Annotated in this window: 54 protein-coding genes and 1 riboswitch (2 of these 55 only partly in view); of the genes, 31 read left to right on the top strand and 23 right to left on the bottom strand. The window is 58.3% G+C overall.

The window, feature by feature from the left end; genetic code table 11:
- Nucleotides 1–864, bottom strand: the 5' portion of a protein-coding gene (locus tag GS612_RS14965) for a glycosyltransferase family 4 protein (RefSeq protein WP_171641391.1). The gene continues 384 nt to the left of window position 1, outside the view; 864 of the gene's 1,248 nt are visible here — the first part of the coding sequence; it begins with the start codon at nt 862–864; the stop codon falls past the left edge of the window.
- Entirely contained in the window at nt 861–2,075 is a 1,215-nt protein-coding gene (locus GS612_RS14960; protein WP_171170974.1) for a glycosyltransferase family protein, read from the bottom strand. Before GS612_RS14960 ends, GS612_RS14965 begins: the two co-directional genes overlap by 4 nt.
- Before the next feature lie 386 nt (nt 2,076–2,461).
- On the opposite strand from GS612_RS14960, the gene GS612_RS14955 reads away from it, so the two are divergent.
- On the top strand, nt 2,462–4,837 hold the full coding sequence (locus tag GS612_RS14955; RefSeq protein WP_171641390.1) for a mechanosensitive ion channel family protein: 2,376 nt from the start codon (nt 2,462–2,464) through the stop codon (nt 4,835–4,837).
- Nucleotides 4,838–4,860: 23 nt separating this feature from the next.
- Here GS612_RS14955 and GS612_RS14950 read toward each other — a convergent pair whose 3' ends face one another.
- From GS612_RS14950 to GS612_RS14930, 5 genes are read right to left on the bottom strand one after another with little or no spacing between them, the layout of a single operon-like run.
- Nucleotides 4,861–6,216 carry a CoA transferase gene (locus tag GS612_RS14950; protein ID WP_171641388.1) on the bottom strand — a complete coding sequence of 452 codons (1,356 nt, stop codon included), beginning with the start codon at nt 6,214–6,216 and terminating at the stop codon, nt 4,861–4,863.
- Nucleotides 6,213–7,367, bottom strand: coding sequence for an ABC transporter permease (locus GS612_RS14945; RefSeq protein ID WP_171232653.1), 1,155 nt, complete (start codon nt 7,365–7,367; stop codon nt 6,213–6,215). The genes GS612_RS14950 and GS612_RS14945 overlap by 4 nt, the downstream gene beginning before the upstream one ends.
- Entirely contained in the window at nt 7,364–8,392 is a 1,029-nt protein-coding gene (locus GS612_RS14940; protein WP_152457137.1) for an ABC transporter permease, read from the bottom strand. Before GS612_RS14940 ends, GS612_RS14945 begins: the two co-directional genes overlap by 4 nt.
- Before the next feature lie 14 nt (nt 8,393–8,406).
- Entirely contained in the window at nt 8,407–10,320 is a 1,914-nt protein-coding gene (locus GS612_RS14935; RefSeq protein ID WP_171641386.1) for an ABC transporter substrate-binding protein, read from the bottom strand.
- A complete protein-coding gene (locus GS612_RS14930; RefSeq protein WP_152457139.1) occupies nt 10,313–12,085 on the bottom strand; it encodes an ABC transporter ATP-binding protein in 1,773 nt (590 codons plus the stop codon). Before GS612_RS14930 ends, GS612_RS14935 begins: the two co-directional genes overlap by 8 nt.
- Nucleotides 12,086–12,294: 209 nt before the next feature.
- Here GS612_RS14930 and GS612_RS14925 point away from each other — a divergent pair, with 209 nt between their 5' ends.
- The 7 genes from GS612_RS14925 (at nt 12,295) to GS612_RS14895 (ending at nt 20,289) form a co-directional block, all read left to right on the top strand.
- Nucleotides 12,295–12,816, top strand: coding sequence for a class I SAM-dependent methyltransferase (locus tag GS612_RS14925; RefSeq protein WP_171641384.1), 522 nt, complete (start codon nt 12,295–12,297; stop codon nt 12,814–12,816).
- Between the two features lie 18 nt (nt 12,817–12,834).
- On the top strand, nt 12,835–13,464 hold the full coding sequence (locus tag GS612_RS14920) for a glutathione S-transferase family protein (RefSeq protein WP_171641382.1): 630 nt from the start codon (nt 12,835–12,837) through the stop codon (nt 13,462–13,464).
- Nucleotides 13,465–13,575: 111 nt separating this feature from the next.
- The gene (locus GS612_RS14915) at nt 13,576–15,978 is read left to right on the top strand and encodes an FAD-dependent oxidoreductase (protein ID WP_171641380.1); all 2,403 of its coding nucleotides are present in this window, start codon (nt 13,576–13,578) and stop codon (nt 15,976–15,978) included.
- Between the two features lie 2 nt (nt 15,979–15,980).
- A complete protein-coding gene (locus tag GS612_RS14910) occupies nt 15,981–17,525 on the top strand; it encodes a trimethylamine methyltransferase family protein (RefSeq protein ID WP_171641378.1) in 1,545 nt (514 codons plus the stop codon).
- Nucleotides 17,526–18,200, top strand: coding sequence for a TetR/AcrR family transcriptional regulator (locus GS612_RS14905; protein WP_171641376.1), 675 nt, complete (start codon nt 17,526–17,528; stop codon nt 18,198–18,200).
- Nucleotides 18,197–19,501 carry an FAD-binding oxidoreductase gene (locus GS612_RS14900; RefSeq protein WP_171641374.1) on the top strand — a complete coding sequence of 435 codons (1,305 nt, stop codon included), beginning with the start codon at nt 18,197–18,199 and terminating at the stop codon, nt 19,499–19,501. Before GS612_RS14905 ends, GS612_RS14900 begins: the two co-directional genes overlap by 4 nt.
- Nucleotides 19,502–19,557: 56 nt before the next feature.
- A complete protein-coding gene (locus GS612_RS14895) occupies nt 19,558–20,289 on the top strand; it encodes a hypothetical protein (protein WP_171641372.1) in 732 nt (243 codons plus the stop codon).
- 6 nt (nt 20,290–20,295) lie between these two features.
- Here GS612_RS14895 and GS612_RS14890 read toward each other — a convergent pair whose 3' ends face one another.
- Complete coding sequence (locus tag GS612_RS14890) at nt 20,296–20,658, bottom strand: DUF3307 domain-containing protein (protein WP_371419740.1); 363 nt, start codon at nt 20,656–20,658, stop codon at nt 20,296–20,298.
- A 244-nt stretch (nt 20,659–20,902) separates the two neighbouring features.
- On the opposite strand from GS612_RS14890, the gene GS612_RS14885 reads away from it, so the two are divergent.
- On the top strand, nt 20,903–23,899 hold the full coding sequence (locus GS612_RS14885; protein WP_171641437.1) for a cyclic nucleotide-binding domain-containing protein: 2,997 nt from the start codon (nt 20,903–20,905) through the stop codon (nt 23,897–23,899).
- A 3-nt stretch (nt 23,900–23,902) separates the two neighbouring features.
- On the opposite strand, the gene GS612_RS14880 is transcribed toward GS612_RS14885, so the two are convergent.
- The 9 genes from GS612_RS14880 to GS612_RS14840 form a co-directional block, all read right to left on the bottom strand.
- The gene (locus GS612_RS14880) at nt 23,903–24,190 is read right to left on the bottom strand and encodes a helix-turn-helix transcriptional regulator (RefSeq protein WP_171641435.1); all 288 of its coding nucleotides are present in this window, start codon (nt 24,188–24,190) and stop codon (nt 23,903–23,905) included.
- A gap of 112 nt (nt 24,191–24,302) precedes the next feature.
- Nucleotides 24,303–25,535, bottom strand: coding sequence for a mandelate racemase/muconate lactonizing enzyme family protein (locus GS612_RS14875; RefSeq protein ID WP_171641370.1), 1,233 nt, complete (start codon nt 25,533–25,535; stop codon nt 24,303–24,305).
- 19 nt (nt 25,536–25,554) lie between these two features.
- Nucleotides 25,555–26,649, bottom strand: a complete 1,095-nt coding sequence (locus GS612_RS14870; protein WP_171641367.1) for a Zn-dependent alcohol dehydrogenase — start codon at nt 26,647–26,649, stop codon at nt 25,555–25,557.
- 82 nt (nt 26,650–26,731) lie between these two features.
- Nucleotides 26,732–27,931, bottom strand: a complete 1,200-nt coding sequence (locus GS612_RS14865) for a TCR/Tet family MFS transporter (protein ID WP_171641365.1) — start codon at nt 27,929–27,931, stop codon at nt 26,732–26,734.
- Between the two features lie 100 nt (nt 27,932–28,031).
- Nucleotides 28,032–28,745, bottom strand: coding sequence for an alpha/beta fold hydrolase (locus GS612_RS14860; RefSeq protein ID WP_171641363.1), 714 nt, complete (start codon nt 28,743–28,745; stop codon nt 28,032–28,034).
- A gap of 12 nt (nt 28,746–28,757) precedes the next feature.
- The gene (pcaD, locus tag GS612_RS14855; protein ID WP_171641433.1) at nt 28,758–29,546 is read right to left on the bottom strand and encodes a 3-oxoadipate enol-lactonase; all 789 of its coding nucleotides are present in this window, start codon (nt 29,544–29,546) and stop codon (nt 28,758–28,760) included.
- A 59-nt stretch (nt 29,547–29,605) separates the two neighbouring features.
- Entirely contained in the window at nt 29,606–30,580 is a 975-nt protein-coding gene (locus GS612_RS14850; protein ID WP_171641361.1) for a threonine/serine dehydratase, read from the bottom strand.
- A complete protein-coding gene (locus GS612_RS14845; RefSeq protein ID WP_171641359.1) occupies nt 30,577–31,407 on the bottom strand; it encodes an alpha/beta fold hydrolase in 831 nt (276 codons plus the stop codon). The genes GS612_RS14850 and GS612_RS14845 overlap by 4 nt, the downstream gene beginning before the upstream one ends.
- Nucleotides 31,407–32,093, bottom strand: a complete 687-nt coding sequence (locus tag GS612_RS14840; protein WP_171641357.1) for a haloacid dehalogenase type II — start codon at nt 32,091–32,093, stop codon at nt 31,407–31,409. Before GS612_RS14840 ends, GS612_RS14845 begins: the two co-directional genes overlap by 1 nt.
- Nucleotides 32,094–32,219: 126 nt before the next feature.
- Between GS612_RS14840 and GS612_RS14835 the strand changes: the two genes are divergently transcribed.
- Nucleotides 32,220–32,648, top strand: coding sequence for a peptidylprolyl isomerase (locus GS612_RS14835; RefSeq protein WP_171330048.1), 429 nt, complete (start codon nt 32,220–32,222; stop codon nt 32,646–32,648).
- 271 nt (nt 32,649–32,919) lie between these two features.
- Here GS612_RS14835 and GS612_RS14830 read toward each other — a convergent pair whose 3' ends face one another.
- Genes GS612_RS14830 through fabA form a run of 3 tightly spaced genes read right to left on the bottom strand, consistent with a single transcriptional unit; the run spans nt 32,920 to nt 35,487 of the window.
- Nucleotides 32,920–33,711 (bottom strand): enoyl-ACP reductase, encoded by a 792-nt coding sequence (locus tag GS612_RS14830; RefSeq protein WP_171641355.1) that lies wholly within the window; start codon nt 33,709–33,711, stop codon nt 32,920–32,922.
- A gap of 5 nt (nt 33,712–33,716) precedes the next feature.
- Nucleotides 33,717–34,946 (bottom strand): beta-ketoacyl-ACP synthase I, encoded by a 1,230-nt coding sequence (gene fabB / locus GS612_RS14825; RefSeq protein ID WP_171117367.1) that lies wholly within the window; start codon nt 34,944–34,946, stop codon nt 33,717–33,719.
- 31 nt (nt 34,947–34,977) lie between these two features.
- Nucleotides 34,978–35,487, bottom strand: a complete 510-nt coding sequence (gene fabA / locus GS612_RS14820; protein WP_171641353.1) for a bifunctional 3-hydroxydecanoyl-ACP dehydratase/trans-2-decenoyl-ACP isomerase — start codon at nt 35,485–35,487, stop codon at nt 34,978–34,980.
- Nucleotides 35,488–35,673: 186 nt separating this feature from the next.
- Between fabA and irrA the strand changes: the two genes are divergently transcribed.
- On the top strand, nt 35,674–36,090 hold the full coding sequence (gene irrA, locus GS612_RS14815) for an iron response transcriptional regulator IrrA (RefSeq protein WP_171232636.1): 417 nt from the start codon (nt 35,674–35,676) through the stop codon (nt 36,088–36,090).
- Between the two features lie 6 nt (nt 36,091–36,096).
- Here irrA and GS612_RS14810 read toward each other — a convergent pair whose 3' ends face one another.
- Nucleotides 36,097–36,993: a LysR substrate-binding domain-containing protein gene (locus tag GS612_RS14810; RefSeq protein WP_171641351.1), complete on the bottom strand. Its 897-nt coding sequence runs from the start codon at nt 36,991–36,993 to the stop codon at nt 36,097–36,099.
- Nucleotides 36,994–37,076: 83 nt separating this feature from the next.
- Between GS612_RS14810 and GS612_RS14805 the strand changes: the two genes are divergently transcribed.
- Nucleotides 37,077–37,898 carry a phytanoyl-CoA dioxygenase family protein gene (locus GS612_RS14805; protein WP_152457161.1) on the top strand — a complete coding sequence of 274 codons (822 nt, stop codon included), beginning with the start codon at nt 37,077–37,079 and terminating at the stop codon, nt 37,896–37,898.
- On the opposite strand, the gene GS612_RS14800 is transcribed toward GS612_RS14805, so the two are convergent.
- A complete protein-coding gene (locus GS612_RS14800) occupies nt 37,881–38,744 on the bottom strand; it encodes a hypothetical protein (protein WP_171641349.1) in 864 nt (287 codons plus the stop codon). The two genes, GS612_RS14805 and GS612_RS14800, sit on opposite strands and share 18 nt — an antisense overlap.
- Before the next feature lie 123 nt (nt 38,745–38,867).
- Here GS612_RS14800 and miaB point away from each other — a divergent pair, with 123 nt between their 5' ends.
- The 10 genes from miaB (at nt 38,868) to cmk (ending at nt 49,355) form a co-directional block, all read left to right on the top strand.
- A complete protein-coding gene (miaB, locus tag GS612_RS14795) occupies nt 38,868–40,187 on the top strand; it encodes a tRNA (N6-isopentenyl adenosine(37)-C2)-methylthiotransferase MiaB (protein ID WP_171641347.1) in 1,320 nt (439 codons plus the stop codon).
- Between the two features lie 58 nt (nt 40,188–40,245).
- Nucleotides 40,246–41,124, top strand: a complete 879-nt coding sequence (locus GS612_RS14790; RefSeq protein WP_253286188.1) for an outer membrane protein — start codon at nt 40,246–40,248, stop codon at nt 41,122–41,124.
- 136 nt (nt 41,125–41,260) lie between these two features.
- Nucleotides 41,261–42,283, top strand: coding sequence for a PhoH family protein (locus GS612_RS14785; protein ID WP_171641345.1), 1,023 nt, complete (start codon nt 41,261–41,263; stop codon nt 42,281–42,283).
- A 36-nt stretch (nt 42,284–42,319) separates the two neighbouring features.
- Nucleotides 42,320–42,814 (top strand): rRNA maturation RNase YbeY, encoded by a 495-nt coding sequence (gene ybeY, locus GS612_RS14780; RefSeq protein ID WP_171641343.1) that lies wholly within the window; start codon nt 42,320–42,322, stop codon nt 42,812–42,814.
- A gap of 36 nt (nt 42,815–42,850) precedes the next feature.
- A complete protein-coding gene (locus tag GS612_RS14775; protein ID WP_171641341.1) occupies nt 42,851–43,738 on the top strand; it encodes a hemolysin family protein in 888 nt (295 codons plus the stop codon).
- The gene (gene lnt, locus GS612_RS14770) at nt 43,735–45,240 is read left to right on the top strand and encodes an apolipoprotein N-acyltransferase (protein ID WP_171641339.1); all 1,506 of its coding nucleotides are present in this window, start codon (nt 43,735–43,737) and stop codon (nt 45,238–45,240) included. Before GS612_RS14775 ends, lnt begins: the two co-directional genes overlap by 4 nt.
- A gap of 41 nt (nt 45,241–45,281) precedes the next feature.
- A riboswitch (SAM-SAH riboswitch) is annotated at nt 45,282–45,331 on the top strand.
- A 5-nt stretch (nt 45,332–45,336) separates the two neighbouring features.
- Entirely contained in the window at nt 45,337–46,518 is a 1,182-nt protein-coding gene (gene metK, locus GS612_RS14765) for a methionine adenosyltransferase (protein WP_152457168.1), read from the top strand.
- 97 nt (nt 46,519–46,615) lie between these two features.
- Nucleotides 46,616–47,326: a tRNA (guanosine(46)-N7)-methyltransferase TrmB gene (trmB, locus tag GS612_RS14760; protein WP_171641336.1), complete on the top strand. Its 711-nt coding sequence runs from the start codon at nt 46,616–46,618 to the stop codon at nt 47,324–47,326.
- A 68-nt stretch (nt 47,327–47,394) separates the two neighbouring features.
- A complete protein-coding gene (gene aroA / locus GS612_RS14755; protein ID WP_171641334.1) occupies nt 47,395–48,741 on the top strand; it encodes a 3-phosphoshikimate 1-carboxyvinyltransferase in 1,347 nt (448 codons plus the stop codon).
- Nucleotides 48,738–49,355: a (d)CMP kinase gene (gene cmk, locus GS612_RS14750; RefSeq protein WP_171641332.1), complete on the top strand. Its 618-nt coding sequence runs from the start codon at nt 48,738–48,740 to the stop codon at nt 49,353–49,355. The genes aroA and cmk overlap by 4 nt, the downstream gene beginning before the upstream one ends.
- 21 nt (nt 49,356–49,376) lie before the next feature.
- Here the strand turns inward: cmk and GS612_RS14745 are convergent, their stop codons facing one another.
- Nucleotides 49,377–49,853, bottom strand: coding sequence for a YHS domain-containing (seleno)protein (locus GS612_RS14745; RefSeq protein ID WP_171641330.1), 477 nt, complete (start codon nt 49,851–49,853; stop codon nt 49,377–49,379).
- A gap of 217 nt (nt 49,854–50,070) precedes the next feature.
- Here GS612_RS14745 and GS612_RS14740 point away from each other — a divergent pair, with 217 nt between their 5' ends.
- From GS612_RS14740 to trpB, 9 genes are all read left to right on the top strand, one after another.
- On the top strand, nt 50,071–50,607 hold the full coding sequence (locus GS612_RS14740; protein ID WP_171330066.1) for a hypothetical protein: 537 nt from the start codon (nt 50,071–50,073) through the stop codon (nt 50,605–50,607).
- 206 nt (nt 50,608–50,813) lie between these two features.
- Nucleotides 50,814–52,499: a tryptophan halogenase family protein gene (locus tag GS612_RS14735; protein ID WP_171641328.1), complete on the top strand. Its 1,686-nt coding sequence runs from the start codon at nt 50,814–50,816 to the stop codon at nt 52,497–52,499.
- Between the two features lie 29 nt (nt 52,500–52,528).
- On the top strand, nt 52,529–52,945 hold the full coding sequence (locus GS612_RS14730) for a DUF6525 family protein (RefSeq protein ID WP_371809352.1): 417 nt from the start codon (nt 52,529–52,531) through the stop codon (nt 52,943–52,945).
- Nucleotides 52,946–53,176: 231 nt separating this feature from the next.
- Nucleotides 53,177–54,853: a 30S ribosomal protein S1 gene (gene rpsA / locus GS612_RS14725; protein WP_068337749.1), complete on the top strand. Its 1,677-nt coding sequence runs from the start codon at nt 53,177–53,179 to the stop codon at nt 54,851–54,853.
- Nucleotides 54,854–55,123: 270 nt separating this feature from the next.
- Nucleotides 55,124–55,408 (top strand): integration host factor subunit beta, encoded by a 285-nt coding sequence (gene ihfB / locus GS612_RS14720; protein ID WP_050603110.1) that lies wholly within the window; start codon nt 55,124–55,126, stop codon nt 55,406–55,408.
- A gap of 7 nt (nt 55,409–55,415) precedes the next feature.
- A complete protein-coding gene (locus GS612_RS14715; protein WP_171641324.1) occupies nt 55,416–55,766 on the top strand; it encodes a lipopolysaccharide assembly LapA domain-containing protein in 351 nt (116 codons plus the stop codon).
- Between the two features lie 11 nt (nt 55,767–55,777).
- Nucleotides 55,778–56,419 carry a phosphoribosylanthranilate isomerase gene (locus tag GS612_RS14710; RefSeq protein ID WP_171641322.1) on the top strand — a complete coding sequence of 214 codons (642 nt, stop codon included), beginning with the start codon at nt 55,778–55,780 and terminating at the stop codon, nt 56,417–56,419.
- 47 nt (nt 56,420–56,466) lie between these two features.
- Nucleotides 56,467–56,802: a hypothetical protein gene (locus tag GS612_RS14705; protein WP_171641319.1), complete on the top strand. Its 336-nt coding sequence runs from the start codon at nt 56,467–56,469 to the stop codon at nt 56,800–56,802.
- Nucleotides 56,803–56,870: 68 nt separating this feature from the next.
- A protein-coding gene (trpB, locus tag GS612_RS14700) for a tryptophan synthase subunit beta (protein ID WP_171170912.1) crosses the window boundary here: on the top strand, nt 56,871–57,028 show its 5' end (the start). Its footprint extends 1,090 nt past the window's final position; the window shows 158 of its 1,248 coding nt (coding positions 1–158); its start codon is at nt 56,871–56,873; its stop codon lies beyond the right edge, outside the window.

Below are 57,028 nucleotides of genomic sequence, written 5' to 3'. Positions count from 1 at the left end.
GGTGATCCGGTTCGCAATGCCGGCTGCGTTCGCCTGTGCCCGCAAAACGTCACCCAATGCGCCGCCGCCGATATGGGTCCAGTGCCAGTTCAGGTCATCGGGCAGCAATGCAAAAGCCGCGATCAGACGATCGAAGCCTTTCTTCTCGACCAGCCGCCCGACGGAAATCATGTGAAAAGGATCATTCACAGCACGCAGCTTTCGCGTCGGAGGTTTGGGAAAGCGAGACAGGTCCAAACCGTGATAGATCAGGTCCACGCGCTTGGGGTCATCGGCCAGGCTGCGCAGATGCTCGGCTCCGATGGCTGTGCAGGTGGCGCCAAACGTCGCCCCGTAGGATGCGGCTTGCAGCTTTTCACGTTTTTCCCAATCCGGCGACGTCCAGATATCCTTGGCATGAGCCGAAAAGCTCCACGGCAATCCGCGCATGATGGCGGCGTAACGGGCAACGGATGACGGCGTGTGCATGAAGTGAGCGTACAACCCTTGCGTCCGGGCAGGCAATTCCGCGGCCAGAACGCAGGCTTGCCCAAACCGTCTGATGCGATTGGGTGTCGGGTCGCGCTTCAAGTCCTTGCGCCAGATCCGATAGGCCCTGTCGTAACCGGGAAGCGTTTGGGCAAGGGTCCGTGCCGCCCAGACCCGTTTGGGTTCGTCATGAAGATACTCGGGCAGGTATCGGACCCGTCCTGTGAACCGGTCGTGCAAGGGATGGCGTTTCGTATCGGTCGGGTGCCGCAAAGACCAGATGTCAAAGCGATGCCCGGCCTCCTGCAAGGCGACAAGTTCCTGCGCAATGAACGTTTCGGACAGTCGTGGCCAGCCTTTGACCACAACCGCCAATCGAGGAGAATCTGAGGTCATCCGGTGGCTCGTTCCTGTTCCCAGGTCAGCAGGCTCTCGATGCGGTCGGTGACATAGTCCAGCCCGTCCAGCAATCCGCTTTGTATCGCCTGCGACGGCAGGGATTGGTGCGGCAATTCCCGAATGGCGCGGATCATCGCGTCCGGCGTCAGGCCATCCCGGTTTTCATCCAGCATTCGGACAAGGCCCAGCCCTTCTGCGCGCGAGGCCCGTATCCACTGTTCCAGACGGGGCGTGGTGCGCGGGACGATGACAGCGCGTTTGTCAAAGGAAAGAACCTCGCAGAACGTGTTGTAGCCGCCCATGCAGACGACGCCTTCGGCCCCTGCGAACAGCGTTTCGATCTGGGATTCGAACCCAACGGCGGTGACGCGACCGTTCAATGCGGCAACGCGGGTTTCGAAATCTTCGCGCAACTCACCGGACAGGAAGGGGCCATAGACCAAAACCGCCCGCGGCGACAGGTTTGGATCTTTTTCATAGGCAGACAGGACCAGGTTGACCATCGCCTTGCCGTCGCCGCCACCGCCCGGCGTGATCAGGATATAGGGTTGTTGCGGAGGCTCGCCGACCGGACCAAGATCGCGGCGCAGATATCCCGTCCAGTGGATGCGGGACTGTGCCGCGGCGCTCAGCGGCAACCCCTTTGTCGGGTCGTAAATCGACTGCAAACCGTAAACCCAGATTTCGTGATAAAACCGTTCGGTGGCTTCAACCGCTTCCTTGCGCGCCCACTCGGCGGCCAGGACTTCGGGTTCATCCAGAACATCGCGCAACCCAAGCACCATTTTGGTTCCGCAGTTCTGTTGCAGGTGGTTCAGAGTCGGAAGCAGCTCACCCCGGAACCCCGTCGGTTCCTTGTCGACGATCAGCACATCAGGGTCGAACTGCTGAACAGCGGTTTGAATCAGACCCGACCGCAACTCGGTCACTTCTTCGATGCCCATCCCGATCGTGCGTGCAGCATAAGACCCGTCTGCGCGTTTGGTGACACCGGGCAGGCGCACGTGGTCAACGCGACGGGGAAAGGTAAACCGTCCGGCCACGGGTGATCCCGTCAGGATCAGCGCGGATGCGCTTTGGTCCGCCTGCGTGATCGCGGCCGCCAAGGCCCGGGACCGGCGAAGATGGCCCAGTCCGAACGTGTCGTGACTGTAAAACAGGATACGCGGTGCGCGGCCCGGTTTGGAATTGGTTTTGCCTAGGCTCATAGTGTTGCCTGTCTTCTTGATCCCGGTTCGAAATCCGCGCGTTTGCAAGCGTTACTGTATATATCCCCGTCACGCTTGCCAAAGGAGGAATTGCTCTTCCGCAAATGTTCCAAGCATTGCGATTTGGCAACAGCATATTGACGGTATCGCGTCATGTCGCACCAAGGCTTGAGAGGGATCGCAAAAGAACCGGTGAACTGGCAAAGGGGCAGGGCCTACAGATCCCGTTCATATTCAATTTTCGCCAGATTGAAAACATCCGGAATCAGGCAGTGCGCCAACAACACGCCCGAACACGATATTGAGCAGGGCGCGCCCGAGTGTTTGAACTGTCTGAAACCCTTCTGTAATCTGACCGCTATCGGAAAAACTGGATGCAAAACCCCATGAAACATACCTTTCTGGCCGCAACACTTCTGGCTTTGTGGGCTTTTGCACTGGCGCTTCCGGTCAGCGTTTCAGCGCAAACATCCTTGATTCCGGGATACAACGCGGACAGTTCGTCTGCGTCTACGCAGGAAAGCGACTTGGCTGCCGCAATTCGCGCCGCCAGCGAAGCCGGGGCCAGTGTGATCGTCATCGACAGCGCCGGGCGGGTTGTGACAACGGCAGGCGGTACGGATGCGGGCGCGGATGATGCGGCGGGCGATTCGAACAATCCCATGGGTGAGGGATCGCAGCTGATGAAGGCGCAGGAGCGGTTCTCGAAATTCCGTGAGTCCATGCAATCACGGCTTGAGGCGCTGCCGTATTCGGTGTTCGAAGTGAAGTATATCCTGCGCCAGACCAGTCCGGACGGTCGCATTCAGACCTATGTGGAAGTTCTGGGCTGGAACATCCTGTTCCTGTTGTTGGGCCGCTGGCTGTCTATCGAGATATACGGAAAACGCATCGCGCGCCGCTGGGTCGTGGCGCGGATCAAGGATGAACCGCAGGGTTACCGAGAAAAGATGCCCTTCCTTCTGTTCCGGTTCCTGATGGGGATCGGAGCGACGATATTTGCCATGCTCATGGCCCTGATCGTCGGATACCTGTTTTTTGGCGAAGCGGACGATATCTCGATCCAGTTCACGGTCACGGCGATCTTCACGGCGTTCTTCCTGTCGCGCACGGTGTCCGATCTGTGGCGGATGGTATTGTCACCTTACCTGAGTCAATACCGGCTGCCTCCGTTCTCGGACCGGGACGCCAAGCGGCTGTATCTGTGGGCTTCGGCACTCGCGACCTATGACATCACGGTTGTTCTGTTTTCGACCTGGGTTGCGGATTTCGGGCTGAACTACAACGTCTACGCCATGGTCTATGGCTGCCTGACGATGGTGGGCGCTTTCGGCAATATTCTGATGATCCTGTTCAATGCCCGGGCCATTTCAAATGCGATCCGAGGCGGAAGAGCGCCGGATCAGGTCTCGTGGTTGTTGCGGTTCGTATCCTTCGGCTGGGCGCCTGCACTGATCGTCTATGTCGTGTTCAGCTGGTTCCGTCTGGCGGTTGATCTTGCACTGGAGAACCCAACGCCGCTGCCGCTGATCGCAAGCAGCTATATGATCTTCATGTCCGTCGTCGTTGCCTATGGTGCGATGAACTACGTGCTGGAGCGGTATTTTGACCGTTCGCGCAAGATCAACGAGATAAACGAAGAAACCGCCGCTGCCGAAGCGGATGCCGAGCCCGTGGAAACGCCCGAGGCAGAACAGCGCAAACAGTATCTTCTGACCTATGAGGATCTGGCGCGCCGGGTGGCCGGAATTCTGGCCTTTGTGATTGGTGTCTATGCCCTTGTGGTGATTTGGTATCCCGATGCGGACTGGAGCGAGGACCTGCCAGTTGCACGCGTGCTGGATGTAATGGTCATCATTTTCATCGGCTACATCCTGTTTCATTTCTTTCGCATCTGGATCGACAGCAAGATAGCGGAAGAAGTAGATGATGGCACCGAGGCCGAACTGGGCGATGAGGGCGGGGAAGGCGGGCAAAGCCGGCTGGCGACGCTGCTGCCATTGTTCCGCGGCGCAATTCTGGCCGTTGTGGTCGTGACCATCATGCTGATCGTTCTCATGGAACTTGGTATCAATGTCAGCCCGCTGTTTGCCGGTGCCGGTGTGGTTGGCCTGGCTGTCGGTTTCGGATCTCAAACACTGGTGCGAGACATCTTTTCCGGGGCGTTTTTCCTGATGGATGATGCCTTTCGGAAGGGTGAGTACATCGATATCGGAGACGTCAAGGGAACGGTCGAGAAGATCTCGGTCCGGTCCTTCCAGCTGCGTCACCATCTTGGTGCGCTGAACACGATTCCTTTTGGCGAAATCAAGGTTCTGACGAACTATTCCCGTGACTGGGTGATCATGAAACTGCCGCTGCGCGTGACCTATGACACTGACGTGGAAAAGGTGCGAAAGCTGATCAAGAAGCTGGGGCAGGAGTTGCTGAGCGATCCTGTGATCGGCGAAAACTTCATACAGCCGTTGAAGTCCCAGGGCGTGATCGAGATGCAGGATTCAGCGATGATCATCCGGGTCAAGTTCATGACCAAACCGGGCGATCAGTGGTTGGTGCGCAAGAAGGTCTATCAGGAAATTCGCGAATTGTTCGCGCGGGAAGGCATCAAATTCGCTCATCGCGAAGTCACCGTGAGGTTGGCGGACGGCAAAGAGGCCGATGACCTGACGCCGAAACAGCGTGAGGCGGTAACAGGCGCGGTGCAGGCCGCGATCGATGAGGACTACCTGGATGATATCGGCCCTGGGGGCGATGATCGATAGGGGCGCGGCTGCGTACCGGATGGTCAGTTGGCGTCGAGCGGCCAGACAGGTTCTGAACTGCCCAGTTTCGACGCAGGCAAATCCCAGCGCATCGTCGCTTCGCCGACCCTCAGCGCAGGGTTGAGGCGATGGCCCGGCCCCCAGCCGGACGCCTCCGTCGCCGTGCCGTAATCCGTTGTTGCCGGGGTGATGGGCGCGGATTGTGCTTCGTCTTTGCCGAGCACGGCCAGAAGTTCGGCGGTGCGCGCCAGAGAGAGATGCGCGTGCATGATGGAATTGCCTGATGCGGCCTCGGCCAGTGCGGACAGGACGGCAGCCGCCATCAGATAGCCGGTCGCGTGGTCCAGAGCTTGAACCGGCAACGGGGTCGGCTTGTCCGCGTTCGCCCACTCCATCCCGGCATGGGCGATACCCGCGCTCATCTGGACAAGGCTGTCAAACCCGCGCCGGGTCGACCATGGACCTTGCCAGCCATAGGCATCCAGCGTGACTTCGATCCGGTTCGGAGCCAGCTCGTCACGTTTGGCCCGGGTCAGACCCAGTGCCTCCAGCGCGCCGGGTCGATACCCGTGTACGAACACATCCGCCTGAGCCAGCAACCCATGCAATCGTTCAAGGCCGGTTTCGGATTTCAAATCAAGATAGGCGCAGCGCTTTCCCAGCGATATGTCGGGGATCACCCCCGGTTCATCCCAGCCAGGTGGGTCGATGCGCAAGACCTCGGCTCCGAACCCTGCAAGCGTTCGGGTAGAAACCGGGCCGGCCAGAACGCGCGTCAGATCCAGCACCCGTAACCCGGCCAGAGGCCGATCAGCGGTGGCCCGAGGTCTGTCGCGCAGATTGACATAGCGCGGTCCCTGCCATCCGATCAAAGGGTCGCGCGACACGGCGCGGCCTTGTGGGTGATCAAGCCATTCCGTCCGGCTGCGCATGGCAGCGGCCACCCCACCTTCGGCAACAACCGCCGTTTCCAGATCCGACATCGCCCAAGACCTGACAGCATTTGCCACGGCTTCACGCTCTGGCCGGGTGCCAAGGACTTTCAACGCGGCAGAGCGATGGCGGGGCAGGTTTGTGTGCAGCCTGATCCAGCCATCCGCGGCTTTGTAGTCGCCCGCGACCGTATCCCACAAACTGGGCATGTCCCAACCTTCTGGTTTGAAGGAATAGCCGAACCACAGAGATGCCAGCCGATGATCGATCGAGACTTCGGGTGCCTTCGTGGACAGGTTGATCGCCTGGATCAGCCGGGCCATTTCCCGCCCCACGGCTGCGAAACTGGCGGTGGCCAATTCGGAAACGGCAAAGGCGCTTGGCAGAACACCGGCACCGACCCTGTGATAGCTGTCGGCAGCGGGAAGCGTGGCAAGAAGACTCATTGCTGATAGGGGTCGAGACTGTCGCGCAGCCCGTCACCAAGGAAGTTGAACGCCAATACCACGACAATGATCGGCAGCATCGGGATTGCCGTCCAGGGATAGATCTCGATCGACGCGAGGTTCTGCGCGTCATTCAGCATCACGCCCCAACTGACTGCGGGTGCGCGCAGGCCGAGGCCAAGAAAACTGAGCGCCGTTTCCCCCAGGATCATGGCAGGGATCGACAATGTGGCCGATGCAATCAGGTGCGACATGAAGTTGGGCAGCAGGTGCTTGCGGATCACACGGCCCGAACTTGCCCCCATCATCTCGGCGGCCCGGACATATTCCTCTTCCCGCAAAGACAGGAACTTCGCCCGAACCGAGCGCGCCAAACCCGGCCAGTCGAGGATGCCCAGAATGATCGAAATGATGAAGAACACCGCGACCGGGCTCCAGTTCGAAGGCACGGCGGCGGAAAGGGCCAGCCACAGCGGCAGTTCCGGCAACGAACGCAGGATTTCGATGACGCGGTTGATGGTCCAGTCGATACGCCCGCCAAAATAGCCGGCCATCGAACCGAACAGGATGCCAAGGAAGAAGGACACCGAGATACCGATCAGACCCACCGTCAAAGACAGTTGCGCGCCATAGAGAATACGGCTGAAGATGTCTCGGCCCAGACGGTCGGATCCCCACAGGAACAGCGTTGTCCCCTCTGGCGGGCAGAACAGGTGTGTGTCCGACGGTATGAAACCGGCCAGCTTGTATTCAGAGCCTTCGCAGAAGAACCGGATCGGGCGCGGGTCTTCTGTGTCGGGGACAAACTTCCATTGGAAGGTTTCAAGGTCCGCCTCGGCGACGATCGGATAGACATGTGGGCCGATGAACTCACCCTCGTGAAACCAGTTTACCGATTGTGGCGGCGCGTACAGGTGCTCTCCGTTTCGGTCATTTGGCCCGTAAGGCGCAATAAACCCGGCAAAGGGCAGCATTAGATAGCAAAACAGCAGGAAGATGCCTGAGATCAGGCCCAGCTTGTGGGTTTTGAACTTGCGCCAGACAAGAACCCAGTTGGGGGCATCCAGATCGGCGCGTTCCAGCTGTTGAATCGAGGCCTGCGGATCAAACGGCGCGTCATCGACATAGCGGTTGTCAGAACGATCAGTCATGCCTCGCGCCCCTCATACCGAATGCGCGGATCCAGCATCACCAGCAGGATATCCGAAATCATCGTGCCGATCAGCGTCAGCAGGGCGACGAACATCAGGATGAACGCGGACAGGAATTGATCCTGCGTCTTCAAAGCAGTCAGCAGAGTAGGGCCAATGGTTTGCAGGCCCAGAACGACCGATACCAGAACCGAGCCGGACACCATCGACGGCAGTAGGTTGCCGATATCGGCGACAAAGGGGTTGAAGGCCACCCGCAGCGGATACTTGGTCAGCATCCGTGAAGGGGCCATGCCCTTCGCGATGGCGGTTTCCACATAGGGCTTGCCGAGTTCGTCCAGCATATTCGCGCGCAGACGCTGCATCATCGCCGATGCCCCTGAAGTGCCGATGACGAAGGTCGGTACGATCAGGTGGATGAGGATGGACTTCAATTTCTCCCAGCTCATCGGCTGGCCTTCGAAACTGGGATCCATCAAGCCCCCGATCGGCAGGTTGAAATACTGGTGGCCATAATAGAACAGGATCAGCGCCAGCAAAAAGTTCGGCGTTGCCAGCCCCAGATATCCCACGAAGGCCGAGGTATAGTCGATCCATGTCCGGGACCGCGCGGCGGCGATAACGCCCAGCGGCAACGCGACGGCATAGACAAACAGGATCGCAGCCAGATTGACCACAACCGTCAACCAAAGCGTGTCGCCGACGATTTCGGAAACGGGACGGTCAAATTCAAAGGACCACCCGTAATTGCCTTGGATCAACCCCGAAAACCCATGCGGTCCGGGCCAGAATCCCATCCAGATCAGGTATTGTTCCCACATCGGACGGTCCAGAGCGTATTCAGCGCGCAGGAACTCTGCCTTTGCGACACCTGCCGACTGGCCCGAGGCCTGAAGTTCAGCGATCTGGTTGCTCAGATAGTCGCCGGGCGGAAGGTTGATGATTACAAAAACCAGAACCGAGACCACCAACAAAGTCAGCAGCATCGTGAAAAAGCGATACACCACGTAGCGCAGCATGATCATTTAGCTGCTCCTGCTCAGTCGGCGAAAAAGAACTCGTCCGGGCGGTGAATGCCGAAATGTGCACCGGGCTCCCAGGCCCACATAGCCTGTTCCGGAACATTTCGCAGGCGGTTTGACACCACAATGGGCTGGGGGGCGCCGTTCAGGATGCCTATGGCATAGACCTGATCGGCATGGATTTTCAACATCTCGGTCCAGACAGCCGCGCGTTCTTCATCGGTCGTGGCGATTTGCCATTCATGCGCCAATTCCATCAGGCGCTGCGCCTCTGGCATGTCGGGGGCTTCACCCGCTTCGCCACCGGTCTGATAGTGCTGCCCCCATTTTGGCCAAGCCAGGAACACCTGATCTGTCGGGGCCAGATAAGCCGGGGACGTATGCGCCTGCGGAATACCATCATCCCAACCGAACCAGACGGACGCCATGGAATTGCCCGCGAAAACGCGGTTGCGCAGGATGTCCCTGTCCAGCGGGCGCATGACCAGTTTGACACCGATTTCACGCCAGGTATCGGTTACGATCTGAAGCGCGTTTTCGACTTCCTGCCGCTCACCTGCGGTTTCGATTACCAGCTCCATTGGGCGACCGTCAGGCAACAGGCGGATGCCGTTCTTGTCGCGCTGATCCAGACCAGCCTCATCCAAAAGCGCATTGGCCTGATCCACATCGTATTGCGCCCAGGCCGCAGCGTTTTCTTCACTGTAGAAGGGCGAGGCGGGAAGAGCCGAGTTCGCGGCGGGGTGTGCGAGTTTGAAGTAAAGCGCCTGGTTGATGGTCTGCCGGTCGATGGCCAACGACAAGGCGCGCCGCACGCGAACGTCCCTCAGTACATCGCGCCAGACATCATCAGAAAAGTTCAGGTTCGGGTAGATCGCGATCTGCGAGGCCACGCCGGTTTTCCACAACAGCGTTTTGTATCCGCCTTGTGCTTCGCCTTTCTTGAGGATCGACGCGTCTCGGAAGGCAAGGCCACGGCCTTGCAGGTCGCTTTCACCGGCGTTGGTCTTGGCGGCAACAAGACCGGGGGCGACGATCTCCATCTCGACCACGTCAATATAGGGAAGTTGCACCCCCTTGCTGTCGATCCGGTGATAATAGGGGTTGCGCACAAAGTTGTGACGGATTTTCTTGCCCGAACTGGCGTTCAGCCATGGCTGCAACGTGGGAAGTTCGTGGTTGTCGAACTTGTAAAGATTATCCAGCTTGTTGTGCAGCGCCGCCCAGCTTTTGACCCGGGCATCTTCAACCTGAAAGGCAAGCTCTTCCGCGTCCGCGTATTTCTCGTGATACTGTTTCAGAAACGCGGCCGGCCGGTAAATAAACGGCGGTCGTGCTTGTGCCAGAGATTGCAGGAAGTTCGGGTTCGGGTCGTCCCATTCGAAGATCACGGTGGTCTCATCGGGAAACGTGACCGTGGGCAATTTACCTTCGACGATCAGAAAATCGGGTGGGCCTGACGGGCTGAGCAACTCGTTGTTGGCGACGTCTTCCCACCAATAGCGGAAGTCTTCCGAGGTAAAGGGTGAGCCGTCCGACCACTTGTGCCCTTCGCGCAGTTTCAGGGTAAATTTGCGATTGCCCTCGTTTTCATACGAGGCCAGCAGGTCGGGTACCAATTCGTAATCTTGGTTGAACCCAACCAACCTTGCATAGCCATAGACAACCATCTGCCGGATATCTTTGGATCGCGTGACCATGGTGCGCAGAGTGCCACCCGGTTTCCCGAATTCTCTTCCTTTTGCGGCCAGATCCACAATCAGAGGGTCCTTGGGCAAACGCTCCTGCACTGGCGGAAGATTGCCGCTTTCAACCTCGGCGCTCCAGAAGGCGCTTTCCTGAGGTGTTGGGATTGTATCTGCCGCCGCGGGCAGGATCCCTGAAAACGCCAGCATAGCAGCCAGCAGCAGAGGGCGAATGGTATTAAACATGGCAACGTACCTTATGGCCCGGTTCCAATTCCACCAGTGAGGGTATCACGGTGTCCGAGAAACGAAAGGCTTCATCCCAACTGTCCGGCGCGCCGGCACCCAGAGAAACCAATTGAAGGTCAATCGGGCGATTGATGTCGGGTTCGGGTTGAGCGGCAATCAGCGCCTTGGTGTATGGATGGCGCGGATTGTAGAAAAGAGTTTCGGGCGGTGCCTGTTCGACGATCAGACCCCGACGCATGACGGCAACTTCGTCAGCGATCCGTGCGACAACGGCCAGATCATGTGAGATGAACAGGTAGGACAGGTTCAGGCTGTCTTGCAGGTTTTCCAGCAACGTCAGGATTTGTTCCTGAACAGATACATCCAATGCCGAGGTCGGTTCGTCGCACACGATCAACTGCGGGTCCAGCATCATGGCCCGCGCCACTGAAAGGCGCTGTCGCTGCCCTCCGGAAAACGCGTGCGGATAGCGTTTGAGCATATCACCCGTCAGGCCGACGCGCTGCAACATCTCGGCGGCCTTGTCCCGCTGTTCGGCTGTTGTGCCGATGCGGTGGATTTCCAGTGGTTCGGTCATGGCGTCCTGAATGCGCATCCGGGGGCTGAGCGAACTGTAAGGGTCCTGAAAAACCATCTGTGCCTTGCGCTGAAACGCTGTGCGCTGGGCTCGGGTCATGTTGTGCACCGTGATCGGGTCGGCATCGGGGGCGGTACGAAACAGGACTTCACCACCGGGGTCGGGCAATTCAGCCCCCAAGGCGATGCGGGCCGCCGTTGTCTTTCCCGATCCGCTTTCACCGACAATTGCCAAAGTCTTGCCGCGCGCCAGGTTCAGGTCGACTCCTCGGCAGGCATAGATTGCTTTGTCGGATTGCCATCCTTTGCTGGACCGCATTGTGTAGGTCTTGGACACATCCTTCATCTGCAGGATCAGATCCGTGTCGGGCATCGGTATACCCACCGCGTCCTGATCCGGTATTTCCGGCGCGGCTTCAAACAGCTGCTTGGTGTACGGGTGTGCGGGCGCGGTCAGGATCGGGGCGGCGGGGCCGGCCTCCATGATACGTCCCTTGTGCATGACGACGACCTGCTCGGCCATGTTGGCGACGACACCCAGATCATGAGTCACCAGAATGAGCGCCATGCCGGTTTCACGCTGCAATTCCTTGATCAGGCCCAGAACCTGCGCCTGCGTGGTCACATCCAGTGCGGTGGTCGGTTCGTCCGCGATCAGCAATTCTGGTTTTGACACCATGGCCATGGCGATCATGGCACGTTGGCGCATACCGCCGGACAACTCGAAAGGGTAGGAGTCATAGGCGCGCTGTGGATCAGGGAACCCGACGCGTTCGAACTGCGTCAGGACCTTTTTGCGTGCCGCGGACTCGGACAGCCCACGATGTAGCCACAAAACCTCGCTGACCTGATTGCCAATCTTGTGCAGCGGGGACAGCGATCTCATGGGCTCCTGAAAGATCATTGAAACCCGATTGCCGCGGATGTCGCGCAGCTCACGTTCGGAAACCGTGGTGAGCTCGCACATGCCCTTGGAATCGTTCAAGGTAATCGTGCCGCTTCGAATCTGCGCCGTGCGGGGCAAGATACGTAAGGCGGCGCGGCATGTGATTGTTTTTCCCGATCCCGATTCACCGACCAGGGCAAGCGTCTGTCCGGCTTGGACATCGAAGTTCACATCCGTGACCACGGAATTGCCCGTACCAAAGCCGATGCTGAGGTCTCTTACGGACAACAACGCGCTCATGCGGGTTTTCCACCCGTTTGACCGTTCGATGACATCGGTTACTTCAACTCCCCGTGATTTTTTGTTCAGTGTCGCGCGGTTCCGCCCGTCTAGTCAAACCCGTTCTTGGGCCGAAATGTCGCGAAATCGTGAAACTATGGGCTTCGTCGCTACACAAAGTCTTGAGATTTTGCCATCAAGGACGGCATCGGGCGCATTTATGCTCTCGAATGGTATCAAGGAGATATTTTCCGGTGTCCGAGAATCAAAGCCGTCTGGATCTGTTCATCGATCGCATGGTGTCACAGCGCGCTTGTCTGGATTACGCAATCCGGCACACTGCGGGCTTGACAGGTCCGGTTTTCGAATTGGGTTTGGGCAACGGGCGTACGTATCACCATCTTGTGCAGCACATGGATGGCCGCCCGGTCTATGTGTTCGAACGCGCGGTGGCTTCGCACCCCGACTCGACCCCGCCCGAAGATCGCGTGATTCTGGGCGACGTCCGGGATACCCTGCCTGCATCGGTTGAACGGTTCGGTGCGTCAGCCAGCCTGATCCACGCGGATCTTGGCGGGCACAATCGCGAAAAGAATGACAAATTCGCGCGGTTTGTATCTCCGCTCATCGAGCCTTTGCTTGCTCCGGGCGGGCTGATGGTCTCAAGTGATCGGATGTATTTCGAAGGGCTGACCGAGATGCCGTTGCCCGAAGGCGCCGTCGAAGGGCGCTGTTTCATATATCGCCGCTGACCGAAAAGGAGTAACGGCATGATTTTTTACGATTGCTCCACTGCTCCAAACCCCCGTCGTGCGCGGATGTTCATTGCCGAAAAAGGATTGGATATCGAAACGCGTGAGGTCTCGATTGCGAAAGGTGAACAGTTGAGCGAAGCCTTTCGCGCTGTGAACCCTCGGGCCACGATCCCGGTTCTGGTAACGGATGACGGAACCGTTCTGACAGAAAATCTGGGCATTGCGGCATTTCTGGAGGCACGGTTTCCCGAACCGCCTTTGATGGGCCGAACCCCCGAGGAAAAAGGATTGGTTCTGATGCGGAACGCGATCGTCGAACATCAGGGCGGGGCACCGATTGCCGAGGCTTTGCGCAATGGACATCCCGCCTTCAAGGATCGCGCCATTCCGGGCCCCTCCAATCATGCGCAGATTCCCGAACTTGCACAGCGCGGGCGCGAGCGTGTGGCATCCTTCTTTGAAATGCTGGAATCACGTCTGACGGAAAGCCCGTTTGTGGCCGGTGACGTGTTTTCCCTGGCGGATATCTCGGCTTTCGTTTTTGTCGATTTCGCCCGCGTCATCAAGATGCGTATCCCGGAAGACAACGCGGCCACCCTGGCGTGGTTTCAAGCTATTCAATCTCGTCCAAGCGCAAGTCTGTAAACCGGCCGAACCGTGCCGGGTTGCGTTGTGATCGGCACTGTACAGAAATGTCTAGACAGATGTGAACAGTGCAACTAGCGTCTCCTCAGATTCTGTTCAGGGGAGGTCGGGATGAAATCCCAATATCGCGTCGTGGTCATCGGAGGAGGCGTTGTCGGGGCCTCGGTTCTGTATCACCTGGCCAAGTTTGGCTGGTCGGATGTCGTCATGTTGGAGCGGCGGCGGCTGGCGTCTGGGTCGTCCTGGCACGCGGCGGGAGGCATTCATGCTTTGAATGCCGATCCGAACATGGCGTCTTTGCAGGCCTATACGATTGATCTGCTCAGCGAGATCGAGAAGGAATCAGGCCAGAATATCGGCCTGCACATGACCGGTGGTCTGACGCTGGCGGGAACCCCCGAGCGGTGGGAGTGGTTGCAGGCCAATTACCGCATCTTCCAGTCCATCGGCATTGATGACTGTGAACTGCTGAGCCCTCAAGAGGCGCAGAAACGCTGCCCGATCATGTCCACCGACGGCATTCTGGGCGCGATGTGGGCCGACCGCGAAGGCTATATCGACACCACAGGCACCGTGCAGGCCTATGCCACCGCCGCGAAAAAGCGCGGGGCGGAATACTACGAGGAAACCAAGGTCGAGGAACTGATCCAGACGGCGGATGGCTGGCAGGTGGTGACCGACAGGGGCACAATCACCTGCGATCATGTGGTCAACGCCGCCGGCTTGTGGGCCAAGCAGGTGGGGCGCATGGCAGGGGTCGAACTGCCGGTTTCTCCGCTGAAACACCATTACCTGATCACCGACACGGTGCCCGAGGTCGCAGCGGCCGATTTCGAGATGCCGATGACCGTGGATCTTGAGGGCTTCACCTATATGCGGCAGGACCAGAAGGGCGTTCTGGTCGGCATTTATGAGGTCGATCACGAACACTGGGCCATGGACGGCGCGCCGTGGAATTATGGCGAAGAGCTGTTCCAGGAGCAGCTGGACCGTATCGAAAACGAGCTGACGCTGGGGTTCGAACGCTATCCGGCGATCCAGAACGTGGGCATCAAGACATGGGTGAACGGCGCGTTCACCTTCTCGCCCGACGGCAACCCTCTGGTCGGTCCGGTGCCGGGCAAGCGCGGCTATTGGACCGCCTGCGCGGTGATGGCCGGGTTTCTGCAAGGCGGCGGCGTCGGCAAGACGCTGGCCGAATGGATGATCCATGGCGAGCCCGAGGCAGATGCCTGGCCGATGGATGTGGCGCGCTATGGCGACTATGCCCAGAACAAACGCTACATCCGCGAGACGACGGGCCAGTTCTATTCCCGCCGCTTCGTGATGACCTATCCGAACGAGCAACTGCCCGCCGGGCGGCCGCTGAAAATGGCACCGGCGCATGATGCGATGACCGAGGCAGGGTGCAAATGGGGCGTCAGCTGGGATCTTGAAGTACCGCTTTATTTCGCGCCGAAAGGGTTCGAGGAAACGCCGACCCTCAAGCGTTCGAACGCGCATGACATCGTGGCCGAGGAATGCAAAGTGATCCGCGAAGGTGCGGGCTTGCTGGATATTTCGGGCTTTTCGCGGTTCGAGGTTTCCGGTCCGAACGCAGAAGCCTGGCTGGATAGGGTAATGGCCTCCAAGCTCCCCGGCGCGGGTCGTGCGAAACTGGCCCCGATGCTGGGTGAGGATGGGCGGCTGAAGGGCGATCTGACGGTTCTGAACTGGGGCGACGGGACCTGGTGGATCATGGGCAGCTATTACCTGCGGGCCTGGCATATGCGCTGGTTCGACGATCACATGATGGATGGCGTCAATATCCGTGATTTGGGCGAGGAATATTGCGGCTTTGCCGTGGTCGGGCCGAAGTCACAGGCGGTTGTGGAAAAACTGGCGGAACAGGATATCTCGGGCTTGAAGTTCATGGGGTGCGGCGATTTCGATATCGGCCTCGTGCGCGCCCGCGTCGCCCGCATGTCGGTGACCGGAGAAAAGGGCTACGAGATCAACTGCCGCTATGGCGACCATATCAAGCTGCGCCGCATCCTGCTGGAAGCAGGGGCCGAGGAAGGCATCCGCGAATGCGGCTTCAACGCGATGCTGTCAACACGGCTTGAAAAAAGCTTTGGCATCTGGTCGGCGGAATTCACGCAAGCCTACACACCGGGCATGACCGGAATGGACCGCTGGATCGACTGGGACAAGGACTTTGTTGGAAAGGCGGGCGCGCTTGCCGAACGTGACGGCAACGGCCCCGCGCAAATTCAGGCGACACTGGAAATTGATGCTCTGGACGCAGATGCCAGCGGATACGAACCGGTCTGGGCCAATGGCGAACGCGTTGGGTTCGTAACCTCGGGCGGCTACGGGCACTATACCGGCAAGTCACTGGCGATGGCCCTGATCGATCGGGACAAGGCGGAACCGGGCACGGAACTGTCCGTTCACGTAGTGGGGGTTGAACGTCCGGCGCGTGTGATCGCGCCGTCACCTTATGACCCCGAAGGCAAAGCGATGCGAGGCTGATCATGACTGCTGCAGAGCGCGGGCGCCGACGGCGGGGGCGGGGGGCTGACGCCGCCCCGCAGCCCGGTCGCGATGTGAACTATCGCCAGCTCAGGAATCCTTTCCCACAGATGGAAGTGTTCCCGGCCGATCAAATCGCGGATATGCATGACACCGCCTTGCGGACACTGGAAGAGTTGGGGGTAAAGACCCTGCTGCCCGAGGCGCGGAAACTGTTCAAACAGGGCGGCGCGCGGGTGGATGAAGACACTGAGATGGTGTTTGTCGGGCGCGAGATGGTTGAAGCCGCAGTCGCGTCAGCGCCCAAATCAATCGCCTGTCGCGCCGGCTCGCGGCGTCGCGATTTTATGCTCGAACTGGGCGCGCTGGTGTTTCAACCCGGAGCCGGCGCGCCGAACGCAACCGACCTTGAGCGTGGTCGGCGCCCGGCGACAGGTCAGGATTACCTGGAGTTTCTGAAGCTCACCCATCATTTCGACGTGTTCCAGATGATTTCGCCACAGGTCGAACCGCAGGATGTGCCGACCCATCTGCGCCATTACTTCACGACTCGGGCCCAGATGGAACTGACGGACAAGTTTCCGTTCTTCTTTTCGCGTGGAACCCCGCAGGTGATGGACTGCTTTGAGATGCTGACCACGGCACGCGGTCTTTCGGATGATGCGTTCCGGGGCCATGCACATTGCTATACGATCATCAACACCAACAGCCCGCGCACCCTGGATATCCCGATGGCGCAAGGTTTGATCGACTTTGCCCGCCACGGTCAGATGTCGATCATCACACCCTTTACCCTGATGGGCGCGATGGCACCGATCACCGTGGCCGGGGCGATCACCTTGTCCCATGCCGAGGCCCTTGCCGCGCTGACTTTGACCCAACTTGCCAATCCTGGTGCGCCGGTCTGCTATGGCACGTTCACCAGTAACGTGGACATGAAGTCCGGCGCGCCCGCTTTTGGGACGCCGTCGCACTTTCAGGCATCATTGGCTGCGGGCCAACTGGCGCGGCATCTTGGTTTGCCCTGGCGGTCGGCTGCCGGATCGGCGTCAAACACCAACGACGTGCAGGCCGCAAACGAGAACCAGTTTGGCCTTTGGGGATGCCTTATGGCCGGGGCAACGGTGATCATCCACTCCGCAGGCTGGTTGGAAGGCGGGTTGACGGTTTCCTTCGAAAAGTTGGTCTGCGATGCGGAAGTGCTGAACATGGTCGCCGAACTGTGCGCAGGTGCGCAGGCAGGGCCGTCCGAGATCGGGTTTGAAACTGCATTGAGTGAGGTTGAACCCAGTGGCCACTTCTTTGCATCAAGCCAGACGATGGAGCGCTACAACACTGAGTTCTATCAACCGCATGTCCATGACTACGCCAATTTCGGCACCTGGGCCGAGCGCGGGTCGGTGGACGCAAACCATCGGGCAACGGATGTTTGGAAAGGCATTCTGAACGACTTCCGGGCGCCCGCTGTCGACAATGATCGGACAGGTGATTTACATGAGTTCATTGCCCGTCGTACCGCCGAGGGCGGTGCCCCACCGGAGAGTTGAATGAGCCCGAAACCGATCCTTCATCGCGATGACCCCGAGGCCGAGCCATTGATCGGCAACATCAAGGTCACGCGTGACGACTGGCTGAACGTGGCGATGGATGTGCTGATTTCGGACGGGGTGGACCAGATCAAGGTCCTGAACCTGGCCGAACGGATGGCAGTATCGCGGTCGTCGTTCTATTGGTACTTCAAATCCCGGCAAGAGTTGCTGGATGCATTGCTGGCGCGTTGGCAGGCCACCAACACCGCCGCCTTGGTCGCGCAGGCCGAAGCGCCGGCCGAGACGATAACGGCGGCTGTCTGCAACGTTCATCGGTGTGTGGTGAATACCGATCTGTTCGATACGGCGCTGGATTTTGCGGTACGTGACTGGGCGCGAAAATCAGGCAAGGTGCGGCGTATGCTGGACCAGTCGGATGCCCGCAGGCTGGAAGCGCTGCACGCCATGTTCGCCCGCTACGGCTATTCCGAGATCGAAGCCGAAACCCGGGCGCGCGTGCTGTATTACATGCAGATCGGTTATGATCTGGCGCAATTGAATGAACCTATCGAAATGCGGCTGTCGATGGTGCCGCATTACCTCTACGCCTTCACAGGCGTCGCGCCGAAACCCGAGGAAGTTGAAGAATTCAGCGCGTATTCCCTGCGCTTTTGGAAAGGAAACCAGACATGAGCCAACCAGACGCAATCATCATCGGAACCGGCGTGATCGGCGCGGCCATTGCGTTCGAGATGTCCAAGGCGGGATGGAAAACCCTGTCGTTGGACCGGAATTCGCAGGTCGGGCACGGTTCTACCGCGGGGTCCTGCGCGATTATCCGGATGCATTATTCCACATTCGATGGAACCGCGTTTGCCTGGGAAGGCTACCACTACTGGCGCGACTGGGCCGAGTATCTTGGCTTGCCGGAAGACGCCAACCTTGCGCAGTTCCGCGAAACCGGCTGTCTGGTCATGAAAACCGAGGCGAACGGGATGCTGGAAAAGCACATGCGCAATTCGTCCGAGCTGAATTGCCCGTTCGAGGAATGGTCAGATGAAAAAGTGCTGGAACGCTTGCCGGTCTATTCGCTGGACAGCTTCGCCCCCGCGCGCCGTATGGACGATCCTGAATTCGGCCAACCCAACGGGCGCAAAATGACGGGCGGGGTGTACTGGCCTCAGGCGGGTTATGTCACCGACCCGGCCCTGTCGGCCCAGAACCTGATGGATGCCGCGAAACAGCATGGGGCCGAGGTCCGTACCGGCGCTGAAGTCACGGAAATCCTGACCGAGGGCGGGCGCGTTTCCGGCGTCAAGCTGGACTCGGGCGAGGAAATCCACGCCAAGGTTGTGGTCAATGTGGCAGGACCTGGTTCGTCCATCATCAACAAGATGGCCGGCGTTCTGGACGATATGACCATCACAACCCGGCCTTTGCGGCAAGAGGTCGTACACGTTCCAGCCCCTGAAGGGTTCGATTTTGAACACGACGGAACCATCGTTTCGGACAGTGACATTGCCTGCTATTGCCGCCCGGAACACGGCAATCACATCCTTGTCGGATCTGAGGATCCGGAATGTGATCCGCATCAGTGGTGCGAGGACGATGTGAACTACAATCGTGAATTCACCGATCAATGGACCACGCAGGCCATGCGGTATGCGCAGCGTGTGCCCAGCCTTGGCATTCCATCGAAAACGCGGGGCGTGGTTGACCTGTATGATGCGTCTACCGACTGGATTCCGATCTATGACAAATCCAGCCTGCCGGGGTTCTACATGGCCTGTGGTTCAAGCGGAAACCAGTACAAGAATGCGCCGATTGCGGGCAAGATGATGGCGGCACTGATCGATTACTGCGAAGGTGGCGCCGATCACGACGCGAAACCGTTGCAGTTCGAATTGCCATACATCAAGCGGACAATCGACGTGGGCTTCTACTCGCGCAAACGCCCGATCAATGAGGAAAGCAGTTTCTCGGTTCTGGGCTAGTCGCGTTTCGCAAACGGTCTATGTCATGGGGGGCTGTCAACAAGCCCGGCCCCGCCATGACCGACCGAAAGACAACCGTATTGATCCTTGGCAGCGCCCCATCGGCGCTGGAGGCGCGGGCATGGTCGCGCGCGCCTTTCACGCATATCGTCGCCATCAACAACGCATGGCGCATCCGAGAAGACTGGGATTACCTGATCCACCCCGAAGACTTCCCGGCAGAGCGCCGCCCTGGAAAAGTTCTTGGCACTCAACACATAGTCACTGCCGACGAATACGTCCCAAGACAAAATGACTATGGCGGGTTCGTCTATGCCGGCGGAACGATGGCTTTCACGGCAGGCTATTGGGCTTTGTCAGCCCTGAAGCCGGATGTTCTGGCTTTTTCCGGTTGCGACATGATGTATTCAGGATCGGGACGAACACATTTTTACGGAAATGGCACTGCGGACCCTTTGCGAGAGGACGTGACACTGCGTTCGCTTGAAGCGAAGGCCGCCCGACTGGGACTTTACGCAGCCGCTCAGGGGTGCAGAACCGTACGGTTGTCCAGCGCGCCAAGCCGGCTGGTGTTTCCATCCGTCAACATATCTGACCTGACGGCCGCACCGCTTCCCGATATTGCAGCCATGCACAGTGTGCAGCGAATGGAAGATGATCTTGGATATTATGTAGCCTCTGGTCGGTATTGGGAAGTTGAACACCGGTTCGACCCTGCTGCGATTGACGCATTGGATCGGATGTGGCTAAGGGCCTATCGGCTTGCCGTATCGGAGAACGCGGCCTGACACCGTTCAGGCGGCGGCGAAAGTAACCCAGGCCCAAACCATCGCAACATAAGTTAGGTTGTGCATCAACTGATCCAAACCTGCAGCGCGCCAAAAAGCGGGTTGCGTTGGCTCAAGTCGTTTTTTGTCTGAATAGCTGGCCTTGATGAAATCGATATTGAAATGGATGAACCATTCCAGCGCCCCGACAATCAGAATAAAAGACAACGGCGCGCCGAACACCAAAAAAACGACGACAGAACCCACAACATGCACAGCGGCATGTTGCGCGCGTCCCAAGTGAAAATACTCACCCCGACCGGAAAGCATCTTCGGTGTCTGGAGGTAGTAGTCAGCGAACATATGCTTGATCAACAAAAGACAAAGCATAAGAAACACTGCGCCAATACTGGCAGTCAAAAGAACCCTCCCGATATCGTTCTGCCGCCAACATTAGGCAATAAAACGGGCACGCGTAAATGAACTAGTTCACATTCGGTCAAGAAATTTTCCAAAAGGGAAAAATTTGCTTATCCTGTCTGGATGATATTTGATTCATGCTGTTGAAATTGCATGCATTGCGTTTAATCCACGTCGAAGGTCAGCAGCAGGGGCAGGTTCCATAGAACGCACAATTTTCCGCTTTATCTGGAAATACTCCAAGCGCGAACAGCTGATCCTGCTGGCCGTGACGGCGACGCTGTTTCCTTTGCTGTACCTCACACTTGAGTTGCCAAAACGAATAATCAATGACGCGATCGGGTCGTCCACCTCCGAGGTGACAATCTGGGGCTATTCCATGTCGCAGACCAATTTTCTGGTCGTTCTGTGCTTTGCCTTTCTGGCGGCCGTGCTGTGCCACGGCCTGATGAAAATGCGCATCAACACCATGAAGGGCGTGCTGAGTGAACGGATGCTGCGGCGCTTTCGCTATCAGTTGATCAGCCGGGCGCTGCGCTTTCCTCAACCCTATTTCGAGCGTGTAAGCCAAGGTGAAATGGTGTCAATGATCACCGCCGAAAGCGAGCCGATGGGCGGCCTGATGGGCGATGCGATCAGCCAGCCGGTTCTTCAGGCCGGCCAAATGATCACCATACTTTCCTTCCTGTTCCTGCAAAGTGTCTGGTTCGGGCTGGCCGCGGTGGCGCTGATACCCTTGCAGGCCTGGTTGATCCCCAAGCTGCAACGCCAGATCAATCTGCTGAACAAAAAACGCATTCAGGAGGTTCGGGTTCTGGCGGCGCAGATCGGCGAGAACGCAGCGGGCGCGTCCACCCTGCGGACCAATGGCGGCTGGCGTTTTCGCCGGTCGATGATCTCAGAGCAATTGGGACGCCTGTTCGGCATCCGTTTCGAGATCTATCAAAAGAAGTTTTTCATGAAATTCCTGAACAACTTCATCTCGCAGCTTACACCGTTCATGTTCTATCTGGTTGGTGGTCTGTTGGTGCTTCAGGGCTCGGTTTCACTGGGGGCGCTGGTTGCCGCATTGGCTGCGTACAAGGATCTCAGCTCACCTTGGAAGGAACTGCTGACCTATTACAACCAGACCCAGGACATGTCGCTGCGCTGGGATGTGGTTCTTGACCGTTTTGCCCCGGCCGGAATGCATGATGAAACCTTGTTCAAAGGTGAACCTACCGAGTGGCCGCACCTGAACGGCGACATCGTGCTGGATCACGTTTCTGTGCGCGACATGGATGGCAATCAGGTGCTTGATGATCTGGACCTCAGTTTTCCTGCCGGGAAGACAATTGGGATCGCCGCCCCCAGCGAGGAAGATCGACGCGCCATCGGCGAATTGCTGACACGGGAAATACGTCCCAGTGCTGGCCAGGTTCGGATCGGAGACCTGAAACTGGCCGAGTTGCATCAGGCGGTTGTCGCCGCGCGTATCGGGTATGTCACATCACGCCCTGTCATGTTTCAGGGTACGCTGGGCGACAACGTGATGATGCCGATGCGGTTCAAACCGCTGACTGACCCGCCGGACGATCCGGATTTTCTTGAAACTCTGAGGGCGGGCAACAGTGCCGATCCGTTCAGGGCGGAATGGCTGGACCCAACTCTGGCCGGCTTTCAGGACGCCGCAGAACTGCGTGCCTGGTGGTTGCAGTTGATCGATGGAATGGGGTTTGGCGCGGCGCTGTTCCAACGGGGCGCCGAACAAAGTTTCGATGCGGCCGAGCATTGTGAACTGGCAAAGAAGCTGATCGAGCTGCGCCCGGTCGTGCAGCAGGCCGTTCGGGAGGCCGGGCTGGAACAACAGGCGCTTGTCTTCGACCGGAATACCTATAACGCAGCCCTGCCTGTGGCTGAAAATCTGCTGTTCGCAACGCCACGTGTACCTGTGACACAAGCTTTGCTTGCGCAGCAAAAGGTTTTTCTCGGACAGTTGCGTGAACTGGGGCTGGACGAGACATTGATCGCGTTGACACGCGATGTGATCGACATGCTGCGCCAGATATTCGGGATCGATGGAACCGACCACCCGTTGTTCCAAAAGCTTGGTCTTGATGCAAAAACCTATGAAATTGCAGTGGATCTGGTGGACCAGACCCGCAAAGAAGGTTCGGACGGGCTGGATGACGAACAGCTTGCCAACATGTTGGCGGTGCCATTTGTGATCTCTGCCGAACAGATCGGACCTGCATTCACGGATGAACTGAAGGATCGCATCCTTGAACTCCGGCACAGCCATTCCGAGAAACTGATGGATCGTTTGCAAGACGTCTTCGTTCCATTGGATCCGAACGTCTTTGCGCCCGGATTGACGGTCATGGAAAATGCGCTGTTCGGAAAAGTCAGCCAGATTGGCGGTTCCCGTTCGGACGAAGCCCGCAAGGTGATTGTCGATGTGTTGGCTGAAAACGGCGCGCGCCCATTGGTCACAGAGCTGATCTATGATGTGCAGGTTGCTTTGGGCGGTCAGAATCTTCCGGCGGTATTTGCCGAACCCTTGGCCTTTACCCGTGCGACGATCAAGAAACCTGACATCCTGATTCTGGAAAATGCGCTGGCCAGCTACGACATGAAAACGCAGGTGGCGGTCTATAAACGGCTCCGTGAACTGCTGCCGGACACCACTGTTGTCTATCTGAATGATCAGTTCGAAAACCCCGGTGCATTCGACATGTATGTGGAAATCCGGCAAGGTCGTGTGGTCTCGGACGGAGGGCCTGTAGAGGTGGAGGAAGACAGTGCAGCATCGGCGGATTTGACGCGGAAACTGCGCGCTCTGGAACAAACCCCGTTGTTTTCGGGCCTGGATCGGCGGCAGCTGCGCCTGCTGGCCTTTGGTGCGCGCTGGTTTGATGCCGAGCCGGGGCAGGTGGTGTTCTTGAAAGATGACCAACCCACCGACGGTGCCTATGTTGTGCTGGAGGGCGAAGCAGGTTTGTACCTGCCGCAAGAACAGGGGCCTGACCAATTGATCACCAAAGTCGGGCCTGGTGCTTTGGTCGGAGAGTTGGGCCTGATCAGAAAAGAACCGCGTGCGCTGAGCATGGTGGCGGAAACCCAGCTTTCCTGCTTGCGGATCGGAGAAGAAGAATTCCTTGCCGTTGTGGAAAACGATGCGGCGACCGCATTCAAGCTGTTGCAGGTGATCGCCGGCTATGTGTCCAATTAGCGATCAGCAGTCCGTGTTGCAGAACAAATCATAAAGCAGATGGATCACTTTTTGCGTGGCGCCGTCGCGCAATGAATAATAGATCGTTTTGCCTTCCCGACGCGTCGAGACCAACTCTTCCTCGCGCAGGCGTGCCAGCATCTGGCTGACTGCGGCCTGCCGCAGCTGAAGCAGCTCTTCAAGTTGGCCAACGGATTTTTCACCACCGCCAAGATGGCACAAGATCATCAGACGCCCCTCGTGCGCCAGTGTTTTAAGAAATGCAGCCGCGCGTGCAGCATTGTCTTTCATGTCCGGCAGAGCGTCTGTTGGGTGTGCCTGAGGTTCGGTTTCGTTAAGTGCCACTTTCTGACCGTCATGTCGCGTTTCGTGATGCCAATATGCATCAAGGCCATTGATATTGTCACCCCTCGGTTGCCGGAGCGCCCCCTTGAAAAGCGTTGCCTTCAACGTAATCGCATGGGTCTTCCTGCATTTGCAGATGCAAACCGTCTCCGTCATATGGGTGCGCGCGGGCCAGGTCTTCATCGACATCGATCCCAAGGCCCGGAGCATCCGGGGCGGCGACAAAGCCATTCTCGACCCGGATCGAGCCCTTGATCAGTTGATCGTGGAAAGGTGTTTCGATGGTTTCCAGAAGCAGCAGGTTGGGAATGGACGCCGCCAGATGAATATTGGCGGCCCATTCCACCGGGCCGGCATACAGGTGCGGCGCCATCTGCGCGTTGAAGACCTCGGCCATGGCGGCGACTTTCTTCATCTCCCATATTCCGCCTGCGCGTCCCAGGGCCGGTTGCAGGATTTCGGCGGCTCCGGCGCGCAGGACGGCTCCGAATTCGGCCTTTGTGGTCATCCGTTCTCCGGTGGCAACCGGAATGCGTACATTGCGCGCGACGCGGGCCATGTCTTCGATATTGTCCGGCGGCGTAGGTTCCTCGAACCACAGGGGTTGGAATGGTTCCAACGCCTGCCCCAGCCGAATTGCACCGGCTGTGTTGAACTGGCCATGGGTGCCGAACAGCAGATCGGCCCTGTCCCCCACGGCCTCGCGGATCGCCTTGCAGAAGGCGACGGATATGGAAATGTCGCGCATCGCGGGCATGTGCCCGCCGCGGATGGTATAGGGGCCTGCGGGGTCGAATTTCACGGCGGTGTAGCCACGGCTTACCATTTCCGCCGCCGTTTCACCGGCCTGTTCGGCAGAGGTCCAGAAATCGTTCAGGTTGTGCTGGGGCAGGGGGTAAAGGTAAGTATAGGCCCGGATCCGGTCATTCATCCTGCCGCCCAGCAGCGCATGCACCGGCCTGTCGCGATCTTTGCCCAGAATGTCCCAGCAGGCGACTTCCAACCCCGAGAATGCGCCCATCACCGTCAGGTCCGGGCGCTGCGTAAAGCCGCTGGAATAGGCGCGGCGGAACATGAGTTCAATGTTTTCGGGGTTTTCTCCCAACATATGCCGGTCGAACACGTCCTGAATGACATGACGCATCGCTTCGGGGCCTACGGACGAGGCATAACATTCACCCCATCCCGTGATGCCGGTATCGGTCGTCACTTTGACAAGTATCCAGTATCGCCCTCCCCAGCCAGGTGCGGGCGGGGCGGTGACGATGACGTCTAGATCCTGAAGTTTCATCCCAAATCCTTTCGGTGGGTCAGGTCCTGTCGAACAGGATCACATTTCGCTTGGCCGATCCGGTTTTGGTGTCGGCGATGGCCTCGTTGATCTGATCCAGAGACCAGCGGCCCGAGATCAGCTCGTCCAGTTTCAACCGCCCTTGCTTATACAGATCCACCATCCAGGGTATGTCGCGCTGAATGACCACGTCGCCCATTTTCGACCCGACGACACCCTGGCCCAGGGCTGCCAATACAACAGGTTCATAGCTGGCCATGTCACCGGAATGTGGCATCCCGATCATGATCGCCTTGCCGCCGCGCCCAAGATAGCGCGGAGCCTGATCATAAGCGGGAACCGCGCCGACAGTGATCAGAACGGCATCGGCACCGCGCCCCCCCAGCGCCCTGTATGCGGCTTTCCAAGGTTGATCCAAGCTGGCCAGGACGCCGTGGGTTGCGCCGAACTCTTTGGCGATCTCAAGCTTTTCTTCGGTCATGTCCACGGCCACGATCCGCCGGGCGCCTGCAATCCGCGCGCCTTGAATTGCGTTCAGGCCTACACCGCCCGCCCCAATGACCACCACGTCCTGACCGGGGCGCACGCCTGCCGCATTCACCGCAGCGCCGACCCCGGTGATCACACCGCAGGACAGCAGGCTGGCCAGTTCCTTGGGCAGGTCATCCGGGATTTTGACGATCTGGCGGTGGCTTACCACGACCTTTTCGGCAAAGGCCCCGCATGCCATCGCCTGTTCGAGCGGGCCGCCATCGCCTGTTTTCAACGGACCTTTGACAGTGTCGTAGGGTGTTTCGCAAATTGTCGGTTGCCCGCCTGCGCAAGCAGGGCAAGACCCGCAGGCGCGGATCAGGGTCACCACCACAGGGTCGCCGACCTTGAAATCCCCGGCCGCCTCTCCGACTGCGGTGATCACACCTGCGGCTTCGTGCCCGTAAACGGCTGGCAGGAACCCTCCCCATGCGCCGTCGGCATAGGAAATGTCCGAATGGCATATGGCCACGGCATCCAGTGTCACCTCGACCTCGCCCGTGCCAGGGGGGGCCAGATGAACATCTTCGATCACCAGTGGCTCGCCAAATGCCCGGCAGACTGCGGCTTTGATTTTTTGCATGTTGTCCCTCACTCCCGTTGGGTTCACGGTGGCGCGAGAAAAGGCGGCTCGCAAGGCAGAAACCGCCATTTGCGTGTCGTTGTTACGCTACGACAGACCGGGACCGTCTAAACAGAAGGAACCCTGCCAGCATCAACAAGAGTGCCAGCAGAAAAGGGGCGCCGGGCAGGTAGAGCGGGGTGTCAGGTCGAATGAACTGCGCGAATACGCTGGTCATCACCAACGGTGAGATCACCATTGAAAGCGCATGCAACGCAGTCAGGACACCTTGCAATTCGCCTTGCTGCGAATCTGGTGTGGCCCTTGACATCATCGCCTGAAGGGCGGGCGTGATGACCGCCCCAATGGCGGTAATCGGAATGAGAAGCAGTGCAATCAGGCCGTTGGTCAGAAAGGCCAGAATGGCGAAGCTTATGATTTCAAAGATCATGCCATAGATGATTGTTGCCCGCTCGCCCAAAAGCCGGATGGCCGGGCGGATCAGGCCGCCTTGCACGACGGCCATGCCGATACCATAGATTCCAAGCGACAGGCCGATCATCTGCGCGGACCAACCGAAGCGCTCGGTCGTGAAATAGGACCAGATGGCCGGATAGACGTAGATTGAAACCGAATACAGGAAATAGACCCACAGCATCGGCCGGATGCCGGGCAATGACGCTATGGCGCGAAGCGAGTTCACCGGGTTCGCGCGTCGCAGGTTGAAGGCACGCCTGTTTTCATCGGTCACCGTTTCGGGCATCACGAAATATCCGATGCAGAAGGTCAGCGCCGCCAAACCCGCAGCAGCCCAGAATGGTGCACGGGTTCCAAATTCGCTTAGCAATCCGCCGATCACCGGACCCAGAACGAACCCCACGCCAAATGCCGCGCCCAAAAGGCCGAAATTTGCGGCCTTGTCTTTTGGGCCGGACACATCGGCCATGAAAGCCGCCGCTGTCGAATGGGTGGCCGCCGTGATGCCGCCGACGATACGTCCGACCAGCAAAAGCCAGATACTGCCCGCCATGGCCATGACGACGTAGTCCAGCGCCATTACGAACAAGGACACCAGCAATACCGTTCTGCGCCCGTAAGCATCGGACAGATTTCCCAGAATGGGGCCGAAGATGAATTGCATCGCGGCAAACGCAGTACTCAGCACGCCGCCCCAGATCGCGGCATTGGCCAGGGTGCCGCCCTGAACCTCGACAATCAGTTGCGGCATGATCGGCATCACAAGACCAATGCCCATAGCATCGATCATGACGATGCCGAGGATGAAGAAAAACGGCAGACGCATGGGACCTGAACAAATGAGTTGTGAGCGGCACCCTAGTCACGCCCGACGACTGAGGGAAGAGACAGTTCCGCCGGACACCCCATGTCGTTGCGGCAGGTTGCTAGAGTTTGCCCGCCAGTCCGGACAGAAGCTCAGCCAATTCCTGCGGATGTGAAAAAAACGGCGAATGCGAGCTGTCGATTGTACGTCGAAGATTTTCGGGGACGCAGGCGCTCATGTCTGCCTGGTACTCGGTCGGTATCGTGTGGTCGTCGGTTGTTCGGATATAGGCCTTGGGAACTTTGGCAAAGCGTGCGCCGACAGGCAGCGGTGTTTCTTGTGGCAGGATGGCTTGCGGACACAGGCGCGCGTATGCGTATGGCAGGATGTCGTCCGGGCAATCGTGATAAAATAGCTGTGGGATCGCATCCACGGACACGGTATAGGAAAGCCCGTCCGCAGATTTTTCCACTGCGTGCGCAATGGTTTGCCGCGGCCCGAGCCTGCGCATTTCCGCCATCGAAAGACCATCCCGAGGGACATAGGCACACAGGTAAATCAAGGCGCGCATCGCATCCGGGCGCGCCTCGGCCGCTGCGCTGATCGGAAAGCCAGCCCAGGAATGGCCGACGACGATCGTATCGGGTGTACAGGCGTTCAAAATGGCATCGCGGCAAATGTCCAGCGTGACGTCGGCCACCGGCGTGGGGTCTGCACCATGGCTGGGCATGTCGATGGCGCGGGCGGTATGGCCCAGGGCTTCCAAAGCGGGGATCAGGTCGCGCCAGCACCAGGCGCCGTGACACGAGCCATGGACCAACAGGAAGGACGCCATTGTCATTTTCCTTCAGACATGTCCGATTTCGGTCAGAAATCCGGTCAGGATCTCTGCGTATTCCGCGGGATTCTCAACGCAAGGCAAATGTCCTGCGCGGCGGATCAGCCGAAATCGGGATCCGGGAACAAGATCAATCGTTTCCCGCACCAGATCGGGCGGGGTCGATCCGTCTTCGCTGCCCGCAATCCCAAGCGTGGGCAGGCGCAGGCCGCTTGTGGGGGTATAAAAGTCGGTACCGGCAATGGCAGCACAGCAGCCCAGATACCCTTCGACTGGTTGGCTGACCATCATATCGCGCCAGGGCAGGTGATTTTGGGCGCGGCGGAATTCGCGCGAGAACCAACGCTCCATCGTGGCATCGGCCAGAGTCTCGATCCCGCCCTTTCGCACCGCCTGAATACGCTCTTGCCAGATCGAAGGCGTGGCGATCTTGGCAGCGGTGTTCGACAGCACCAGCGCACGAATCTGGTCCATGCGTTTGACCGCCAGCCCCTGCGCGATCATCCCGCCAATCGAGAGACCGACAAAGACGCAATCGCGAACCTGAAGGTGATCCAGCAGCGCCTCGGCATCCCGCACCAAAGCGCCCATCGAATAGGGTGCAGGGGGCACCGAGGATTGCCCGTGCCCACGTTTGTCATACCGGATGACGTGCAGCCCGTCGGGCATGTATGGCAGCACCGCGTCCCAGAGATGCAGGTCGGTTCCCAAGGAATTGGCAAACACAATGGGTGCACCGTCCGTGGGGCCGTCGATGCGATAATTCAGTTTCACGTCGCCCAGATCAGCGATCATCATGACAAAGGTCCTTGTCGTCATGCGGTCCTGATGCAATTTGCACAGCTTTCGCACCCATGTCAGGTCAGGAATTCCAACGCCTTAGCAAATATTCCCGGATCGACATTCCCGCCCGATGTGACGACGATCACGTCGTCGCCTTCGATCTCGTCGCCCCGGAAAAGGGCCGCGGCCAGGGCTACGGCGCCGCCGGGTTCCAACACGACTTTAAGGCGCAGAAAGGCATATGCCATGGCCTGCAATGCCTCGTCTTCGGTGACAGAAAGTCCGGGGCCGCAAAGACGGTGAAGGATCGGAAAGGTGATGTCGCCGGGCTGCGGTGTCAGGATCGCATCGCATATGTTACCCGACGCCGCATTGTTGTTTTGAATGCGACCTGACGCCAAGGATCGTTTGACGTCGTCGAACCCTTCCGGCTCACAGGGGCGCGCCCGCAAATTCGGCGCGTGTTTCTCCAGCGCCAGCGCAATGCCCGAGGTCAAACCTCCGCCGCCGCAACAGATCAGAACATCCGCCTGCGAAACCCCAATTTTCGCTGCCTGCCTGGCGATTTCCAGCCCGGTTGTGCCTTGCCCCGCGATGACCTGCGGTTCGTCATAGGGGCGGATCAGGGTCAGACCACGTTCGGCAGCGATGGCCTCGCCTATTTCCTCCCGTCTTTCATTCGCACGATCGTACAAAACGACTTCGCCGCCCAACGCGCGGGTGTTGTCGATCTTGAGTTGCGGCGCGTCCGACGGCATGACAATGACCGAGGCAATCCCGTGCTTCGCGGCGGCCATCGCAACGCCTTGCGCATGGTTGCCTGATGAATATGCGATCACACCACGCTGGCGTATGCCCTCATCCAGCGCCGAAATGGCCGACCACGCGCCGCGAAACTTGAAACTGCCGGTATGTTGCAGGCATTCCGGTTTGACCCAAATCCGGCGGCCCGCAAGCGTGTCGAGAAAGGGCGACGACAGGATCGGCGTTTCGCGAACGTGTCCTTTCAGCCGCTCTGCGGCGGCTTCGATCATCTCAAATGTGCTCATGCGGCGTTCTTCAATACCTTCTGTATCAGGTCCAGTGATTGGGGTTCGTTCAGGAAAGGAACATGCCCACGATCCGGTACCACGACCGAGATCAGGCCCGGGTGTCGGTGCCGCATCTCGGCCAGAGTGGCCACGCCCAGAACATCGGAATTCGCGCCCCGGATCACACCGGTGGGAATGTCGCGCAAGGCTTCGAAGAACACCCATAGATCAGGGGCTGCCCCGCTTGCAGCTTGTTCAAGAAGCGCCTTGCGCAAGGCTGGATCATATCGCAGCTTCAGCCCATCCTTGCGCATTTCATACTGAAATTCTGCCTGTTTGCGCCAGGTTTCCAGTGGAACACCGGGAAATTGCGGCTCCATTACGTGTTTCAATTCGGCGGCGGCTTCATCATAGGTTTTGGCCGTGGGCTGCGCCCCCACGTAGGCCATTATCTTGGCGATACCTGACGGCTCGATAACTGGCCCCACGTCATTCAGAACTACGGCGGCCAGACGTTCGGAGTGGCTTGCGGCCAGCGCCATGGCGATCAGCCCGCCGCGCGATGTTCCCAGAATGACTGCTTTGGCGATCCCCAGATGATCGAGCAGCTCAATCGCGTCATGGGATTCGCGGAAGACATTGTAGTTCATGAAATCGGGGTCGTATTCCGAACGCCCGCGCCCCCTGTAATCCATGGCGATCATGCGCAGGCCCGAGGCATGTGGCGCAAAAAACGAAAAGTCGCGGCTGTTTCGGGTCAGACCGGCCAGACACAAAAGCGGCGTGCCGGTGCCAGCCTCTTCGAAATAGATGCGCCTGCCGTCCGTTGTCATGAATTCTGACATCAGAGACCTGCCAGCTTGGGAATCGAGGTCAGATCGGACAGCACATGCGCAGGTGTCCAGGGAAGGCGATCCATGGGTTCACCAATCCGATTGACCCATGCGGTCACAAAACCGTACCCGCTGGCCCCGGCAGCGTCCCAGCCGTTCGAACTGACGAACAAGACCTCATCGCGTGCGCAGCCAAACCTGTCTTGCACCAGATCATAGACACGGGCGTGGGGTTTGAAGATGCCGACGCTTTCGACCGACAGAACATTATCCAATACATCGCCGATTCCGGCGGACTTTACGGCTCCGTCCAGCATGGGGGGCGACCCGTTGGACAGGATCGCCGTTTGCAGCCCACCATCCTTGAGGGCTTTCAGCATGGCCGGAACTTCGGGATAGGCCTGCAATTCCCAATAGAGATCAAGCAGACGTTGGCGCAGTTCCGGGTTGCCTTGCAGGCCTGCGGCCTCCAGAGCCCAATCCAGCCCGTCCTGGGTGACGTCCCAGAAATCCGCATGCGCATCCGCCACGGCGCGCAGCCACGTGTATTGCAGCTGTTTCAGACGCCAATGCCCCGCAACTTTGGTCCATTTGTCTTTCAGGGCTTCGAAACCCGGCTCGTCTGCCGCCTGTCGGGCAGCCGCGGCAACATCGAACAATGTTCCGTAGGCGTCGAACACACAGGTCGTGATCGGCATATGGTCCTCCTTAGATTGCGCGCAGGTTGGCACATCGGCGCAGGGGGTGAAAGAGCCGAGGGTTTACAACATTGTGTCAACCTATAGGGTTGGCCGCTTAACCCCTTGGAACGGCCGGAGGCCACGATGACCGAAATCAAACAAGGCGACACGGTTCGCATCCACTACACCGGGACGTTGCTGGACGGCAAAGTCTTTGACAGCTCGGACGGGCGTGATCCGCTGGAATTCGTGGTCGGGTCGGGCCAGATCATCCCGGGTCTGGACCGTGCCATGCCGGGCCTGTCCACCGGGGACAAGACGCGGGTCGAGATTGCCTGCACCGACGCCTACGGCCCGATCAACCCGGCGATGCGTCAGGAAATTCCCCGTGAAGGCATTCCAGACGACATCCCCCTGGATCCAGGGACACAGTTGCAGATGCAAACGCCAGAAGGTCAGGCCGTGCCTGTAACGGTTGTGGATTCAAACGAAGCCACTGTTACCCTGGATGCAAATCATCCGCTGGCAGGGCAGGATCTGGTTTTCGAGATCGAAGTCGTTTCAGTCAACTGAGACATGGTTCGGGCCGGATGTCCGGCCCGGATCTCACCCTATCAGAGCGTGAAACGCGGCCCGCACCTGTGGCTGCGTAAAGAAGACAAATACCAGCAACAGCGAAGTCAACGTAAGCAATAGCACCCTGGCCCGTTGGCTGAGAAAGCCGGGCTTTCGCCTGCTTTGCGTCACGCGTGCATTATTTGCAATGATTTGGTCAAGTTTGCTCATATCGATTACCTGCCGCTTAATGATGGTAAAATCTGGGCAGCGGCAGGGAAAGATATGGTCACATGGATTCGGGTTGAGGCATGCCCAGAACGTGGAAACCACCGTCAACGCGGATGATCTCACCCGTCGTGCAGGCACCGGCATCTGACGTCAGGTACACAGCCGTTCCGCCGACAGCTTCAAGTGTGGCGTTAGAGCGCATCGGTGCATTCTGATCGCAGAATTTGTAGGTTTTGCGTGCGCCGCCGATGGCTGCACCGGCGAGGGTTCTCATCGGCCCCGGGGAAATCGCATTCACGCGGATGCCATCGGGGCCAAGATCGTTGGCCAGATAGCGCGTTGCTGATTCCAGCGCAGCCTTTGCGACACCCATCACGTTGTAGTTGGGCACAACCCGGTTGGAACCCTGATAAGTCAGGGTCAACAGGGAACCGCCATTGTCTTTCATCATCGGATAGGCGCGGCGCGCGACCTCGATGAAGGAATAGGCCGAAACATCCATCGAATGCTTGAAATTGGCCCGTGTGGTATTCAGGAACCGACCTGTCAGCTCGGACTTATCCGAATAGGCGATAGCATGGACCACGAAATCTATGGTGGGCCAACGTTCGGCCAACTCGCCAAAAGCGCGATCCAGAGACTCGTCGTCGGTGACATCCGCATCGACCATGAAATCGCTGCCCAGGCTCTGAGCCAACGGCTCCAGCCGTTTTCCGAATGCCTCGCCCTGATAGGTGAATGCCAGTTCGGCGCCAGCCTCGTGCATGGCCTTGGCAATGCCCCACGCAATCGAGCGGTCATTGGCCACGCCCATGATCAGGCCGCGTTTACCTTTGAGAAGATCCGACATTACTTTCACCCGTTATACTTTGAAAGAACCATGGACCCGTTTGTGCCGCCAAAGCCGAAGCTGTTGGTCATGACACTGTCTAGTCCTGCGTTTTCAACCACTTGAGTTGCAATTTCACCGGGCTGAATGCCTTCGGCAAGCGTGTCGACATTGATCGATGGTGTAATGAAATCATTTTCCAGCATCAGCAGGCAGAAAATAGTTTCAAGCGCGCCCGCCGCGCCCTGAGCGTGGCCTGTCATCGACTTTGTCGAGGAGATGGGGGGTACGTTGCCTTCGCCAAAGATGCGGCGCACTGCCTCTACCTCACCCACATCGCCGACGGGGGTCGAGGTGCCGTGGGCATTGATATAGCCGACCTTGCGCCCCTCGGGCAGGGTACTCAGAGCAAGTCTCATCGCGCGCTCGCCGCCCTCACCTGAAGGAGCAACCATGTCGTGGCCGTCTGAAGTTGCGGCATAACCCGTAACTTCAGCATAAATCTTGGCGCCGCGGGCCAGGGCGTGGTCCAGCTCTTCCAGAACAACGATTCCACCGCCGCCCGAAATCACGAAACCATCGCGGTTTTCGTCGAACGCGCGCGAGGCTTTATCGGGTGTGTCATTATATTTCGACGACATCGCGCCCATTGCATCGAACAGGCAGGAAAGCGTCCAGTCCAGTTCTTCACCGCCGCCGGCGAACATCACGTCCTGTTTGCCAAGCATGATCTGTTCGGCCGCGTTGCCGATGCAATGCAGCGAGGTCGAGCAGGCCGACGTGATCGAATAGTTGATGCCCTTGATCTTGAACGCGGTCGCCAGATTGGCCGAGATCGTCGAGCACATGCATTTCGGCACGGCAAACGGCCCGATGCGCTTGGTCGCGCCCGTCTTCAGAACAGTCTGATGCGCCGTCAGCATCGCGCTGGTCGATGGTCCGCCAGAGCCAGCAACAAGCCCGGTGCGCGGATTGACGATCTGGTCTTCGGTCAGACCAGAATCGGCAATCGCCTGGCTCATGGCGATATGTGCATAGGCCGCCCCTGGACCCATGAAGCGCAATGTGCGCTTGTCCACATGCTGGGCCACGTCGATCTTGAGCGTTCCTGCGATCTGGCTGCGAAAACCATGTTCCGCCATCTGTTCGCTGGCCACGATCCCGGATTTACCTGCTTTGAGCGAGGTCAGTACCTCTTCGGCATTGTTCCCGATCGAGGACACAACCCCCAGACCGGTGACGACTACTCGACGCATGTGCGCACTCCTTGTTTCAGACCGTTCAGGCTCAGGCCTCGGACAGAACGACCTTCATGTCCTTGACATCATAAATCATCTCGCCATCGGCTTCGACAATGCCATCCGCCACACCCATTGTCAGGCGGCGCGTTTGAATCGCTTTTTTGAAATCGATTTTATACGTCAGCATCTTGCGGCCCGGGCGCACCATGCCGGTCAGCTTTACTTCGCCGACGCCAACGGCCATGCCGCGCCCCTGCCATCCACGCCAGCCAAGGTTGAAACCGGTCAGTTGCCAAAGCCCGTCCAGCCCCAGACAGCCCGGCATGATCGGGTTGCCCGGAAAGTGGCACTCAAAAAACCAAAGGTCGGGTGTGATGTCGAATTCGGCCAACACATGGCCTTTGCCGTGCAGGCCGCCATCGGCAGAGATGTCGGTGATCCGGTCCATCATCAGCATCGGTGGGGCGGGCAATTGTGCGTTGCCGGGGCCAAATAACTCACCGCGAGCGCATTTCAGCAGATCATCTTTGTCAAAACTGCTAGGGAACTGGGCCATTCTGCCACCTTTCCTGCCGGGGGTCTGTCTTTACATCTGGCTTCGTCTAACACCCGTTTGCAAGGTCCTGCAAGAGCGGCGCGCCACATCATGTTGTGTTGGTTCTTATCTTGCGAATGAATTTCATTTGTAATTGCCGGTGATGCGCCCCTATATATAAAGGCAGCAATAACGGGTATCGGATCAATGACACCTCAGAGCCGCGAAATCGCAACAGGTTGGCTGGTGAATGCGGGCTTGCGACCTACGCGTCAGCGCGTGGCGCTGGCCGAACTTCTGGTGGGCGACGGCCGCCATCGCCATGTCACCGCAGAAAGCCTTTTTGACTCGGCAAAGGCGAACGGGGATGCGGTGTCTCTGGCAACGGTCTACAACACTCTGCGCGCTTTTTGCGATGCGGGTGTGCTGCAAGAAATCACAGTGGACGGATCGAAAAGCTATTTCGACACGAACACGCATGATCATCCCCATTTTTACTGGGAAGACGACGCAAGGCTAAGTGATGCGCCGTCGGATCAGCTGGTCATTCAGCGCCTTCCCGAGGCGCCGGAAGGTGTCGAAATCGCATCTGTCGATGTCGTCATTCGCTTGCGCAAGAAGTAACAGACCTTAAACGCCTGTCAGCCCGGCCACCAAAACACGTTCGGCCTTTTCAATGACCGTGTCAGAGGGCCCTGTGCCGTGCCGTGCCAGAACGACGGATTCTGCTGTGTCCGGATTGGCAATCAGTACGCTGACCAGATGCTTGTTGTCATAGCTGACGCTGCTGGGTGGGCTGGTATAGCTGATCCCGATTCCCTCACCATGGGCGGCAAGGCTGCGTTGAATCTCAAGGGATGCGGCCCGGTGCGCGACGGTAGGGCGCAGCCCGTTTTGCCGGAACAGGCCGAGAATGTGTTGGGCTGACAATCCTTCCGAAGACAGAATCAACGGATAACCTTCCAGCGCTGCAAGGGTGGCTTCCGTGGTTGTCGCCAATGGATGATCCGGGGACATCAACGCCTTCGGCCTGCTGTCGAACAGCTTTGTACGGGCGAACCCCGCATCCATGGTCAGATCGTATGTGATTGCAATGTCAATCTGGCCATCGATCAATCCATTCAGCAGCCCTTCGAAGGACCCGGCCACGTATGTAAGGTTGATATCGGTGAACGTGTCGCGGAGAAGTTGCAGGGCCGGGGCCAAAAGGAAGGGGGCAAGGTCCGTAAAGCAGCCCAATCTCAGCCGAGAGGTGCCCGGCGCAGAGGTAACGGACGTTTCGATTCGCGCAGCATTTTTCAGCAAGACCTCGGCCTGGTCTATGAACGTACGTCCCTGGGGTGTCAGTGCCATGGCTGCGCCTCGGCGGCGAACGAACAGCGGATACCCCAAATGGGCTTCAACGCGCGTCAGCGCAATGGACAAGGCTGGTTGCGAAACATTGAGATGCTGGGCTGCCGCCGACAAACTGCCGTGACGCCCGACTGCACAGACATATTCATATTGGCGCAGCGAAATATATAACATGAGCTTAATAATAACTTCGAAAGATATGATTTGAACAGAATACATTTTTCCGGGCAAAAACAAAAAAACTTCAGGAGCTTCCGATGCCACACCCTCTTGTTTCTCAGCAGATGATCGACACTTATCAGGCCGACGGTGTCGTACTGGTCAAAGGGCTGTTTGCGGATCACGTGGATCAACTGCGCGATGGTGTGGCCGTGAATATGGCCGATCCCGGTCCCTATGCCTCGGAAAACAAGAAGGCGGGTGAAACAGGTCGTTTCTTTGATGATTACTGCAATTGGACTCGGATTCCGCAGTTCCGCGACGTGATCGAGACGTCTCCCGCAGCTGAGGTTGCCGCGGATCTGATGCAATCGAGACGCGTTCAGATGTTTCACGATCACGTGCTGGTCAAGGAACCCGGTACGTCGATGGCGACACCGTGGCATCAGGACGGCCCATATTATTTCGTCGAGGGTCAGCAGACGATCAGCTTCTGGTCTCCGCTTGATCCGGTCAGGCAGGCGACGCTGCGGTGTGTCGCCGGGTCGCACCGGTGGGAGAAAGAAGTTCTGCCGACACGATGGGTCTCCGAGGACGGCTTTTTCCCGGATGAAGGTCAGTACATTCCTGTGCCGGATCCGGATGCCGAAGGTATGAAGATCGTCGAATTCGAGATGGAGCCCGGCGATGCCGTCGCTTTCAACTATCGCACGCTGCACGGTGCGCGCGGAAACCAGTCGGACAGCCGTCGCCGCGCCTTTTCACTGCGGCTGGTGGGCGACGATGCCCGGTATGTAGAGCGCCCCGGCCGAACCTCGCCCCCGTTTCCCGGTCATGACATGACGCCGGGACAGCGCCTGCGCGAGGATTGGTTTCCGATCTTGTTGCAGCGCCAGGCCGGCTCAGAACCACTGACCTGATTCGATCAGCCCGAGATCCAGCAGCTGGCGGGACTGCCATTCAAACGGCACCGAGTTGCGCCAGCGAAAGCTTCGGATGTCAAAGGTTGACCCTGCATTGGATTTCAGAGCCTTCGCGGCACGGAAGGAACAAATGGCGGCCGTCAGGTTGTGATGCCAGGGACAGGAATAGGTATTGTATTCCGGTTCGTTGAAGGTGTGATCGGGTCTCAGCACCAGGTTTTTTTGCGCTTTGAACAATGCGATGCGGTCGATCCTGCGACGTTCGTAGGGGATGTGGTCCTCGAACCGCCATCGCAACCCACCGGAAAGATCCACCTGACGGTCCAGCGGTTGGCCGCTTGGGTCGTGGCGGGTATGGGCATAATAGCCAACACTGTCGAACATGGCCTGATCCGGGGCCACGCCATTGGGATGTGCGGTCAGATCCTCGGCGTATAGGTCAACGACATAGCTGAGCATCGCATTGCGACGCTCTTCACCATGAAAGACAAGCATCTCGCCCACGCTGCGCGTTTCGCAGTAGGGAAAGAATAGGTATTCGGCGTTGTAGCAATAATACATCCAGATGCCGGGTGCGGCCTGAATGATCCTGTTTATGGTTTCGAACACGACCAGCCGGGGAACACATTTCAAATTGATCCGATGCACCTTGGCGGACAGGTCCTCTGTCAGGTGAAACTCGTCCGGGGCAAAGACGATCACGGATTTGAAGCCGAGCCTTAGATGATGGTGCAGCGTGCTGGCCAGCTCCACGTCGTCCTCGGCAAAAATCAATGCTACGGGGCCTTTGGACAGTGCGGCCTGTCCCGATTTCAGGAAATGGTCGAGGGAATCGTACGTCATCGGGTGCTTTTTGGTCCGGCCTTGCTGGAAAGTCCTGCCAAATTCGGGTAATTGCGCCCGCATTGCAAGCGGCGTTCGAAGCGTATAGATGACGCCGATCCAGCGAATGCAAAGGCCCGTCCCATGTCCGAACCGAAGAAGCTGTTTATCAAGACTTATGGCTGTCAGATGAACGTCTATGACAGTGAACGCATGTCCGAGGCGCTGGGCGGGCAGGGCTATGTCGAAACCAAAACGCCTGACGATGCCGACATGATTCTGCTGAACACTTGTCACATCCGCGAAAAAGCGGCTGAGAAAGTGTATTCGGAACTCGGTCGCTTCAAGGGTCTGAAGGCCGAAAAGCCTGACCTGAAGATCGGTGTGGCAGGCTGTGTTGCGCAGGCCGAAGGTGAAGAAATCATGCGCCGCCAGCCGCTGGTCGATCTGGTCGTCGGTCCGCAAAGCTATCACCGTCTGCCCGAGATGGAGGCCAGGACCCGTGCGGGCGAAAAGGCGCTGGACACCGATTTCCCCGAGGAAGACAAGTTCGAAAAACTGAAAAACCGTCCCAAGGCCAAACGCGGCCCGACGGCGTTTCTGACCGTTCAGGAAGGGTGCGACAAGTTCTGCGCCTTCTGCGTGGTGCCTTATACGCGTGGGGCCGAAGTCAGCCGCCCCGCGGATCGCATCATCCGCGAAGCCCATGATCTGGTTGAACGCGGCGTGCGCGAGATCACGCTGCTAGGTCAGAACGTGAACGCCTATCACGGGGCCGGCCCCGACGGAGACATGACCCTGGCCGGGCTGATCTGGGAACTGAACAAGGTTGACGGGCTGGAACGTATTCGTTTCACCACGTCGCACCCCAATGACATGGCCGACGACCTGATCGAGGCGCATGGCAGCTGTGAGAAATTGATGCCATATCTGCACCTGCCGGTTCAGTCGGGCTCGGACCGTATCCTCAAGCGAATGAATCGCAGCCACACGGCAGAAAGCTATCTGCGCCTGATCGAGCGCATTCGTGCGGCGCGCCCGGATATCGTAATGTCAGGGGATTTCATCGTCGGCTTCCCCGAAGAAACCGAAGAGGACTTTCAGGCAACGTTGGATTTGGTTGAAGAGGTCAAATACGGCTACGCCTATTCCTTCAAGTATTCCACACGCCCGGGAACACCGGCGGCTGAACGGGCTCAGGTTGATTCGGCTGCGGCGGATGATCGATTGCAGCGCCTTCAGGCCCTTATCACGCGGCACCAAAGGGAAATTCAGGACGGTATGGTCGGTCGTACAGTCCGCGTTTTGTTTGAAAAACCGGGTCGCCTGCCGGGCCAGATGGTCGGAAAATCCGAGTATCTGCACTCGGTGCATGTGAAAGGGCCCGAGATTGCCGTTGGTGATCTGAAAGAGGTCCAGATCACCGACTCGGGCGCCAATTCTTTGGCGGGTGAGCTGCTCTGAGTCGGTAAGATTCCGCCGTTCAGACACCATAGTTGGTGTTTGTTTCGAAAATTTACCCTTGATTTATTGCTTGGAACTATGCTCGGAGAGGAGCCATGTTTTTTCAGGCGCCGTGTTTGCGTCAAAAAAACGATTATTCGCCGATCCCGAGATCGGAGTGATGGAGGTACGAGTGCCAATCTTGAACAGCTTCAGGACCCTGAGCCTAGTGAAAACCTTGCCTTTGGCCTCAGTTGTCACTTTTTTTGCCAGCGCGACGATTGCCGGAGACCTGAAGAGCACGACAACCGATCCTGTCGTTATCAGCCCCAAGAAGTTCAGCAGTGACGTCAGTGCATTTTATCTGGGGATTGCTGGCGGCTACGCCTCAGGCTGGGACGATCGATTTGGTCTGAGAACACCCGCCGGACTGTTTGATATTGGCGACCTGAACGTATCCGGGGCATACGGTGGCTTTCGTGGTGGTTGGCGTGGTGTTCTGCCTTCAAGGTGGGGGCGTGATTTCGTTTATGGTTTTGAAGTCAGTTATGATTTCGGATCCTTGGACGATAGTGTCAGAACCCAGATCGGCGGTTCGAACGTTGAGGGTGGGGCAGAGATATCTGACGTTTTGTCCCTCAAATATCGAAGCGGCCTGACAAGCCGAAACGGTCGAGTTCTGTACTTTTTCAGCGTCGGTTACCTGTGGGGCGATGTTGAAACAACCAACAGCATCACATCCGGAACTACAGTACAGAGCTTTTCGGCATCGGATCGGCGGGGCGGATATACCGCAAGCATCGGTGCCGAACACAAGCTGACAGACAATTGGTCGGTCACCGGCGAATACGAATACGTCCAGTTCAAATCTGAAGACGTTCAATTCGGTTCGGGCTTTTCCACGAAGTCCACACCGAAATACGGCGGCTTGAGATTCGGGCTGAACTATACGTTCTGATGCGCGTCTGACAGGCTTTTTTCTTTTGTATGGTCGGCGCTTTTGTCATCCGTGGGCTTATTTTTGAAACTGTGGCTTGCGCCCACCGAGATTTGTTGTCTACGCTCGGGGAGAACTGCCAAGACAGGAGAACGGATTGGCCATCGGTGCCCTGACCCCACCGCAAGACGAAATGCCCCAACGCGAGGCGTTTTTAGAGTTTCCCGACAACCGATTGTTGATTGACCTGTGCGGCGAATACGACCGCAACCTGACCGACATCGAAAGCAAGCTTTCCGTCCAGATCGTGCGCCGCGGCAATCAGCTTGTCGTGATGGGCGATGAAGACGCCCAGAAGCAGGCTATTGAGGTGCTTCAATCGCTTTACGCGCGATTGGAAGGCGGGCGCGAGGTCGAGGCCGCGGACGTGGACCGAGAACTGCGGATGGGTGGTTCGGAACAGGGGACCGGCAGCCGCGACGGCGATCAGTTGGAAATGTTCAAGGGCGGTTCAGTCGAAATCAAAACCCGCAAGAAACTGGTGGAACCGCGCACGGACGCCCAGAAGGCTTATGTGCAGTCACTGTTTCAAAATGAGCTTGCATTTGGCATCGGGCCAGCTGGCACGGGGAAAACCTATCTGGCTGTCGCCGTGGGCGTGTCGATGTTCATTGGCGGGCATGTGGATCGAATCATCCTCAGCCGCCCGGCGGTCGAGGCGGGTGAAAAACTGGGCTATCTGCCCGGTGACATGAAGGACAAGGTCGATCCCTACATGCAGCCGCTGTACGACGCGCTGAATGATTTTCTGCCCGGCAAGCAGCTGGCCAAGCTGATGGAGGAAAAGCGAATCGAAATAGCGCCGCTGGCGTTCATGCGTGGACGCACGTTGGCCAATGCTTTTGTAGTGCTGGACGAGGCACAGAACGCCACGACCATGCAGATGAAGATGTTCCTGACTCGTCTGGGCGAAGGCAGCCGCATGGTAATCACCGGCGACAGGTCTCAAGTGGATTTACCACGCGGCGTTCAGTCGGGTTTGCAGGATGCGGAAAGACTGTTGAAAACGATCCCCAACATCAGTTTCAACTATTTCACGTCCAAGGACGTGGTTCGCCACCCGCTTGTGGCCGCGATCATCGAAGCGTATGAGGCGGATGCGGGCCGCGAAACCAGTTGATTGCAAGGCTCATTCACAGGGCTGTTGTGCGATAAGATGAATCTGGAACTCACTGTCGAAGACGACCGGTGGCAAGGGCTTGAAGCTTTGTCGCGGCAAGCGATATCCGCCGTCCTGTCCCATGCGGAACTGGACCCTGAGCTTTGCGAGATCAGCGTTCTGGGATGCGATGATGCGCGCATTTCGGAGCTGAACGCCGAGTTTCGCGGCAAACCAGCCGCCACCAATGTTCTGAGCTGGCCGGTAGAAGATTTGGCCCCGGACGAAGCCGGGCAAGCGCCCCATCCGCCAAAGCCGGATTTCACCGGTGAAATTCCTTTGGGTGATATTGCGATTTCCTTCGACACCTGCGCGCGTGAGGCGGATGAGGCGGGCAAGGACATTGATGATCACGTCATCCATTTGCTTGTTCACGGAACGTTGCATTTGCTGGGATATGATCACATTCGTGACCCCGATGCCGCTTTGATGGAAGGGATTGAGGTCGAGATACTTGGCAAATTGGGTATCGATGACCCATATAAGGTATAAGGTGGGTCATGTGACCCGATCAGTTGGAACAAGGTAATGGGCGAAACAGACGGCAGTTCTAGGGCAGCGCAAAGCGCGCAACCTCAGGACAGCGGCAACGATACAGAAGAGAAAAGCGGGTTTATTTCCCGAATTTTCGACGCGTTTTCGGGTCATGAGACTCAGCAAAACCCGGTGATGAATGGGCAGAGCGCAGCGGCAGCTAGGCCTCACGGGATGATGAACCTGCGCCGGATGCGCGTCGAAGACGTGGCCATTCCAACGGCCGAGATCATCGCGGTTCCTTCTACCATCACCAAGGATGAACTGGCCGACGTGTTCCGGGACAGTGGGTTGTCCAGAATCCCGGTTTATGAAGGAACGCTGGATACGCCGTTGGGCTTTGTTCACCTCAAGGATTTCGCACTGACCCATGGTTTCAACGGCGGTGCAGACAAGTTTGACCTGAAATCCATGTTGCGCACGCTTTTGTTTGTGCCGCCTTCAATGCCGATCGGTGTCCTGCTGACCAAGATGCAGACCGAACGTCGCCATATGGCGTTGGTGATTGATGAATATGGCGGCGTCGACGGGCTGCTGACGATCGAAGACTTGATCGAGCAGGTCGTGGGTGAGATCGCGGACGAACACGATGCAGACGAAGATCAGCTTTGGGTGCAGGAAAAGCCGGGCTGTTACGTTGTGCAGGCACGTGTGCCGCTTGAGGACTTCGAAGCCGAGATCGGCAGATCCTTGACCAGCCACGAGGATGTGGATGAAGAAGACATCGACACGCTGGGGGGGCTGGTGTTCATGCTGTCCGGGCGTGTTCCGGCACGGGGTGAGGTCGTGATCCATCCGGAAGGGCCGGAATTCGAAGTGATTGAAGCCGACCCGCGACGCATCAAACGGTTGCGCGTCATGCTGCCGGACGTCTCTGCATGACGCCTGTCAGGGGCTGGCCGTTATCGTTGAGATTGTTTGCCGCCGCCGCACTGGGCGCCTTCGGCGCTTTTGGTCAGGCACCGCATGGGTATTGGGGCGCTACTGTTGTTGCACTGGTTTTGATCGTTCCGGTGTTCCTCGCCAGTGAAACTCGTGCTCGCGCGGGGTGGATCGGCTGGTTCTTCGCCACCGGCTATTTTGCCCATGCGCTCAGCTGGATCATCGAGCCCTTCCAAGTGGATGCAGAGCGCCACGCCTGGATGGCACCGTTTGCGCTGGTGTTTATGGCCGGCGGGCTCGCCCAGTTCTGGGCGGTTGCGTTTCGACTGGCGCGGCATGTTGGCGCGACCGCCATGCAGCAAGGCGTTTTGCTGATCGCAACGCTGTCGCTGGCCGAACTGGCACGGGGATACGTGCTGACCGGCTTCCCCTGGGGCGGAGTGGCGCAAATCTGGGTGAATACGCCCGTGGCGCAATTGCTGTCTCTGGTAGGGCCGTATGGCCTGAATGCGCTGACATTTGCCGTGGCGTTTCCGATAGGGGCGGCACTGGTTCAGGAAAGACGCTTGCGGGCACTGCTCCGTCCACTGGGATTTACAGCTGCGGCGGCGGCGCTGGCAGCTGGCTATGCGTCGATGCGGCCAACGGTTCAGGAAGGCCCGCACACAGTTCGTGTTGTTCAGCCCAACGCGCCGCAGCACCAAAAGTGGGACCCGGCATATGCGCCCTTGTTCTTTGCCCGTCAGATTGAATATTCCGCCGCTTTGCCCAGACCGGACCTGATCGTCTGGCCCGAGACCGCAGTTCCAGCCTGGCTGGGCAGCGCGCAACCGTATTTGACGGCCATTGCGGATGCCGCTCAGGGGACGCCCGTGGTTTTGGGGATCCAGCGCGGAGACGGCCCTAGGATTTTCAACTCGATGGTCTATCTGGATGAAGCCGGGCAGCAGGGCGGTCTGTATGACAAACACCATCTGGCCCCGTTTGGAGAATATGTGCCTTTTGGCGAGTTGATGGGCCGTTTTGGGATTTATGGGATGGCGGCCACAACGGGGCATGGATTCAGCGCAGGGCCGGGGCCCGAGCTCTTGGGCCTTGGCAAATTGGGAAGGGCGCTGCCTCTGATCTGTTACGAAGCCGTGTTCCCGCAGGATGTGAACGGGGCGGCGGGTCGGGCGGACTTTCTGTTGCAGATCACCAATGACGCGTGGTTCGGAACGCGTTCGGGACCGTTTCAGCATCTGGCACAGGCCCGAATGAGGGCAATTGAACAGGGTCTGCCGATGATCCGTTCGGCCAATACCGGCATATCGGCCATGATTAACCCATTGGGTCAGGTCACGGCCTCATTGGCGCTGGGCAAGGCGGGTTACGTGGATGCGATCCTGCCGCAGCCACATCAGCCAACAGTTTATTCCCGCATCGGGGACAGCCCTGTTCTTGGGCTGCTATTGTTTCTTGCTGCATTGGCGTGGTTCAACATCCGTCGTCTGACCAAATAATTTAAGATTGACCCCATCTTTAAGCGAGCGTATGCGTCTGTGACCTGTCACAACGGCTTCCTGGCGTGGCGGAGAAACCCCTAATGGAGCGCATTTATGTCCCGACAGAACTATACATTTACTTCGGAATCCGTTTCCGAAGGGCATCCCGACAAGGTCTGTGACCGCATCTCGGATGCTGTCCTTGATGCATTTCTCAATGAAGAACCAGAAGCCCGTGTGGCCTGCGAAACTTTCGCCACGACCAACCGGGTTGTGATCGGTGGCGAAGTAGGTCTGTCTGATCAAGACAAGCTGCACGACTACATGGGTCGCATCGAACAGATCGCCCGCGACTGTGTCAAAGACATCGGTTACGAGCAGGACAAGTTTCACCACGAAACCGTCGAAGTAACCAACTTGCTGCACGAACAATCCGCCCATATCGCTCAGGGCGTTGACGCTGCGGACGACAAGGACGAAGGAGCCGGCGACCAGGGCATCATGTTCGGTTATGCCACGACTGAAACTCCGGCGCTGATGCCCGCACCGATCCAGTATTCGCACGCTATCTTGCGGCGACTGGCGGAAGTACGCAAGAATGGTACCGAACCTGCTTTGGGCCCCGACGCAAAGTCGCAGCTGTCAGTCGTTTATCGCGACGGCAAGCCGGTCGGCGTCAGCTCGATCGTTCTGTCTACGCAGCATCTGGATGAAGCGTTGTCTTCGGATGATATCCGCGCCATCGTCGAGCCTTATATCCGCGAAACCCTGCCTGACGGCTGGCTGTCGGCCGAAACCGAATGGCACGTCAACCCGACCGGCAAATTCGTTATCGGCGGACCGGATGGTGACGCGGGCCTGACCGGGCGCAAGATCATCGTGGATACCTATGGCGGAGCGGCCCCTCATGGCGGCGGCGCGTTTTCGGGCAAAGACCCGACCAAGGTTGACCGCTCGGCAGCATACGCAGCACGCTATCTGGCCAAAAACGTCGTGGCGGCGGGCATGGCCGAACGCTGCACGATTCAGCTGAGCTATGCGATTGGCGTGTCCAAGCCGCTGTCGATCTATGCCGACACGCACGGAACCGGCCAATTGGCGGATGCGGTTATCGAAAAAGCTGTGGGTGAGGTCATGGATCTGACACCGCGCGGCATTCGCCAGCATCTGCAACTGAACAAACCGATCTATCAGCGCACAGCTGCTTACGGCCACTTTGGTCGCCAGCCGAGCGATGATGGGGGTTTCAGCTGGGAGCGCACCGATCTGGTCGATGCGTTGAAAGCCGCAGTCTGATCTGAACAACACAAAGCGCGCCTTGGAGGGCGCGCTTTTTCCTTGTGCGTACCGCGCGCCCTTGCAACGTTCTCTGGCGCGCAGTATGGCGACCGCCATGAGCACCGAGACCCCACAACGCCCGCGCAGAAACTTCTATGGCCGCTTCAAGGGCAAGACCCTGAAGCCCAGCCAAAAGACCTATCTGAACGAAGATCTGGCGGCTTTGTCGCCCGGTGCGGTGGATTGGGATACAAACCCCGAACGCAGGCCGTTGGACCTGAACGCGTTGTTCGGCGGCAAGCCGGTCTGGCTGGAAGTCGGCTTTGGCGGTGGCGAACACCTGGTTCATCAGGCGCAAAGCAACCCCGACATCGGCATCATCGGGGCCGAGCCCTATATCAACGGTGTTGCCATGCTGCTGGGCAAAATTCGGCAGGCGGGGGTTGATAACCTTGCTGTGCATCCCGGCGATGCCCGAGACCTGTTCGACGTGCTGCCAGAGGCCAGCATATCGCGCGCCTTCCTTCTGTATCCTGACCCGTGGCCCAAAACCCGGCATCATCGTCGCCGTTTCGTGACGCCGGAACATCTTGAACCCTTGGCAAAGGTCTTGAAGCCTGGATCGATCTTCCGAGTCGCCACGGACATCCCCGACTATGTGCGGCAGACACTCGAGGAAGTCCCCCGCGCCGGGTTCGAGTGGCTGGCCGAGCGCCCCGCAGATTGGCGCGAGCCGTGGGACGACTGGATTTCCACACGCTACGAGCAGAAAGCCTTGCGTGAAGGTCGCACGCCCCATTACCTGACCTTCCGCCGCAATGACTGATTGCCGCTGGACCAACCGGTGCCAATTCGCTAATCGGCTTGAGCACTGATAGCGCAAAAGGAGCCCCCATGTCCGGACACGGAACGCCCATCTCGATGACTTCGCATCCCTGCGGCCCGCTGACCGGCACGGCAGAGGTGCCGGGCGACAAGTCGATTTCGCACCGGTCGTTGATCCTTGGCGCGATGGCTGTGGGCGAGACCAGGATCTCGGGGTTGCTCGAAGGTGAGGACGTCTTGGACACCGCAAAGGCAATGCGGGCCTTCGGGGCAGAAGTCACAGATCATGGCGGCGGCGAATGGACCGTGCATGGCGTGGGCGTGGGCGGGTTTGCCGAACCGGATCAGGTGATTGACTGCGGCAATTCCGGCACCGGAGTCCGGCTGATCATGGGTGCCATGGCGACCTCGCCGATTACGGCAACCTTTACCGGCGATGCCAGCCTGAACAAACGCCCCATGGCGCGGGTAACGGATCCGCTTGCGTTGTTTGGTGCGCAGGCCGTTGGCCGCTCGGGGGGGCGTTTGCCCATGACGATCGTCGGTGCGGCAGACCCGACTCCGGTCCGGTACGAAGTTCCGGTGCCCTCGGCGCAGGTGAAATCAGCGGTTCTGCTTGCGGGGCTGAATGCCCCCGGTAAAACCGTGGTTATCGAGAAAGAGGCAACTCGCGATCATTCCGAGCGGATGTTGTCCGGTTTCGGTGCCGAAATTACCGTGGAAGACACTGTTGAAGGCCGGGTCATCACTTTGACGGGGCGCCCGGAATTGAAGCCGCAAGTCATCGCCGTTCCACGCGACCCGTCCAGCGCGGCCTTCCCGGTTTGCGCGGCGCTGATCACGCCCGGTTCGGACGTTCTGGTGCCGGGTATCGGCCTGAACCCCACGCGCGCGGGCCTGTTCACGACGCTGCGCGAGATGGGCGCCGACCTGACCTATGAAAACGAGCGCGAAGAGGGCGGCGAGCCGGTTGCCGATCTGCGCGCGAAATACTCGCCAGACATGAAGGGTATTGACGTACCGCCTGAACGCGCGGCCTCGATGATCGACGAATACCCCGTTTTGTCCGTGGTTGCCGCAAACGCCACGGGCACCACGATGATGGGCGGAGTGAAGGAACTCCGGGTGAAGGAAAGCGACCGCATCGATGCCATGGCACGCGGTCTGCGCGCCAACGGCGTCACGGTCAACGAGGGTGACGACTGGTGGTCGGTCGAAGGGTTGGGTATCGGCAAGGTTCCGGGCGGCGGGACGTGCGAAAGCTTCCTGGATCACCGCATTGCCATGTCCTTCATGGTGATGGGCATGGGCGCGCAGAACCCGGTAAGCGTGGATGATGGTAGTCCGATCGCGACATCCTTCCCGATTTTTGAACCGTTGATGGCGTTGCTTGGTGCAAAGGTAGAGCGCAGGTGAGCTTCACTGTCGCCATTGACGGACCTGCGGCTGCGGGCAAGGGCACGATCTCCAAGGCCGTTGCGGCGCATTTCGGGTTCGCGCATCTGGACACCGGCTTGCTGTATCGCGCCGTTGGGCGGCGTACTCTTGAAGGGTTTGGCGCGCTTGAAGCAGCGCAGGCCCTGACCGCCGAAGAGCTTGAGCAGGGTGATCTGCGCACGGCTGAAATCGCGAAGGCCGCATCCAAAGTGGCGGTGATCCCCGAGGTTCGCGCCGCCTTGGTGGATTTTCAGCGCGCCTTTGCCCGAAGTTCGGGCGGGGCCGTCTTGGATGGGCGCGACATCGGGACGGTGATTTGTCCCAATGCCGAGGTGAAGCTGTTTGTAACGGCCAGCCCAGAGGTGCGAGCCGAACGCCGGTTTCTGGAGCTTAGCGCAAAAGGTGCTGACGTGACGCGCGAACAGGTTCTGGCAGATGTCAAAGAGCGGGATGCACGCGACGCAGAGCGCAGCGCTGCGCCGATGAAGCCAGCTGAGGATGCAGTGCAACTGGACACGACAGACCTCAGTATCGAGGCTGCATTGGCCAAAGCGCTTGAAATCATCAGCGCAAAACTGCCCGCGACGCGCTGACGTCGCAGGCAGGGGCGGCATTTACAGCTTGCCTACGGCGATGCTCTTGATATTGGCCCACTGTTCGTCCGCCGTTTTTGCGGTGGCGGGAACGTCCTTCAGGAAGGCCGCGCGGGTTTCGGCGTTCAGGAACAGGTACAGTTTTCCATCTGCAACCAGGTACTGATCCGGGTCTCCGTCGAACTTCTTGCCGACCGATACGCCGAATGAACAGAACCCACCATGCTGCGGCAAGTAGGCCTCCGGGTTTGCTTCGAACGCCTCGAGGTTGGCGGCGGTGGTGAAGTAATAGGACGCGCCGTCATAGGTTGCCGAGTGGGTGGCGAAGCCTTCGACCGGGTTGCCATCATTGACCAAAGCAACCAGATCGACCCCATGTGCGGCAAGCGGGGCACCTGCGGCTGAGATGCCGTTCGACACGTTGATTTCGTCCGCGGCAAAAGCCGGAGTGGACAGGGCGATGGCGGCTGCCAGGGCGGTGAAGACGATAGTTTTCATTGCACGTTTCCTCTTGGTTCTGGGTTCGGGTCGATCGGATCGTCGACCGGTGAAACATAGTTAGGGGATGAAAGCTGGACGTGTAATCGCAGATAGGCCATCAGATGTTGCAGATCGTACAAGTATCTGAATGTCCAGAAGGTGCGTTCACCAAGCTTTGTTTGGTCAGTGTGGTTTTGCGTACCTATGCTGAAAGAATGCCCGCAGGAGTGCCATCATGATCCGATTAGCCCTCATCCTTGTTTTCATTGCCCGAAGCCTTGCCGCGCAAGAGCCCGTGCAAAGCCCACCCGAAGCCGAGCCGCCGATGACGTATGAACGGCTGGGCAACATTCTTTTCGCGCTTGACCCCGAAGCAGAGCCGAGCGGCCCCGGGTTTCAATTGACGATTGCAGGGGTGGAGGTTTTGGTCATCACCGACACCAATGCGGATCGGATGCGGGCCATGGTCCCGATCCGCAGCGCCGAGGCGCTGTCGGAGGAAGACTTGATCCGAATGATGCAGGCCAATTTCGACAGCACGCTGGATGCCCGTTATGCGATTGCCAATGGCACCTTGTGGGCTGCGTTTATCCACCCATTGTCCCTTTTGGAAAAAGACCAGCTGATCTCGGGGCTGGCCCAGACTGTGAACATCGCCAGGACATATGGCACCCTGTATTCCGGCGGCGCGGCAGAGTTCGGAGGCGGCGACAGCACCGATCTGCAACGTGAGTTGATTGAGGAACTGCTGAAGAAAGGCGAAGAGATCTGACTGCATCGTGAATATGGGACTGGCGTGACGCCAGCTGATTGGCCGACGTTGCACGGACGGGCCTTCAGGCCGGTGCGTCATAGACCCTAGATGGATTCAGGAAAGCTGTTATAGTTTCTTCCCAGCGAAAAGGGAAAGCTGCGACACAACCCGCAAAAAAGCAGGGGCGCAGCAAAAAATTCCCAAGCCAACAGGGACAAAACTACATGAACAATCGTTTGAACAAAATCACCATCGTGGGTGGCGGTACGGCTGGATGGATGACCGCGCTGATCCTGGACATGGTGTTTTCCCGCACGTCAGCGCCCAAGGATCGACCGCAAATCTGCCTGATCGAAAGCCCGAACATCTCGACCGTGGGGGTGGGTGAAGCCACGGTTCCGCGGATGCCTGTCACGCTGCGTCAGGCGGGTATTTCAGAGCGGAGTTTCTTCCGCGAGACCAACGCGTCCTTCAAGCTGGGTGTGAAGTTCTGCAATTGGAACAATGACGCCAAGGGCAATCGCATCGACTACATGAACCCCTTTGCGCACGGCCAGATGCTTGAGGGGCTGGAGGCCGCCGAGTATTTCCTGCGCTTCGGCAATGGCGACAGGGATTTCACGCAGTCCATATCGCCGCATGATGATCTGGCCCGTTTGTGCAAGGGCGCGCGTCAGTTGGGGCAGCCGGAATTCGAACAACGGTTTGGTTATGCCTATCATCTGGATGCCGTAAAGTTTGCAGGCATGCTGACCAGGGTCTGCACGAAGCGCGGAGTGGAGCATATCCGGGATGAGGTGCAAACGGTTGAACTGGATGAACAGGGCAATGTCAGTCATCTCATGCTCGAGGCAAAAGGCCGCCATGACATCGAGATGGTCGTGGATTGCACCGGGTTTCGTGGGCTGATCATCAACAAGGCACTTGGCGAGCCATTTTTGGATTACTCTGACTACCTGCCCAATGATCGGGCCATGGCGTTGCAGATCGATCATCCGGATCCTGACAAGATCGAAAGCGCCACCAGATCCACTGCCTTGGGCGCAGGCTGGACGTGGCGCGTGCCGCTTTTTAACCGTGTGGGCACAGGATATGTCTATTCGTCGGCACACCGCACGGATGACCAGGCGGCGGACGAATACCTTGAGTGGCTGGGTGACAGCGGCAAGGGTTTGACACCGCGCGTGATCCCGATGCGCGTCGGTCGCGTGCGCAATGCCTGGGTCAAGAATTGCGTGGCCATAGGCCTGTCCGGCGGGTTCATTGAGCCGCTGGAAAGCACGGCGATCCATATGATTGACCATGCGATACGCTGGTTCGCCGAGCATTTGCCCACGCGAGACATCGAGCCTTCGCTGAGGGACAGATACAATCGACAGATGGACAAGCTCTATAATGAGGTTCTGGAATTCATCTGTTTGCACTATCGGTTGGGCAACCGTACCGATGACCAATACTGGATCGATGCGCGCACCGAGATGAAGATACCGGATCGGTTGGCCGAAAATCTTGACTTGTGGCAGTATCGCCTGCCGATGGACCACGATATCGAGTTCGCCACTTTGTTTGACAGCCGCGTTTATCAGACCGTTCTTTTGGGCAAACAGGTTTATGATACGGGCTATGGTTCAGGCATCCGTGATCGTCTTCGACCGTTGAAGAAACCGATTTGGTTCCAGGGTATGAAGAACGCGAAAATGGATCTGGCGAAGATCGTTAAATCCATGCCGGATCACAAAACACTGTTGCGCGATATCCGGGGGGAACTTGATCAACCTGCCTTTGGAATGGCGGCAGCAATGAAGCCTACAGTGGCGATGCCGGGCACGGCGCCAGCCCCTGTTGTCATCGAAAACATGCCGAACTTTGCTGAAATCCAAAGCGGTAAAAAGGATCTGCAACTGTTCTGACTGCTTCCTGCCCGTCGCGCAGGGAATGTTTGCAGGAAAGGCGGGGCGCAAATTCCCCGTCTTTTTTACTTCCGTCTGCCTTGTTATTATGTAATGTAATTACGTACATATTGCGAAAGGCGACCGTATTGCAACTACACAAGAAACAAGGGCAAACAAGGGGCCGGAATTTGCGGAGCACCCTCAAACGTCGGAGACGACAGGCGGCGCCTATGCAGGTCTACGACTCTCTGCCGTCAGGGCTGCGCCAGTGGTTGGCCTCGGCAAGCTTGCCGTGGAGCCCCGTTTCTGCGCAAAAAATCTGGAACCGGGCCGGAGGCGCGCGCAACCCTTCCGCAGCGTTGATGCGACTGGACGCAATTGAACAGGCCATGCTGCGGCGCGATGCCGGGGTTTGGACCTTCAAAACCGGCAACGCGCCTGGGTACAGAGCCGCCAAACCTTGAAAATATGGGCTTTGCCCTTGCACATACCGGGGAATCCGCCTATACGCGCGCTGTCGATACAAGGGCGGTCAACGTCCGGATGACGTTTCTGAGCAGGGCCGGGTTACCTCGGCCCTTTGTGTTTGTTTGCTCAGGGGCGCACCGGATCACGCCTGAAGACATCATGAAACAAGACCGGCGGAGACAACCGCTCGGCCAGCAAAAACGTATTGTAAAGGAAAACAACGCCACATGGCTAACGCATCCATGGAGGAATTCGAAGCCCTCCTGAATGAAAGCTTCGAAATGGACACGCCCGAAGAGGGGTCTGTTGTCAAAGGCAAGGTTCTGGCGATCGAAGCCGGCCAAGCCATCATCGACGTAGGCTACAAAATGGAAGGCCGCGTTGATCTGAAAGAATTCGCAAATCCCGGCGAAGCCCCTGAAATCGCTGTTGGTGACGAGGTCGAAGTTTACCTGCGTGCCGCAGAAAACGCCCGTGGCGAAGCCGTCATCTCGCGCGAAATGGCCCGCCGTGAAGAGGCATGGGACCGTCTGGAAAAGGCATATGCCGACGACCAGCGCGTCGAAGGTGCAATCTTTGGTCGCGTCAAGGGTGGCTTCACCGTCGATCTGGGTGGCGCAGTTGCGTTCCTGCCCGGCTCGCAGGTTGACGTTCGCCCCGTGCGCGACGCCGGCCCGCTGATGGGTCTGAAGCAGCCGTTCCAGATCCTGAAAATGGACCGCCGCCGTGGCAACATCGTTGTGTCGCGCCGCGCCATCCTGGAAGAATCGCGTGCCGAACAGCGCGCCGAAGTCATCGGCAACCTGTCCGAAGGTCAGACCGTCGAGGGTGTTGTCAAGAACATCACTGAGTACGGTGCATTCGTTGACCTGGGCGGCGTTGACGGCCTGCTGCACGTCACCGACATGGCATGGCGCCGTGTGAACCACCCATCCGAGATCCTGACGATCGGCGAAACCATCAAGGTTCAGGTCATCAAGATCAACAAAGAGACCCACCGCATCAGCCTGGGCATGAAGCAGCTGCAGGAAGATCCGTGGGATCTGGTTGCTGCCAAGTACCCGCTGGGCTCGGTCCATCAGGGTCGCGTTACCAACATCACCGACTACGGCGCGTTCGTCGAGCTGGAAGCCGGTGTCGAAGGTCTGGTGCACGTGTCCGAGATGTCCTGGACCAAGAAAAACGTCCACCCCGGCAAGATCGTTTCGACCAGCCAGGAAGTCGACGTCATGGTTCTGGAAATCGACGGCGCCAAGCGTCGCGTGTCTCTGGGCCTGAAGCAGACTCAGCGCAACCCGTGGGAAGTGTTTGCAGAAACCCACCCCGAGGGCACCGAGGTCGAAGGCGAAGTCAAGAACATCACCGAATTCGGTCTGTTCATTGGCCTCGAAGGCGACATCGACGGCATGGTTCACCTGTCCGACCTGTCCTGGGACGAGCGTGGCGAGGATGCGATCCAGAACTACCGCAAGGGCGATGTCGTTCAGGCGGTTGTCTCGGAAGTTGACGTCGAAAAAGAGCGTATCTCGCTGTCGATCAAAGCCCTGGGCGGTGACAAGTTCGCCGAAGCCGTGGGTGGCGTGAAGCGTGGCTCGGTGATCACTGTCGAAGTCACCGCGATCGAAGATGGCGGCATCGAGGTCGAATACGAAGGCATGAAGTCGTTCATCCGTCGTTCGGATCTGTCGCGTGATCGTGCCGAACAGCGCCCCGAGCGTTTCTCGGTCGGTGACAAGGTCGACGTCCGCGTCACCAACGTCGACAGCAAGACCCGTCGTCTGGGCCTGTCGATCAAGGCGCGCGAGATCGCCGAAGAGAAAGAGGCCGTGGAACAGTACGGTTCTTCCGATTCGGGCGCATCGCTGGGCGATATCCTGGGTGCAGCGTTGAAATCCGGCGACTGAGCCAAGGTAGTATCCCAAGCATGAATTTCGGCTCCGCACGACAGTGCGGGGCCGTTTTTGTTGCGAATCAATATGTTCCGAACCGCAGGGTTAATAAGGGGATTGATCGCGCATTAAGTGTGGAAATTGGCCTGACAGATAAAATTTCGCGCGAGAATGTGGCAAAATAAAGCCTCAAAACTCAGAGTATCCGTTCCCCCCTTCCGGGTTTTTTCCTATACTGTCAAAACAGTAGACCTGTCACACCGGCTGCCTGGGAGGGTATCACGCATGATCCGTTCAGAATTGATTCAGAAAATCGCTGACGAAAACCCACATCTCTATCAGCGTGATGTCGAGCGGATCGTGAACACCGTATTCGAAGAAGTCACAGATGCCATGGCGCGCGGTGACCGTGTCGAACTGCGGGGCTTTGGTGCCTTTTCCGTAAAAAAACGCGACGCACGTGTTGGGCGCAACCCGCGCACGGGCGAGACAGTGCAGGTCGAAGAAAAATGTGTACCGTTTTTCAAAACTGGCAAGTTGCTCAGGGATCGATTGAACGGTAAAGCCTGACACCATGATGCGTTACCTTCGATATGCTTTTCTGGCGGCTCTCGGGATCATCCTGATTTCCGTGTCTCTTGCCAATGTTCAGTCCGTTGAACTGAAACTGATGCCGGATGCTCTGGCCGAGCTTCTGGGTTTTAACCTCAGCGCGTCACTGCCGCTGTTTCTGGTGGTTTTAGGGGGTGTTGCAGCAGGATTGGTTATTGGTTTCCTGTGGGAATGGCTGCGGGAACACAAGCACCGCCGCGACGCGTCAGTGAAGAAAACCGAAGTGCGCAAGCTTGAGCGCGAAGTCAAGAAACTCAAGAAAAAGCAAAACGAAGGCAAGGACGACGTACTCGCCATTCTGGATGAGGCGAGCTGAGCCTGACCGCTATGCCTGATGTTCGGTTCAAAATCTGCGGTCTGACCGCACCGGATCACGTGCGCGCTGCGGCAGACGCCGGGGCAGGCTATGTTGGGTTCGTTTTCTTTCCGAAATCGCCACGCAATCTGGATGTTTCGCGGGCCGCAGAACTGGCGCATCTGGTCCCAGTTGGCGTTGCCAAGGTGGCTTTGGTGGTGAATGCCACTGACGAAGAATTGGACGGCATCGTTTCGACTGTACCGCTTGATATGCTTCAACTGCATGGCAAGGAATTGCCCGAACGGGTTTCCGAAATTCGCGAGCGATTTGGTTTGCCGGTGATGAAAGCCATAGGAGTGGCCGAGGCCGAGGATCTGGCGGCCATCGATCTTTACTCGGAGGTGGCCGATCAACTGCTGATCGATGCGAAACCGCCCAGAGAGGCTGAATTGCCGGGCGGCAACGGGTTGGCTTTTGACTGGCGGCTGTTGGCCGGACGGAAATACTGGCGGCGACCCTGGATGCTGGCCGGTGGCCTGACACCCCTGAACGTTGCCGAAGCAGTCCGGATGACAGGTGCCCGGCAGGTGGATGTGTCATCCGGTGTCGAAAGCGCGCCGGGCGTGAAAGATGCGGCCCTGATCCGCGACTTTGCATCGGCACTCAGGTGATCTGATAAAGATCTTGCTGCGTATCCCTCGAAACAGAGGGTTTGAGCATGCTCGCAGCAATCGGGGGCGTTTCCTTGAAGCATTGGTACCATGCACCGGAGTTTTTCTGGCGCGCGGGACAGGCCTGTCGGCAGGCGCAAGGCGACCCATTGTGCCTGCACGCTGACTTGTTCAGGCGGGATGGCATCTATTTTTCGTTCAGTGTCTGGCAAGACATCGAAGCAATGCTGACATTTTCCCAATCCGGCCCCCACAGGCGTGCCGTGTTGGCGGCCGATCGTTTGGCGGATGTGAACAGGTTTCATCATTTTCCGTGCATTGGTGTGCCCTCGCCGGAACAGGCGATTCAGGTCTGGCGTCAAAACACTCAGGTTGTGGAATGATGCGTTTTGCCCATGGCAAATCCCGCTGCCACCACCTATGAACAACAGATACGACGAGGGAGACACCCATGGCCAACGATCTTTTCAATTCCTTCATGTCCGGCCCTGACGAACAGGGACGTTTCGGCATCTTCGGCGGGCGTTTTGTCAGTGAAACTCTGATGCCGCTGATCCTGTCGCTGGAAGAGGAATACAACAAGGCCAAGGATGATCCGACATTCTGGGC

It is taken from the genome of Ruegeria sp. HKCCD6157 (assembly GCF_013110685.1).
Taxonomy (GTDB): Bacteria; Pseudomonadota; Alphaproteobacteria; order Rhodobacterales; family Rhodobacteraceae; genus Ruegeria.
Note: the sequence above shows the minus strand (reverse complement) of the source record. Positions and strands in the feature narration are given on the sequence as shown.

What these genes read in the sequence shown, in the direction of transcription:
- GS612_RS14830 (WP_171641355.1), bottom strand. Translation starts at nt 33,711, where the DNA reads ATGTCGGATCTTCTCAAAGGTAAACGCGGCCTGATCATGGGCGTGGCC.
- aroA (WP_171641334.1), top strand. Translation starts at nt 47,395, where the DNA reads ATGTCCGGACACGGAACGCCCATCTCGATGACTTCGCATCCCTGCGGC.
- GS612_RS14835 (WP_171330048.1), top strand. Translation starts at nt 32,220, where the DNA reads ATGACCGAAATCAAACAAGGCGACACGGTTCGCATCCACTACACCGGG.
- GS612_RS14905 (WP_171641376.1), top strand. Translation starts at nt 17,526, where the DNA reads ATGAGCCCGAAACCGATCCTTCATCGCGATGACCCCGAGGCCGAGCCA.
- GS612_RS14840 (WP_171641357.1), bottom strand. Translation starts at nt 32,093, where the DNA reads ATGCCGATCACGACCTGTGTGTTCGACGCCTACGGAACATTGTTCGAT.
- GS612_RS14735 (WP_171641328.1), top strand. Translation starts at nt 50,814, where the DNA reads ATGAACAATCGTTTGAACAAAATCACCATCGTGGGTGGCGGTACGGCT.
- GS612_RS14890 (WP_371419740.1), bottom strand. Translation starts at nt 20,658, where the DNA reads ATGCTTTGTCTTTTGTTGATCAAGCATATGTTCGCTGACTACTACCTC.
- GS612_RS14745 (WP_171641330.1), bottom strand. Translation starts at nt 49,853, where the DNA reads ATGAAAACTATCGTCTTCACCGCCCTGGCAGCCGCCATCGCCCTGTCC.
- GS612_RS14810 (WP_171641351.1), bottom strand. Translation starts at nt 36,993, where the DNA reads ATGTTATATATTTCGCTGCGCCAATATGAATATGTCTGTGCAGTCGGG.
- GS612_RS14950 (WP_171641388.1), bottom strand. Translation starts at nt 6,216, where the DNA reads ATGAGTCTTCTTGCCACGCTTCCCGCTGCCGACAGCTATCACAGGGTC.
- GS612_RS14870 (WP_171641367.1), bottom strand. Translation starts at nt 26,649, where the DNA reads ATGCAAAAAATCAAAGCCGCAGTCTGCCGGGCATTTGGCGAGCCACTG.
- metK (WP_152457168.1), top strand. Translation starts at nt 45,337, where the DNA reads ATGTCCCGACAGAACTATACATTTACTTCGGAATCCGTTTCCGAAGGG.
- GS612_RS14775 (WP_171641341.1), top strand. Translation starts at nt 42,851, where the DNA reads ATGGGCGAAACAGACGGCAGTTCTAGGGCAGCGCAAAGCGCGCAACCT.
- fabA (WP_171641353.1), bottom strand. Translation starts at nt 35,487, where the DNA reads ATGGCCCAGTTCCCTAGCAGTTTTGACAAAGATGATCTGCTGAAATGC.
- GS612_RS14860 (WP_171641363.1), bottom strand. Translation starts at nt 28,745, where the DNA reads ATGGCGTCCTTCCTGTTGGTCCATGGCTCGTGTCACGGCGCCTGGTGC.
- rpsA (WP_068337749.1), top strand. Translation starts at nt 53,177, where the DNA reads ATGGCTAACGCATCCATGGAGGAATTCGAAGCCCTCCTGAATGAAAGC.
- GS612_RS14705 (WP_171641319.1), top strand. Translation starts at nt 56,467, where the DNA reads ATGCTCGCAGCAATCGGGGGCGTTTCCTTGAAGCATTGGTACCATGCA.
- GS612_RS14900 (WP_171641374.1), top strand. Translation starts at nt 18,197, where the DNA reads ATGAGCCAACCAGACGCAATCATCATCGGAACCGGCGTGATCGGCGCG.
- GS612_RS14800 (WP_171641349.1), bottom strand. Translation starts at nt 38,744, where the DNA reads ATGACGTACGATTCCCTCGACCATTTCCTGAAATCGGGACAGGCCGCA.
- lnt (WP_171641339.1), top strand. Translation starts at nt 43,735, where the DNA reads ATGACGCCTGTCAGGGGCTGGCCGTTATCGTTGAGATTGTTTGCCGCC.
- ybeY (WP_171641343.1), top strand. Translation starts at nt 42,320, where the DNA reads ATGAATCTGGAACTCACTGTCGAAGACGACCGGTGGCAAGGGCTTGAA.
- miaB (WP_171641347.1), top strand. Translation starts at nt 38,868, where the DNA reads ATGTCCGAACCGAAGAAGCTGTTTATCAAGACTTATGGCTGTCAGATG.
- GS612_RS14915 (WP_171641380.1), top strand. Translation starts at nt 13,576, where the DNA reads ATGAAATCCCAATATCGCGTCGTGGTCATCGGAGGAGGCGTTGTCGGG.
- GS612_RS14940 (WP_152457137.1), bottom strand. Translation starts at nt 8,392, where the DNA reads ATGATCATGCTGCGCTACGTGGTGTATCGCTTTTTCACGATGCTGCTG.
- GS612_RS14710 (WP_171641322.1), top strand. Translation starts at nt 55,778, where the DNA reads ATGCCTGATGTTCGGTTCAAAATCTGCGGTCTGACCGCACCGGATCAC.
- trmB (WP_171641336.1), top strand. Translation starts at nt 46,616, where the DNA reads ATGAGCACCGAGACCCCACAACGCCCGCGCAGAAACTTCTATGGCCGC.
- GS612_RS14805 (WP_152457161.1), top strand. Translation starts at nt 37,077, where the DNA reads ATGCCACACCCTCTTGTTTCTCAGCAGATGATCGACACTTATCAGGCC.
- GS612_RS14865 (WP_171641365.1), bottom strand. Translation starts at nt 27,931, where the DNA reads ATGCGTCTGCCGTTTTTCTTCATCCTCGGCATCGTCATGATCGATGCT.
- GS612_RS14925 (WP_171641384.1), top strand. Translation starts at nt 12,295, where the DNA reads ATGGTATCAAGGAGATATTTTCCGGTGTCCGAGAATCAAAGCCGTCTG.
- GS612_RS14945 (WP_171232653.1), bottom strand. Translation starts at nt 7,367, where the DNA reads ATGACTGATCGTTCTGACAACCGCTATGTCGATGACGCGCCGTTTGAT.
- GS612_RS14935 (WP_171641386.1), bottom strand. Translation starts at nt 10,320, where the DNA reads ATGTTTAATACCATTCGCCCTCTGCTGCTGGCTGCTATGCTGGCGTTT.
- GS612_RS14960 (WP_171170974.1), bottom strand. Translation starts at nt 2,075, where the DNA reads ATGAGCCTAGGCAAAACCAATTCCAAACCGGGCCGCGCACCGCGTATC.
- irrA (WP_171232636.1), top strand. Translation starts at nt 35,674, where the DNA reads ATGACACCTCAGAGCCGCGAAATCGCAACAGGTTGGCTGGTGAATGCG.
- GS612_RS14920 (WP_171641382.1), top strand. Translation starts at nt 12,835, where the DNA reads ATGATTTTTTACGATTGCTCCACTGCTCCAAACCCCCGTCGTGCGCGG.
- GS612_RS14955 (WP_171641390.1), top strand. Translation starts at nt 2,462, where the DNA reads ATGAAACATACCTTTCTGGCCGCAACACTTCTGGCTTTGTGGGCTTTT.
- pcaD (WP_171641433.1), bottom strand. Translation starts at nt 29,546, where the DNA reads ATGATGATCGCTGATCTGGGCGACGTGAAACTGAATTATCGCATCGAC.
- GS612_RS14845 (WP_171641359.1), bottom strand. Translation starts at nt 31,407, where the DNA reads ATGTCAGAATTCATGACAACGGACGGCAGGCGCATCTATTTCGAAGAG.
- ihfB (WP_050603110.1), top strand. Translation starts at nt 55,124, where the DNA reads ATGATCCGTTCAGAATTGATTCAGAAAATCGCTGACGAAAACCCACAT.
- GS612_RS14930 (WP_152457139.1), bottom strand. Translation starts at nt 12,085, where the DNA reads ATGAGCGCGTTGTTGTCCGTAAGAGACCTCAGCATCGGCTTTGGTACG.
- GS612_RS14880 (WP_171641435.1), bottom strand. Translation starts at nt 24,190, where the DNA reads ATGAAAGACAATGCTGCACGCGCGGCTGCATTTCTTAAAACACTGGCG.
- fabB (WP_171117367.1), bottom strand. Translation starts at nt 34,946, where the DNA reads ATGCGTCGAGTAGTCGTCACCGGTCTGGGGGTTGTGTCCTCGATCGGG.
- GS612_RS14715 (WP_171641324.1), top strand. Translation starts at nt 55,416, where the DNA reads ATGCGTTACCTTCGATATGCTTTTCTGGCGGCTCTCGGGATCATCCTG.
- GS612_RS14875 (WP_171641370.1), bottom strand. Translation starts at nt 25,535, where the DNA reads ATGAAACTTCAGGATCTAGACGTCATCGTCACCGCCCCGCCCGCACCT.
- GS612_RS14850 (WP_171641361.1), bottom strand. Translation starts at nt 30,580, where the DNA reads ATGAGCACATTTGAGATGATCGAAGCCGCCGCAGAGCGGCTGAAAGGA.
- GS612_RS14910 (WP_171641378.1), top strand. Translation starts at nt 15,981, where the DNA reads ATGACTGCTGCAGAGCGCGGGCGCCGACGGCGGGGGCGGGGGGCTGAC.
- GS612_RS14740 (WP_171330066.1), top strand. Translation starts at nt 50,071, where the DNA reads ATGATCCGATTAGCCCTCATCCTTGTTTTCATTGCCCGAAGCCTTGCC.
- GS612_RS14895 (WP_171641372.1), top strand. Translation starts at nt 19,558, where the DNA reads ATGACCGACCGAAAGACAACCGTATTGATCCTTGGCAGCGCCCCATCG.